Origin of the sequence: Cellulomonas sp. NTE-D12 (assembly GCF_027923705.1) — a bacterium.
Taxonomy (GTDB): Bacteria; Actinomycetota; Actinomycetes; order Actinomycetales; family Cellulomonadaceae; genus Cellulomonas.
Map to the genome: position 1 here is coordinate 1,532,860 of NZ_AP026442.1, position 56,044 is coordinate 1,588,903.

Consider the following 56,044-nt stretch of genomic DNA (forward strand, 5'->3'; position numbering starts at 1 on the left):
CCTCGTGCCCCGGGGTGAAGATCCGGCTCTCGTCGAACACGCCGTAGTCCGGCAGGTGGTGCTTGTCGTAGCGAGCCACCACCGCGCCGCCCCGCAGCACCACCGCCCGGTTGGTGGCCCGGACCGCGGCCCGCGCGGCGGCATCCGCCTGGGCGTCGTTGCGTGGCCCGAGCCGCCGCTCGCCCACGGTGCCGACCACCACGGTCAGCTCACCCAGACCCTCCTCGACGAGCCGGGAGGCGAGACGTTCGAGCCCCGCCTGGGCCCCGCGTCGGAAGGAGGCCCGCAGCGCGAGGTCCTCGATCGGGTAACCGGTCAGGGTCATCTCCGGGAAGACGACCAGGTGGGCACCCGCCTCGGCAGCACGGCGGGACCAGGCGAGCACCGCCTCGACGTTCCCGTCGACGTCCCCGACGCACGTGTCGATCTGGGCCAGGGCGATCCGAGGTCGTGCCATGGCCGGGAGCCTATCGAGGGGTCCGGACGGCGACCGCCGCGCCGACGTGCCGGGGGCGGCCGCACGCCTGGTCATAGGGAAGGATGTGCCCCATGGACAGGCAGCAGGAATTCGTGCTCCGGACGGTCGAGGAGCGGGACATCCGGTTCGTCCGGCTGTGGTTCACGGACGTGCTCGGCATCCTCAAGTCCGTCGCGGTGGCGCCGGCCGAGCTGGAGCAGGCGTTCGCGGAGGGCATCGGGTTCGACGGCTCCGCGATCGAGGGCCTGACCCGGGTCTACGAGGCGGACATGATCGCCCGCCCGGACCCGTCGACGTTCCAGGTGCTGCCGTGGCGCGGTGAGCGGCACGGCACCGCCCGGATGTTCTGCGACCTGCTCACCCCGGACGGCGCGCCGTCGCTCGCGGACAGCCGCCAGGTGCTCAAGCGCGCGCTGGACCGCGCCAGCGACAAGGGGTTCACCTTCTACACGCACCCTGAGGTCGAGTTCTACCTGTTCGAGGCGCCCGCCGACCCGGCGCAGACGCTCGTGCCCGTCGACCAGGGCGGCTACTTCGACCACGTCCCACGCGGTACCGCCCACGACTTCCGCCGGGCCGCGATCACGATGCTCGAGTCCATGGGCATCTCGGTGGAGTTCTCCCACCACGAGGCCGGCCCGGGCCAGAACGAGATCGACCTGCGCTACGCGGACGCGCTGACCACTGCGGACAACATCATGACCTTCCGCACGGTGGTCAAGGAGGTGGCCCTCGAGCAGGGGGTGTTCGCGTCCTTCATGCCGAAGCCGCTGTTCGCGGCGCCCGGGTCGGGGATGCACACGCACCTGTCCCTGTTCCAGGGCGACAAGAACGCGTTCCACGAGGCGGGCGCCGACCTCGAGCTCTCCAAGATCGGCCGGTCCTTCATCGCCGGACTGCTGCGGCACGCCGCGGAGATCACCGCGGTGACCAACCAGTTCGTCAACTCCTACAAGCGGCTGTGGGGCGGCGCCGAGGCGCCGAGCTACATCTGCTGGGGCCACAACAACCGGTCCGCGCTCGTGCGGGTGCCGCTGTACAAGCCGGGCAAGGGCAACTCGAGCCGGGTGGAGTACCGGGCGGTCGACTCGGCGGCGAACCCGTACCTGGCGTTCGCGGTGCTGCTCGCCGCCGGGCTCAAGGGCATCGAGGACGGCTACGAGCTGCCGGAGGGTGCCGAGGACGACGTCTGGGAGCTGACCGATGCGGAGCGGCGTGCGCTCGGCATCGAACCGCTGCCGACGTCGCTCGAGGCGGCCATCGAGGTGATGGAGCGGTCCGAGCTGGTCGCCGAGGCGCTGGGGGAGCACGTCTTCGACTACTTCCTGCGCAACAAGCGCGAGGAGTGGCGCGAGTACCGCGCGCAGGTCACGCCGTTCGAGCTGCAGCGGTTCCTGCCCCTGGTCTGACCGATGACCGTCGGCACCACGCACGGCCGGGGCGCGTCCCTCGCCGCCCGGCTGTCCCGGGCGGGCGTTGCCGACGTGCCACGAGGCGAGCGGCTGCTGACGGACCGGGCGCTGCTCGCCGTGTGGCCGCAGGCGCCCGACGACCTGCCGGAGCTGCTGGGTGCGGTTGCGGACCCGGACCAGGCGCTCCTGACCCTCGCGAAGGTGGCCGGTGCGGTCGCTCCGCACCCGGACCTGACGGAGGCCCTGGTCGCCGCCGTGATGGAGGCCGGCCCGGCGCGTGAGCGCCTGCTCTCTCTGGCCGGCGCGTCGGCGGCGCTGGGTGACGTCGTTGTCGCGCGGCCGGAGAGCCTGCGTGTCGTGCTCGACGACGCTCCGGGCGTCGACGTCGATGCGAGCTCCGTCCGCGCCGACCTGCTGCGCGCGGTGGAGGCGGACCCGTCCGCCGCGGTCCCGGTCGCCGGCCTGGCCGGTGCGCCGGGCGTCGACGCGATGCGACGGGCCTACCGCCGGCACCTCCTCGGCATCGCCGCGGCCGACGTCACCAGCCCTGACCCGCAGAGCCGGTTGCCTGCGGTGGCGGCCGCGCTCGCCGACCTCGCCGGCGCCGCCCTCGAGGCCGGTCTCGCACTGGCACGGGCGGAGTACCCGGACGGAGCGCCTGGCGTGCGGCTGGCCGTCATCGGCATGGGCAAGGGCGGCGGCCGAGAGCTCAACTACATCTCCGACGTCGACGTGGTGTACGTCGTCGAGCCGGCGGAGGGCACGGCCGAGGACGAGGCGATCGCGGTCGGTGCGCGGCTTGCCGCGGGACTCGCACGGGCGTGCTCGACGCCCTCGGGAGAACCCGCACTGTGGGCGGTCGACGCCGCGCTCCGCCCCGAGGGCAAGGACGGGCCACTGGTCAGGACCCTGGCCAGCCACCGCGCCTACTACGAGCGGTGGGCCCGCACCTGGGAGTTCCAGGCGCTGCTGAAGGCACGGCCGGTCGCGGGGGACGTCGAGCTGGGGCGCGCGTACGTCGAGATGACGCAGCCGATGGTGTGGGCCGCCGTGCGGCGGGAGAACTTCGTCGAGGACGCGCAGGCGATGCGGCGCCGGGTGGAGCGCCACGTGCCCGCCGCAGAGGCGGACCGCCAGATCAAGCTGGGTGTCGGGGGTCTGCGCGACGTCGAGTTCACCGTCCAGCTGCTGCAGCTGGTGCACGGTCGCGCCGACGAGTCGATCCGCAGCGGCAGCACGCTGACCGCGCTGGCGGCCCTGGCGGCGGGCGGGTACGTCGGGCGCGAGCACGCCGCGCAGCTGGCGACCTGCTACCGGTTCCTGCGGGTCCTCGAGCACCGCGTGCAGATGTGGCGGATGCAGCGGACCCACCTGCTCCCGCAGACCGAGCCGGACCTACGCCGTCTGGCGCGCTCGGTCGGTATGCGCACCGAGGGGGCCGAGGGTCTCCTCGAGCGGTGGCGGTCCGTGCGTCGCGACGTGCGGCGCCTGCACGAGGAGCTGTTCTACCGGCCGTTGCTCCCCGCCACCGCGCGGCTGTCCGAGGCGGACGTCACCCTGGCGCCGGAGGCGGCGCGGCACCGGCTGGAGGCGATCGGCTACCGGGACCCCGGCGGCGCCCTGCGGCACATCGCCGCCCTCAGCGAGGGGCTGTCCCGACGGGCCGCCATCCAGCGCCAGCTGCTGCCCGTGATGCTCGGGTGGTTCGCCGCGGGGCCGGACCCGGACGGGGGCCTGCTCGCGTTCCGGCGGCTGTCGGACGAGCTCGGCAGCACCCACTGGTTCCTCAAGCTGCTGCGCGACTCCGGCACGGCGGCCGAGCGGCTGGCTCGCGTGCTCTCGACGTCCCGCTACGTCGCCGACGCGTTGACGCGGTCACCCGAGTCGGTCGTCTGGCTGGACGACGACGCCGAGCTGGAGCCGCGCGACGCCCAGCGCCTCGCGGCGGAGGCGGACGCCATCCTCACGCGGTCGGACCAGCGGGTGGCGGCCGCCACGGCTCTGCGGGCCCTCCGCCGTCGGGAGCTCGCACGCACCGCGACGGCCGATGTGCTCGGCGTGACCACGGGGATCAGGGCGTCGCACAGCCTCACGGTGGCGGCCGACGCCGTGCTGGCGGGCGCCCTGCGGGTCAGCCGGTGGGAGGCGCGTGCCGAGCGCGGCCTGGACGCGGACCCGACGCGGATGCTCGTGGTCGCCATGGGTCGCCTCGGCGGGCGGGAGATGGGCTACTCGTCGGACGCCGACGTGCTGTTCGTGCACGACCCGCTGCCCGGCGCGGACGCGACGCTCGCCCAGGAGTTCGCCACCACGGTCGCCACCCAGCTGCGCGCCCTGCTCGGCGACGTCGGCCCCGAACCGGCGCTCGCGGTGGACGCCGACCTGCGCCCCGAGGGTCGCAACGGCCCGCTGGTCCGCACGCTCGACTCCTATGCGGAGTACTACGGCCGCTGGTCCGCGACGTGGGAGGCGCAGGCACTGCTCCGTGCGCGACCGGTCGCGGGCGACGTCGAGCTCGCCGGGCGGTTCCGCGCCCTGATCGACCGCGTGCGGTACCCCGCCGGGGGTCTGGACCCGGTGGCGGTGCGCGAGGTCCGGCGCATCAAGGCGCGGGTGGAGGCGGAGCGGCTGCCGCGCGGCGTCAGCCCGGCCCGGCACCTCAAGCTCGGGCGGGGCGGGATCAGCGACGTCGAGTGGACCGCCCAGCTGTTCCAGCTGCAGCACGCACACCAGGTCGAGGGTTTGCGGACCACGTCGACGCTCGAGGCGCTCACGGCCGCGACCGGCGCCGGTCTGCTGGCCGAGGAGGACCGCGCGGTGCTCGCGGCAGCGTGGGAGCTCGCCTCCCGGCTGCGCGACGCGAACGTGCTGTGGTCCGGACGCACCGACGGCCCGCACACGGACGTGCTGCCGCACGACCACACCGCGCTGTCCGGCGTCGCCCGCGTGATGGGGTACCCCGCCGGCTCGGGCGCGACGCTCGAGGAGGAGTACCTGCGCACCGCCCGCCGGGCCCGGGCGGTCGTCGAGCGCGTCTTCTACGGCTGACCGCTCGGGCCGGCGGTCGGGTCACGCCGGCGACGATGCCGGCCGCCGTGTCTGCGTGCTGGCCGGCATCGGTCGATCCCGGCGCGTCCTGTGGCGTGCGCGGTCGCCGGCCGGACGCACGCCGGCCCGGGCACCACGAGGGTGACCGGGCCGGCGGTACCGCTGGTCAGGGGCTCACGGGAGCAGCCGCGGCCCCTGACGATCAGACGTCGTAGTAGAGCTCGAACTCGTGCGGGTGCGGCCGCAGCCGGATCGGGTCGACCTCGGCGGAGCGCTTGTAGTCGATCCAGGTCTCGATCAGGTCCGGGGTGAACACGTTGCCGGCGGTGAGCCAGTCGTGGTCCGCCTCGAGGTTGTCGAGCACCTCGGGGAGCGAGCCGGGCACCTGCTGGATGAGGGCGTGCTCCTCCGGGGGCAGCTCGTACAGGTCCTTGTCGACCGGCTCCGGCGGCTCGATCCGGTTCTGGATGCCGTCCAGGCCCGCCATCAGCATCGCCGAGAAGGCGAGGTACGGGTTGCTCGACGGGTCCGGCACACGGAACTCGATGCGCTTGGCCTTGGGGCTCGAGCCGGTGACCGGGATGCGGATGCATGCGGACCGGTTGCGGGCCGAGTACACCAGGTTGACAGGAGCCTCGAAGCCCGGCACCAGGCGGTGGTAGCTGTTCACCGTCGGGTTGGTGAAGGCCAGCAGCGACGGCGCGTGCTTCAGCAGGCCGCCGATGTACCAGCGGGCGAGGTCGGACAGGCCGCCGTAGCCCTTCTCGTCGAAGAACAGCGGCTCGCCGTCCTTCCACAGCGACTGGTGCACGTGCATGCCCGAGCCGTTGTCGCCGAACAGCGGCTTCGGCATGAAGGTGGCGGTGCGCCCGTTCTGGTGCGCGACGTTCTTCACCACGTACTTGAACAGCTGCACCTTGTCGGCCGACTTGGCCAGCGTGTCGAAGCGGTAGTTGATCTCCGCCTGGCCCGCGGTGCCGACCTCGTGGTGCGCGCGCTCGACCTGCAGCCCGAGCTCGTCGAGCAGCAGCGAGATCTCGTCGCGGATGTCGCCGAACTGGTCCACCGGCGCGACGGGGAAGTAGCCGCCCTTGTAGGGCGTCTTGTGCCCGAGGTTGCCACCCTCCTCCTCGCGGCCGCTGTTCCACGCCGCCTCGATGGAGTCGATGAAGTAGAACCCGGCGTCCTGGCGCGTCTGGAAGCGCACGGAGTCGAAGATGTAGAACTCCGCCTCCGGTGCGAAGAACGCGGTGTCCGCGATGCCGGTCGAGCGCAGGTACGCCTCCGCCTTGGCGGCGATCTGGCGCGGGTCGCGGCTGTAGGGCTCGTCCGTGTAGGGGTCGACGATGGACATGTTGATGTTCAGCGTCTTCTCCACGCGGAACGGGTCGACGTAGGCCGTCGTCACGTCCGGGATCAGCTTCATGTCCGACTCGTGGATCGCCTGGAAGCCGCGGATCGACGAACCGTCGAACATCTGACCGTTGACGAAGAAGTCGTCGTCGACGGAGGCCGCGGGGACGTTGAAGTGCTGCATGACGCCGGGCAGGTCACAGAACCGGACGTCGACGAACTTGACGTCCTCGCTCTTGATGAACGCCAGGACTTCCTCTGGCTTGCTGAACATCCGCTGCTCCTCGGTTGAGTCCAGCCCGTGTGCTCGGGCCTGCGCAGAGGCTAGGCGCACGTGATGACGCGCCGGTGCCACGTCTGTTTCGGCGGTGTTACGTGACGGCGCCCGGTGTGACCGCCGTGCGACGAGTCGGACGGTCGTCCGGGACCTTTCTCCTAGGCTGGCGGCGTGGTGCGACGTGAGGACATGGGCTCGTGGCTCGAGGGCGACGCGGTTGCGGGGGCCGGTGCCGGCACCAGGCTCGGACTGCCCGTGTCCGGTCCGGGATCGCCGGCACGCACCGGCCGCCGGGCGCTCGCGCTGGCCGTGGACTGGCTCGCCTGCCTGCTGATCTCGGGGGCGTTGTTCCCCGGCTCGCAGTCCGCGGCCTTCTCCCTGGTGCGCGGCGACCCCATGGCGACGCTCGGCATCTTCGCGCTGGAGAACCTGCTCCTGGTCGGCACGGTCGGCCACACCCTCGGGCACCGGCTGTGCAACCTGCGCATCAGGACAGCGCCCGTCGTCGGGCCGGGACGGGACGCCGACGGTCCGGCCCAGTCAGGCAGCGGCCCCGACCTCGGTCGCGCACCAGGGCTCCTGCGGGCCGCCGTGCGCACCGTCCTGCTGCTCCTCGTGATCCCCGCGGTCGTGCAGGACGGCGACGGCCGAGGCCTGCACGACCGCGCGGCGGGAACGGTGATCGTCCGGCGCTGAGCCGGTCGGTCAGCGCCCGCGCAGGCCGCGCCGGTCGGGGCGCATGCGGGTCGGGTCGATGCCCTTCGGCATCGGGAGGCGCATCCCGCCCAGTGCCGTGAGCCGCTTGCTCACCTCGGCGACCTCCGCCTTGGTGAGCTGGGGACGCAGCTTCTGCACCGCGCGGGGCAGCTTGCGCAGCGGCACCTGGCCGGGCTCGTCGCCCATCTGCAGGACGGTGATGGGGGCACCCGAGATCACCCGCGCGGTCCGCTTCCGCTCCTGCTCGAGCAGCTTGCCGGCTCGGCTCGCCGGTCCCTCGCTGACCAGCACGACACCGGCTCGCCCGAGGCCGCGGAACACGAGGTCCTGCGTGCGGGGGTCCACCGCCACGGGCTCCTCGGTGAAGGTCCAGCCCTTGCGGATCGTGCCGAGGGCGGCGCGCGACGCACCGGGCTGACCTTCGATCTGGGTGTAGGCAGCCGTCTCCGCGCGCCTCGCCAGCACGAACATGGCGCCGAGCGCCGCGAACGGGATGCTGAGCACGAGCATGTAGACCAGGGCGTGCACGAGCAGGCCGACCACGAGGCCGATCGCGACGATGCCGAAGAACACCGCGAGGATCAACCAGGTGATCGCCGGGTCGTGCTTCCGGGTCATCTGGTAGGCGGTCCAGACCTGGGTGTACCAGCGGACCTTCTTGGGGGCGGTGTCGGTGGTGCCGGCGGCGCCCTTGGCAGGGCGTGACGGCGGTGTGCTCGCGCGGGCCATGGGACGCGAGTCTACCGACGGCCGAACGGCCTTCTGCGCAGCGGGGAGGGTCAGCGACCGGCGGTGCGGGCGAGCACCGAGGCCGCCTCCTGGCGTGCCGTCATGGGCTCCGCCAGGTGCTCGAGGCCGGCCGGGACGGCCGCGCCGCGCCGCGCCAGGGCTTGGGCCCACAGGCGCCCCGCCCGGTACGACGAGCGCACCAGCGGGCCGGCCATCACGCCGGCGAACCCGATCCGGCGCGCCTCGTCGGACAGCTCGACGAACTCCTCGGGCCGTACCCACCGGTCCACCGGGTGGTGCCGCACCGACGGCCGCAGGTACTGGGTGATCGTGATCAGGTCGCACCCGGCCTCGTGCAGGGCGACCAGGGCCTCCCGCACCTCGTCCGTCGTCTCGCCCATGCCCAGGATCAGGTTGGACTTGGTGACCAGCCCGGCCTCACGCGCCGCGGTGAGCACGGACAGCGACCGCTCGTAGCGGAAGCCGGGTCGGATCGTCTTGAAGATCCGCGGCACCGTCTCCAGGTTGTGCGCGAGCACCTGCGGGCCCGAGCCGAACACCTCGGCGAGCCGCTCGGGACGGGCGTCGAAGTCCGGGATCAGCAGCTCGACGCCGGTGCCGGGGTTGACCGCACGGATGCGGCGCACGGTCTCGGCGTACAGCCACGCACCGCCGTCCGGCAGGTCGTCGCGGGCGACGCCCGTCACCGTGGCGTACTTCAGGCCCATCGCCTGGACGGACTCGGCCACCCGGCGCGGCTCGTCGGCGTCGAACGGCTCCGGCCTGCCAGAGTCGATCTGGCAGAAGTCGCATCGCCGGGTGCACGTGCCCCCCCCGATGAGGAAGGTCGCCTCGCGGTCCTCCCAGCACTCGAAGATGTTGGGGCAGCCGGCCTCCTCGCACACCGTGTGGAGGCCCTCGCGGCGGACCAGGTGCTTCAGCTCGTCGTACTGCGGGCCCATCGTCGCGCGGGTGCGGATCCACTCGGGTTTGCGCTCGATCGGCGTCTCTGCGTTCCGGGCCTCGACCCGCAGCATCCGGCGTCCCTCGGGTGCGATCGTCACGAAGGTCAGACTAACGCCGGCCTCGGCCGTGCTTTCGCGCGGTCCGCGGCCCGGACCCGTCGCAGGGACCTGGGTCCCGCGCACCCCGCACCACCTCACGACACGCTGGGGAGGTTGGGCGCGGCGTCAGGGGAGGCCGAGCGGGGGGATCGCCCGGAAGGAGGCACGCATGCGCGTCTTGGTGTCGGTGTCGTCGCGCCACGGCGGTACGCGGGAGATGGGCCAGGTGGTCGCCGCGGTGCTGCGCGACGCGGGCCACGACGTCGCGGAGATCGGTCCGGACGAGGTCGAGGACGTCACCGGGTACGACGCCGCGGTGCTGGGCTCTGCCGTCTACGTCGGGCGTCTCGCGCTCGGTGTGCGGGACCTCGTCGACCGGCGCGCCGGGCAGCTGCGGGAGCGACCCGTGTGGCTGTTCTGGTCCGGCCCTGTCGGAGAGCCGGCGACGGCCCCGGTGGTCCCGGACGACGTGACGGAGGTGGCCAAGGCCGTCGGCGCCCGTGGTGTGCGGATGTTCGCGGGCCGCCTCGAACGCGCCGAGCTGAACATCTCCGAGCGCGCGCTCGTCGCGCTGGTGCACGCCCAGCCGGGCGACTACCGCGACCTGGACGAGGTCCGCGACTGGGCGCTGGGCATCGACGAGGAGCTGCGGGCGCTGCGGCGGGACGACGACAACGGCGCCTTCTGAGGCGGCGTCGACCGGTGGTCCGGAGCGGACCTCCGGGCCGAGGCGGTCGCACCAGGCGACGATCTACCCCCGCGCGAGAGCCGGCGCCGCGAGGAGCGGCTCGAGCGCGGTGACGAGGTGACGGCCTACCAGGGGGGTCACCTCGTCGATCGTCACGGTGCGGCCGGCCTCGGCCGAGAGGCTGGTCACGTCGGCGTCCGCGATGCCGCACGGCACGATCCGGTCGAACTGGTGCAGGTCGCAGCAGCAGTTCAGCGCGAAGCCGTGCATCGTCACCCCGCGGGCGACCCGGACCCCGATCGCTGCGACCTTCCGCTCGCGCCGAGCCGACGGCGTAGCGGCCGGATCGGCCGGGAACCACACGCCGCTGCGCCCCTCCACCCGCACCGCGGTGAGACCGAGGTCCGCACAGGTGCGGATGAGCGCCTCCTCCAACGCACGGACGTACGCGACCACGTCGACCGGCTCCGCCAGTCGGACGATCGGGTAGCCGGTGAGCTGACCGGGGCCGTGCCACGTGATGCGGCCGCCGCGGTCGACGTCGACCACCGGGGTCCCGTCGACCGGCCGGTCAGCCGTGGCGGTGCGCTTGCCGGCGGTGTACACCGGCTCGTGCTCGACCAGGAGGACCGTGTCCTCCTGCTCCCCGTCGGCCACGCGGGCGTGCACCTGGCGCTGCAGGTCCCACGTCGGGACGTAGGGGGAGAGGGCGCCGCCGAGGTCCAGGGGTTCGAACCGCATGCCGGCAGGCTAACCCGCGCCACAGGTCGGACCGTGCGCGGGTCCCCGTAGGCTGGGCGGATGGAGTCCTTGCGGGTCGGTCTGGTCGGTTACGGCGGCTCAGGTCGGGGCATCCACGGGCGTCTGCTGCGGGAGCTCGGGCAGCGGGTGACGTGCGTGGTGACCCGCGGACGCGCGGAGCAGGTGCACGCCGACTGGCCGGGTGCTCGCGTGGTCCCGGACGTGGCCTCCCTCCTGCAGCACGCCGCCGAGCTCGACCTGGTCGTCGTCGCGAGCCCGACGGGCGATCACGTCAGCAGCGTCGCGCCGCTGCTGCAGGCGCGGCTGCCCGTCCTGGTGGACAAGCCGCTCGCACCGAGGGAGCACGAGGCGGCGGAGCTGGTGCGGCTGGCCAACGAGGTGGGCGGTCGGCTGACCGTCTTCCAGAACCGACGGTGGGACCCCGAGCAGCTGACGCTGCGCGCGGTGCTGGCGTCCGGAGAGCTGGGCCGCGTGCACAGGTTCGAGCGTCGGTGGGAACGGTTCCGGCCGCAGCCCCAGCACCGCTGGAAGGAGCAGGACGTCCAGGCGGGTGGTCTGCTGCTGGACCTCGGTGCGCACCTGGTGGACTCCGCGATCCAGCTGTTCGGTCCCGCGGTGTCCGTGACGGCGGAGCTCCGCACGCTGACCACGCCCGCGTTCGACGACGTCTTCCTGGCGCTCACGCACGCCCCGGACGCCGATGGGCACTCGGTCATCAGCCACCTGCAGGCCGGCAGCCTCGTCGGTGCACCTGGCCCACGTACCCGGGTGCTCGGTGACGAGGCTGCGTACCTCGTGACGCACTACGAGGGAGAGCCGACGCCGTTCGAGCTGCTCGACCTGTCCGTCGGTCGCCCCGGCTTCGAGGGCTGGCTGGTGCGCGGTGACGAGCGGACACCGGTCCCGCGGGCGCCCGGTGGTCATGCGGACCTGTACCGGGACGTGGTCCGTTGGGTGACGGACGGAGGCCCTCCGCCGGTCGACCCGTGGGACGCCGTCCGCACCGCACGGGTGCTGGATGCCGCCCTCGTGTCGGCGCGCGAGCACCGGGCCGTGCCGCTCGCCTGAGGCCGAACCCTGTGGACGGACGGCTCCGTCCCGGTCGGCGCTCCGCTTTCATGTCGGCGTGCCGGACCTGCCCCCGATCGACGTCGACCGTGCCCTGACCACACTCGGACTGCTCGCGACGGGCGGGACGGGCACAGCCGGCGGGTGGCTGGCGCGGCGACCGGAGGACGAGTCGCCGGCGTTCGAGCTCCTGGTCCTGATGGCGGCCGTCGACGAGCGGCTGGTCGACCGCGTCGACCGGTTCGCCGAGCTCGAGCACCCGCACCTTGGCCAGGTGCGGGCCGTGACACCGATCGATCCCGGCCGTACGGGCGTGCTCGTCGACCACGTCGTCGGGGTCAGCCTCGGTGCGATCCGGCGTGCGCGCGCCCCGATGACGGACGGGGAGTGCGTGACGCTGCTCGTTCCCTTGTGCCAGGCGCTGTCGGCGCTCGGCACCGTCGGTCTGGCGCACGGTGCCGTGGAGGCGGACAACGTCGTGGTCCAGCCGGACGGTCGGCCCGTGCTCGTCGCACCGCGGCCGGGCCTGGTGGGCACCGCGCTGCCTGGGGACGACCTGCCACGGCTGCTCTCGACGGTCGTCGGCGTGATGCCCGAGGAGGACGGTGCCCTGCTCGCGGGGCCCGCGTCCGTCCCGCGGCTTCGACCGGTACTCGACCAGCTGCTGGCCGGCGGGTGCTCGGCGGACGAGGTCGTGGCACGGTGCTTCGCCACCGCGGAGCCCGAGGCCGTGCGGCTGCCGGACGCCGCGGCGCTGGCGGGTGCCTCCCTGGTCGCAGGGGTGCGGCGTCCGTTCCCGGTGTCGGCAGGGACGGAGCGCCGACCGTTGCCGAGCCAGTCGGGCACCACGCGAACTGCCCGACGTCGACGGCCCGCCGCGCGGTCCGCGTGGCGCCGAGCCAGCGTCGCAGTCGCCGCCGGCGTGCTGCTGGTCGTCGCCGTCGGGATCGGCCGGCACGGCCTTGCGGACCCCCCGACGGCGGATACCTCGACGGCCCGCGAGCCCTTGCTGGACCGTAGCGACCCTGCCGGGGCGGCAGCGGAGCTGACCCGGCGCAGGGCCGACGTGCTGCGATCGGGGTCGGCCGACCGGGTTGCGGATGTCGCGGTGACGGACGGCCCGGCGGCGCGTGCCGACTCCGAGGTGATCGCATCGCTGGGTGCGGGCGGTGCCGAGGGGCTCAGCGCGCGCGTCGACTCCGCCTCGGTGACCGGGACGCCGACGCGGGACGAGGCCGACGTGTCGGTCAGCTCGGCGACGTCCGGCTACGTGGTCGTGAGTGCAGACGGACGACGGAGCACCGCCGCCGCGGCGGCACCCCGAACCGTGCTGCTCCACCTCCGGTGGACGGCCGCCGGGTGGCGGGTGTGGTCCGTCAGCCAGCCGGGAGCTGCGCCCTGAGCCACGAGGCGGCCGTGGCGATGTCCGGGTGCTCCGGCAGGAAGCCCGACGCCGCGAGAGCCGTCGGGACAGCGCGCACCGAACCCAGGACCTCGGGGGCGAAGTCGCCGAGGACCAGCCGCAGGGCCCACGCCGGCGCGCGCACGACCGCGGGCCGGTGCCACTCCGCCGCGAGGGCGGCCACCACGTCGCGGTTGCGTGCCGGCTCCGCGACCAGGTTGGCCGGCCCGGAGACGTCGCTGCTCAGCAGGTGGGTGATCGCCCGGACCTCGTCGAGCAGCGTGATCCAGGCCCAGAACTGCCGTCCGGAACCGAGCGGGCCGCCCAGCCCCCACCGGATGAGGGGGAGCAGCCGCTCGAGCGCCCCGCCCTTCGGGCTGAGGACGATGCCGGTCCGCAGGTGGACGACCCGCACGCCTGCGTCCGTCGCGGGCTGCGTCGCCGCCTCCCAACGTCGCACCACCTCGGCGAAGAAGGTGCTGCCGAACGGCTCGGCCTCGCTGAGCACGTCGTCACCGCGGTCGCCGTAGGCGCCGATCCCCGATGCCTGCAGCAGGATCCGCGGCGTGTCCGGATTCGCGGCCAGCGTCGCGGAGATCAGGCCGGTGGTGCGCAGCCGCGAGCCGATCACCTGACGCTTCCGAGCCGTGGTCAGCGGTCGGCTGCCGACGTTGACGCCGGCCAGGTTCACCACCGCGTCGACGCCGCGCAGCAGCGCCGGGTCGAGACGGCCGCCGTCCGGGTCCCACGGCAGCTCGTCGGGGCCGGTGGGACGTCCGCGGACCAGGCGGAGCACCTCGTGGCCCGAGTCCACGAGGTGGGGGAGCAGGGCGCTGCCGATCAGCCCGTGCGAACCGGCGACGACGACGCGCACGCCTTGCTCCTTCCTCGTCCGTCGGTGCCTACAGCCCCACCTCGGACTCGAACGCGGCCTCCTCGATGCGGCGCTTGATCGCCATCAGGTAGCGCGACGCGTCCGCGCCGTCGACCAGCCGGTGGTCGTACGACAGGCACAGGTAGCACATCGAGCGGATGGCGATGACATCCGCGCCGTCCTCGCCTGCGACGACGACAGGGCGCTTGACGATCGCGCCGGTGCCGAGGATGGCCGACGTGCCGCCGGGGACGATCGGCGTGTCGATGACGGCACCGCCGGAACCGGTGTTCGTCACCGTGAAGGTAGCGCCGCTCAGCTCGTCCGGGCCGACCTTGTTCGCCCGGGTGCGACCCGCGAGGTCGGCGATCTTGCGCGCCACGCCGGCGAGGTTCAGGTCACCGGCGTCACGGATCACCGGCACGACGAGCCCACGCTCGGTGTCCACGGCGATGCCGACGTTCTCGCTGCCGTGGTAAGTGATCTGGTTGCCCTCGAGTACCCCGTTGACCTTCGGGTAGGCCTTCAGCGCCTCGACGGCGGCCAGGACGAAGAACGGCAGGAACGTCAGGTTGACGCCTTCGCGCGCCTTGAACGAGTCCCTGGCTCGTGCGCGCAGCCGGGCCACCTTGGTGACGTCGACCTCCACGACCGTGGTCAGCTGCGCCTGCGTGTGCAGCGCCTCGACCATCCGCTCGGCGATGATCTGCCGCAGCCGGCTCGCCTTCTCGGTGGTGCCGCGCAGCGGCGAGACGGCCGGGACCGTCGCCGCCGCCGCGGGGGTGGGCGCCGCTGCTGCAGCGACCGGCGCTGCGGCTGGTGCGGCGGCCTGCTCCGCGGCACGCCGCGCTGCCTCCGCACGCTCCGCCTCGGCACGGGCCGCGGCCTCCAGGACGTCCTCCTTGCGGATGCGACCTCCGACCCCGGTGCCACGCAGTGCTGCCGTGTCGACGCCCTTCTCGGCGGCGAGCTTGCGCACCAGCGGTGTCAGGTAGGCGCCGGACGCCGTCTGCTCCACCGCGGGGGCGCTGACGGCGGGAGCCGGCGCAGCCGGGACCGGTGCCGGGGTCTGCGCGGGCGCAGCACTCGGGACCGGTGCGGCACTCGGAGCGGGCGCGGCACTCGGAGCAGGTGCGGGTGCCGGGGCCGAGGGCTCGGGTGCGGCGGCGACAGGTGCGGCTGCGGGCGCCTGCGCACCCTCGGGGCCTGCGGGGGCGGATGCAGGCGCACCCGCACCGCTGCCGATCACCGCGAGGACCGCGCCGACCTGTGCCGTCTCGTCCTCCTGGACCAGGATCTGCTGGACGGTGCCAGCGAACGGCGACGGGACCTCGGTGTCCACCTTGTCGGTGGAGATCTCCAGCAGCGGCTCGTCCACCTCGACGGAGTCGCCGACCTGCTTGAGCCACCGCGTGACGGTGCCCTCGGTGACGGACTCGCCGAGCGCCGGCAGCCGCACCTCCTGGCCCGGACCACCGGTCGACGGAGCCTCCTCGGCCGCCGGCGCCGGGGTCGGCTCGGGGTTGCCGGCAGGCGCCGACTCCTCGTGCTGCTCGGCCGGCTGCTGCGGCGGCTCCGGTGCCGTCGGCTGCTCCGCGGCGGGCTCCTCGGCCGGCGCCGGCGTGGCGCCCTGACCGGCGTCGCCGCTCGGTGCGGGGGCCGACCCGGTGCCGTCGCCGATCACGGCGAGGACGGCGCCGACCTGGGCCGTCTCGTCCTCCGGGACGAGGATCTGCTCCACGACGCCGGCGAACGGCGACGGGATCTCGGTGTCCACCTTGTCGGTGGAGATCTCGAGCAGGGGCTCGTCGACCTCGACGCGGTCGCCGACGTTCTTCAGCCAGCGGGTGACGGTGCCCTCGGTGACCGACTCACCGAGTGCGGGAAGCTGCACGTTCTGGGACATGACGACTCCGGTCTCCTTCGACTCTGCTCAGTTGTGCGCGTGCAGCGGCTTGCCGGCCAGCGCGAGGAACGCCTCGCCGATGGCCTCGTCCTGCGTCGGGTGGGCGTGCACCAGGGAGGCGACGTCCTCCGGGTAGGCCTCCCAGTTGACGATCAGCTGGGCCTCTCCGACCAGCTCACCGACGCGGGCCCCGATCATGTGGACGCCGACCACCGGGCCGTCGACCTTCCGGACCAGCTTGACGAATCCCTGGGTCCCGAGGATCTGGCTCTTGCCGTTGCCGCCCAGGTTGTACTCGAGCGTCACGACGTTGTCGGCGCCGTAGAGCTCGCGCGCCTTCGCCTCGTTGACGCCGACGGAGGCCACCTCGGGGTTGGAGTAGGTGACGCGGGGGATGCCCGACTCGACGATCGGCGCGGGGTTGAGCCCGGCGATCTCCTCGGCGACGAAGATGCCTTGGGCGAACCCGCGGTGCGCCAGCTGCAGCCCGGGAACGATGTCGCCGACGGCGTAGATGTTCGCCACCCCGGTGTGCAGCCGCTCGTCGGTGAGGACGAAGCCGCGGTCCACCCGCACGCCCTGCTCCTCGTAGCCGAGGCCGGAGGTAGCCGGTCCACGGCCCACGGCCACCAGCAGCACCTCGGCGTCGAACGTCTTGCCGTCCTCGAGCCACACGTGAACGCCGTCGTCGTTCTGCGTCACGCCGGCGAACCGGACGCCGACGGAGAAGTTGATCCCGCGCTTGCGGAAGGCGCGCTCGAACGCCTTGCAGACGGCCTCGTCCTCGTTGGGCACAAGGTGCGGCAGTGCCTCGATGATCGTCACGTCCGCACCGAACGACTTCCACACGCTGGCGAACTCCGAGCCGATGACGCCGCCGCCCAGGATGATCGCGCTCTTCGGGATCCAGTCGAGCTGCAGCGCCTGGTCGGAGGTGATCACCCGGCCGCCGATCTCCAGCCCCGGCAGCGAGCGGGCGTAGGAGCCCGAGGCGAGGACGATGTTCTCACCGGTGAGCGTGCGGTCGCCGACCTGGACGGTGTTCGGACCGGTCAGCGTGCCCCAGCCCTGCACCACCTCGATCTTGCGCGAGGACACCAGGCCCTGCAGGCCCTTGTACAGGCGGGAGATCACGCCGTCCTTGTACTGGTTGACCTCGCCCATGTCGATGCGCTCGAGCGTCGCGTGCACGCCGACGTGCGCCCCGTCACGCGCCTCGTCCGCGACCTCGGCTGCGTGCAGCAGCGCCTTGGTGGGGATGCAGCCGCGGTGCAGGCACGTGCCGCCGACCTTGTCCGCCTCGACGAGCGCCACGCTCTTGCCGAGCTCCGCAGCGCGCAGGGCAGCGGCGTAGCCGCCACTCCCTGCGCCTAGGACGACGATGTCGAAAGCGTGGGTGTCGGCCACAGGCTTGCTCCTCGGTTGACAAGGGATCTAGGTCCAACGTCCATCTTGTCATCACCGACCCTGGTGATCGAACCGGCGTCGGACCCGTGCTGGTGTGATCCCTGAGACATTCGTCCCATGTGTTTCTACCACCGGGAACGCCCGAAGTGCGCGCGTTGCGCCGTTACGCTCGCCGCATGGCCTGGTTCCGTCGATCTCGCCCGGCGCGCGGCACGGGACCTGCGACGGCGCCCACCGACCGCAAGGCGCGCGAGGCGACGGTGGCCTACCTGCGCGAGTTCGTCGCGACCCGGGTCGGCGTCGAGGCGTACGTCGAGCCGGCGACCCACGTGACCCCGAGCACCGTGATGCTCGTGGCGACGGACGGTGAGTGGACCCGGCGGCGCGTCCCGGACGCTCGTGCGGCGGGCGCGATCGCCCGGGAGCTCGGTATCCCGGTGTACGACGTGCAGCGAACGGGGTATCCGCAGCGCATGCGGGACTGGACCTCCCGGACCAGGGCGGCGCAGCGCCGCGGCGGCGACCAGCCGGCGGAGCGTCCGGGCAGCTGATCGGCCGCCGTCCGCGTGCCGCCCGGACCTCACCGGCCGGCGCGCGCCTCGATCAGCGCGAGCAGCGTCCGGATCCCGGCGCCCGTCCCGCCGAGCGGTGTGTAGCCGTGCGGTTCGCGGGAGTTGAAGGCGGGGCCAGCCACGTCGAGGTGGGCCCACGGGGTGCTCCCGACGAACTCTCGCAGGAAGATCCCCGCCGTCAGCATGCCGCCGAACCGCTCGCCGATGTTGGACAGGTCGGCGACCTGCGACTTCAGGCCTGCGCGGAGCTCGCCGGGCAGCGGCATCGGCCAGAACGGCTCGCCGGACCGGTCCGCGGCCGCCACGACCTCGCCACGGACCTCGTCGGAGCCCATCACCGCCGACACCCGGTCGCCGAGCGCGACCACCTGGGCACCGGTGAGCGTGGCGATGTCGAGCACGACGTCCGGCTTCTCCTCGACGGCCGCCACCAGCGCGTCGGCCATCACCAGCCGGCCCTCGGCGTCGGTGTTGAGCACCTCGACGGTGGTGCCGCCACGCATCGTCAGCACGTCCGAGGGCCGCTGCGCGGTCCCGGAGGGCATGTTCTCGGCGATCGCGAGCCAACCCGTCACCGCGACCGGCAGCCCGAGCCGCGCGGACGCCAGCACCGTGTGCAGCACGGCGGCCGCTCCGGCCATGTCGGACTTCATGCCGACCATGCCCTCCGCCGTCTTGATCGACAGCCCGCCGGAGTCGAACGTGATGCCCTTGCCGACCAGCGCCACGTGGCCGCGCGCCCGGGACGGTGCGTAGGTGACCTTCACCAGACGGGGCGGTCGCACCGATCCCTGACCGACGCCCAGGATCCCGCCGAAGCCACCGGCGGCCAGGGCCTTCTCGTCCAGGACCGTCACCTTGACGCCCTTGACCTCCCGCGCCGCGGTGCGGGCCGCATCGGCGAGCGCCGCGGGGTAGAGCTCGTTCGGCGGCATGTTGACGAGGTCGCGCGCGGCGTGGACGGCGGCCGCGAGCACCTGCGCACGGTCCAGCGCGGCCGCAGCCGCCTTGTCCTTCGCCAGCCCGGTGACCAGCTGGATCTCGGCGACGGGCGACGCGGCGGACGCCGAGGTGGCTGTGCCCCGGTAGCGGGTGAAGGTGTAGGCGCCGAGCAGCGCACCCTCGGCGACCGCGGCGACCCCTGCGACGTCGTCCGCGGGCAGCGCCAGCGCAACCGAGCCGACTCCGGCGAGCTCGCGGGTCGCTGCCCCGGCCGCGCGGCGCAGGGCCTCGGCGTCCGGAGCTGCCGTGCCGGTCCCGGTCAGGACGAGCACGCGAGCCGACAGCCCCGTCGCCGGGACGCGCCGCACCTCACCCGTCGCACCCGTGATGCCGAGCGCCCGGGCGTCCGACGACAGCGCGGCGCGCAGCTGCTCGGGCAGCCAGTCGGCTCCGATCAGCTGGGGAGCGCCGTCGCGCTCCGCGGTGGCGACCACCAGGGCGTCGACGGACAGGCGTGCGGGGTCCTTGCCGGTCAGCGAGATCACCCCCGCATGCTAGTGCGGGCGTCGCGGCGGTCCCCGTCCTGAGGACGGGTACCGTGAGCCGCCGTGAGCATCCCTCTGGTCGTCCTGCTGGGCGCGCTGTGCCTGCTCCTGGCCTCGTGGGCGGGCTGGTACACGGTCCGCGACAGGCCGGTGGTGGCCCGGCAGCTGCTCGCGGCCGCCACGGTCGAGCTGGTGCTCCTGGTGCAGGCCGCGATCGCGGGCGCTCGTTGGTCCGGGGTCGCGGCCCATGTCTCGCCGGGGTTGTTCTGGACCTACGTGGCCGTGCAGCTGTTCGTCCTGCCCCTGGCGGCCACCTGGGCGTTCGCCGAGCGGACCCGGTGGAGCTCCGTGGTGCTGCTCGCGGCAGCGGTGACCGTCGGCGTGATGGAGTGGCGGCAGTGGCAGATCTGGAGCGTCGCATGAGGCGGACCTCCACCGGACCGGGCCGGGCCCTGGTGGCCGTGTACGGCGTGCTCGCGCTGTCCGCCACGGCACGCGCTGTGTTCCAGGTGGCCACCAAGCTGTCGCAGGCGCCGGTGGCCTACCTGCTGTCCCTGTTCGCGGCGCTCGTCTACATCGTCGCGACCGTGGCGCTGGCCACGTCGCGGCGGCGGCTCGCCTGGGCCGCCGTGCTGACCGAGCTGACCGGCGTGCTCGTGGTCGGCACCGTCTCGCTCGTCGCGCGCCAGGAGTTCCCTGATGCGACCGTCTGGTCCGCGTACGGGCAGGGCTACGGCTACGTCCCGTTGCTGCTGCCCTTCCTCGGCGTGCTCTGGCTGGTGCGCACGGGTCGTGCCGACGGCCGATAGGTTGGGGCCGTGTACCGGCTGCTCTTCGACCTCGTCCTGCGGCGGCTGGATCCCGAACAGGCGCACGCCTGGAGCTTCGCGCTGATCCGTGGCGTCTCCGACGTGCCTGGCCTGCGGTGGCTGGTCGGCCGGGTGCTGGGCGGACCGCCGGCCGGCGCGCTGACCCTGTGGGGTCGGCGGTGGCCGTCTCGGCTGGGGCTGGCCGCGGGCTTCGACAAGGACGGGCACGGCGTCCTCGGCATGACGATGCTCGGCTTCGGGTTCGTGGAGGTCGGCACCGTGACCGCGCAGCCGCAGCCGGGCAACGAGCCGCCCCGGCTCTGGCGCGTGCTCGACCAGCAGGCGCTGCGGAACCGGATGGGGTTCAACAACGAGGGGTCGGCGGTGGTGGCCGAGCGCCTGCGCCGGCTGCGTGCGACCCGTCGCGGCCGGGCCGCGGTCGTCGGAGTCAACATCGGCAAGTCACGCGTGACCCCCGTCGAGCACGCGGCGACCGACTACGCGACCAGCGCCGGCCGGCTGGCGCCGTACGCCGACTACCTGGTGGTCAACGTCTCGTCGCCGAACACGCCCGGCTTGCGGGACCTGCAGGCCGTCGACGCGCTGCGACCGGTGCTCGAGGCGACCCGGGTCGCCGCGGACGAGGCGACCGTGCGGGCGGGTCGGGGACCGTGCCCGCTGCTGGTGAAGATCGCGCCCGACCTGTCGGACGACGACGTGGACGCCGTGGCGGAGCTCGTCGCGGAGCTGGGGCTCGACGGCGTGGTGGCCGTCAACACCACCATCGCGCACGACCTCGGACCCGGTGGGCTGTCCGGACCGCCGCTGCTCAGCCGTGGGCTCGACGTCGTCGCACGGTTGCGCGACCGTCTCGGGCCGGAGGCGGTGATCATCGGGGTCGGTGGCATCAGCACCCCGGCCGACGCGCGGGAGTACCTCGCGGTGGGCGCCACGCTGGTGCAGGCCTACACCGGCCTGATCTACCGCGGTCCGTTCTTCGCGGCGCGCATCTCGCGGGCGCTCGGCGCCGACGCCAGCCGGTCACGGACGGAGGTCTGATCCGTGCGACCGCGGTGGCAGTGGCGGCTGCTCGACGACACAGGCGTGGAGCTGGACCGGCCCTCGAGCCCCGTCTTCACGGCGCGGTTCGACGCCGAGACGTGGCTCGGTGAGCACTGGCGCGGCCTGTCGGCGCAGGGTGCCCGGACGGCGCGACTGCTGCACGAGGGTGAGCCGGTACCCCCCGACGTCCCGCTGCCGGCCGTCTGACGGCCGTCGCCCGACGCGGTGCGGCGTCGGGACGGAGCGCCCGCGTCAGGCGGGGTACTGCCCGTGCTTGACCAGGGCCTTCGGCAGGCGGGTGGGGCGCAGCTGGAAGGCCCGCAGTGCGGCGTACATCGCCAGCCCCTTCGGGATCGCGGCCACGCCGAACTTGGCGACCAGTTTCTTGCGCAGGCCGCGCCACAGGACGTAGCCGTCGATGAAGGCGGCGATGACGTACACGTAGAGCGCGAGCGTCACGATCGTGAAGAACGCGGCGTTGATCCGCGCACCCACGGCGGCGAGCACCAGGAACGCAGCCGCGACCGGCATGAAGAACTCGCCGAGGCTCCACCGGGCGTCGACGTGGTCGCGCGTGTAGCGGCGGACCGGCCCGCGGTCCCGAGGCGGCAGGTGGCGCTCGTCGCCCGTCTGCATGGCCTTGTACTCGAGGTCCCGCTGGATGCGTGCCTTGGTCCGGGCGTCCTTGGCGGCGGCCTTGCGATCGGTCGGCACGAGCGGGCGCTTGTTGGCCGCCTCGGCCTCCTTGCGGGACGGCGTCGGCCGACCCTTGCCGCCGGCCACACCCGGGTCCGTGGCGGAGGGCGCGCGCGTTGCTGCCGGTTCGGCGTCGCGCTGGTCCTTGCTGCGTCCGATCACCCCGCAAGGGTAGTCGAGTACGGTGGCGGCTCGTGACCTCCGACGTGCCTCCCGCACCCTCCGCAGACTCCTCGACGAGGGCGGAGCACCTGCCCTCCGCGGAGCGTGTCGCCGCGCTGCGGGCGCGGGTGCACGACCTGTTCGGTGGGCTGCGGAGCGACCTGGAGGCGTTGGTCCGCATCCCCAGCGTCTCCAACCGGGAGTTCGACCAGGCCTTCGTCGAGCAGAGCGCCGAGGCCGTCGCCGCGCTGCTGCGGGGCGCCGGGCTGGAGGACGCGACGGTGCTGCGCGTGCCGGGTGGCGCTCCGGCCGTGGTGGGTCACCACCCCGCTCCGGCGGGCGCGCCCACGGTGCTGCTGTACGCGCACCACGACGTGCAGCCCGTCGGTGACGTCGCCGAGTGGCGGACGGCACCGTTCGAGCCGACGGTACGCGGCGAGCGGCTGTTCGGTCGCGGAGCCGCGGACGACAAGGCCGGCGTCGTCGCGCACGTGGGCGCCTTGCGCGCACTCGCCGGCGAGCTCGGGGTGGGCGTGACGGTGTTCGTCGAGGGGGAGGAGGAGGTCGGCTCGCCGACGTTCCTCGAGTTCCTTCGCACGCATGAGCACGCGCTGGCCGCCGACGTGATCGTCGTCGCCGACTCCTCGAACTGGAAGGTCGGTGTACCGGGACTGACGACCTCGCTCCGGGGTCTCGCGTCGGCCGTCGTCGAGGTGTCCGTGCTGGACCACCCGGTGCACTCCGGCATGTACGGGGGACCGATCCTCGACGCGGCGACCCTGCTGGCTCGGCTCATCGCGACACTGCACGACGACGCGGGCGAGGTCGCGGTCCAGGGGCTGGTGCGCGCGCCGGACCCGGCGGTCGACGACGACGAGGCCTCCTTCCGCGCCGACGCGGGCGTGCTCGACGGCGTCAGGCTCGCGGGCAGCGGACCGCTGACGGCGCGCATGTGGACGCGGCCGGCACTGGCCGTCATCGGTCTCGACGCGCCCCGGGTCGCCACCGCCTCGAACACCATCACCCCTCGCGCCTCCGCGCTGCTGTCGCTGCGGCTCGCACCGGGCCAGGACCCGGACGAGGCGTTGTCGGCGCTGGAGCGGCACGTGCACGAGCACGCACCGTTCGGCGCACCCGTGTCCTTCACGAGGGTGGACCGGGGCCGCCCCTTCCAGGCGCCGACGGACTCCGACGCCATGCGGACGGCACGGTGGGCGCTGGCCGAGGCGTGGGGGACCGAGCCGGCCGACATCGGGATCGGCGGCTCGATCCCGTTCATCGCCGAGCTGCTCGAGGTGTTCCCCGACGCGGCGATCCTGGTCACGGGGGTGGAGGACCCGGACAGCCGGGCGCACGGGCCCGACGAGTCCGTGCACCTGGGGGAGCTGGAGCGCGCGGTGCTGGCCGAGGTGCTGCTGCTGGAGCGGCTCGCCGGACGGTGACCTGTCACTGACGGCCGCGGACGCGGAGCTCGAAGACGCGGGTCTCAGACGGGCGGGTGCGGGTCGTACTGGATGCCGCGACGGACCCGTCGGGCCATCTGCGGCGACTCGAGCCGCGCGACGAGGTGGAGCGCCATGTCGATGCCGGCCGAGACCCCGGCCGAGGTGACGACGTCGCCGTCGTCGACGAACCTCGCCTCGGTGTCGGCGAGCACGCTGGGGTCGAGGCCGGCCAGCTCGTCGAAGGCGTCCCAGTACGTCGTGGCGGGCCGGCCCGCCAGGAGGCCGGCTGCCGCGAGGACCAGCGCCCCGGTGCACACGCTCGCCATCAGCGGCGTCGTCGCGCGCATCTGCCGCACCCACGCGAGGTGCTCCGGGCTCGCCGCGAGGGCACGGGTGCCGCGGCCCCCGGGGTAGACGAGGACGTGCAGGGGACCGAGCTCACCGGCGGGCAGGTCGGGGACGAGCGACAGACCGTGCGCGCAGCGCACCCCCGCCCCGTCGAGGGAGAACGTGACGACCTCGGGGTGCAGCTCCGAGTGCGCCGCCCACCACGCCAGCACCTCGAAGGGGCCGACGACGTCGAGCTCCTCCGCACCGTCGAAGACGAACAGCCCGATCCGCAGCGGGTGCCCGGTGCCCACGTCGACCTCCGTCAGTAGCCCGGCAGGGCCAGCATCTGGTCGAGGGCGACACGGGCCCAGTGCGCGTCGTCCGGGTCGACCACGATCCGGTGCGGCACCCGACCTGCCGCCAGCGACTCGAGCGCCCAGGTGAGGTGCGGGAGGTCGATGCGGTTCATGGTCGAGCAGAAGCAGACGGTCGAGTCGAGGTAGTGCACGGTCTTGTCCGGGTGAGCCAGCGCGAGGCGCCGGACCAGGTTCAGCTCGGTGCCGATCGCCCACGAGGTTCCCGGGGCGGCCGCGTCGAGCGCCTTGATGATGTACTCGGTCGAGCCGACCATGTCGGCCGCCTCCGCCACCTCGTGCTTGCACTCCGGGTGCACGATCACCGTCGTCGCCGGGTCGGCCGCGCGGACCGCCGAGACGTTCTGCGCCGAGAAGCGCCCGTGCACGGAGCAGTGCCCCCGCCAGAGGATCATCCGGGCGTCGCGCAGCTGCTGCGGGGTCAGGCCGCCGCCCGGCTTGCGGGGGTCGAACACGACGCAGTCGTCCAGGCTGAGACCCAGCTGCCGCACGGCGGTGTTGCGGCCGAGGTGCTGGTCCGGCATGAACAGCACCTTGCCGGTGCCGTCCACGCCACCGACCCGGTCGAACGCCCACCGCAGGGCGACGTGCGCGTTGGACGACGTGCAGACCGTGCCGCCGTGCCGACCCGTGAAGGCCTTGATCGCCGCGGTGGAGTTCATGTAGGTCACCGGCACCGTGGACTCGGCGACACCGGCGTCGGCCAGCACGTCCCAGGCGTCCTCCACCTGGTCGATGGCGGCCATGTCGGCCATCGAGCACCCGGCGGCGAGGTCGGGCAGCACCACCTGCTGGTGGTCGGCGGTCAGGATGTCGGCCGACTCCGCCATGAAGTGCACGCCGCAGAAGACGATGAACTCCGCGTCCGGCCGGGCGGCCGCCTCACGAGCGAGCTTGAACGAGTCGCCCGTCACATCGGCGAACGCGATGACCTCGTCGCGCTGGTAGTGGTGGCCGAGGACGAAGGCGCGGTCCCCGAGCTGCGCGCGGGCCGCGCGCGCCCGTTCGACGAGGTCGGGGTCGCTCGCGGCCGGCAGCGCGCCGACGCACTCGACCCCGCGCTCGGACTGCAGGTCCGAGCCGCGGCCGAGGAGCAGGAGAGCGGACGGCACGGGCTCGACGAACGCACCACGCTCGGGCGTGACCAGGCTCATCGGCCGATCTTCCCATACCGCCGGGCGGCCCCTCGAGCAGGTCCGGTTGCCGACGTGCCACCATCGCGGCGTGCGCGTGCTGCTCGCTCCTGACAGCTTCGGGTCCTCCCTGACGGCCCGGGAGGCGGCGGGGGCTCTGCGGACGGGGTGGTCGACGGGGGCCCCGCACGACGAGGTCTCCACCTGCCCGCTGGCCGACGGCGGTCCCGGCTTCGTCGAGACGATCCACGGCTCGCTCGGGGGCCGGCTGATCCCGGTCACGGTCACAGGGCCGTTGGGAGCTCCGGTGCCCGCGGTCGTGCTGCTCGTGCCGGCGCACGACGATGCGCCCAGCACCGCCTACGTCGAGACGGCCCAGGTGATCGGCCTGCCGCTGGTTCCGTCGGACCAGCGCGATCCCGGCCGGACGACCACCCGAGGGGTCGGGGAGCTCCTGACGCACGCCCGTGCGACCGGCGCGGCACGGGTGGTGGTGGGTCTGGGTGGGTCCTCCACCAACGACGGCGGAGCCGGGATGCTCGTCGGCCTCGGGCTGCCGGACGCGGCCGGCCGGCTCGGCTCGGGCGGTGCGGCGCTGGCCGGGCTTCTCGCCGAGGACGTCGCCGGGCTGCCCGAGCTGCGCCGCGAGTGGGCGGACGTCGAGCTGGTCGCCGCGTGCGACGTCGACGTGCCCCTCCTCGGTCTGCAGGGCGCGAGCGCCGGCTTCGCTGCGCAGAAGGGGGCGTCGGTGCAGCAGGCGCAGCAGCTCGAGGCCGCGCTGGCGCACCTGTCCCGGCTGGTCGGCGAGGCTCTGCGGCGCGACGAGCGCCCCGACCTGCTGTCCGGCGCTCCGGGGTCGGCGCGCCTCGCGGCGGTTCCGGGTGCCGGGGCGGCTGGTGGTCTGGGGTTCGGTCTTGCTGCGCTCGGAGCGCGACTGGTGCCCGGTGCGGCTCTGGTCGCCGACCAGGTCGGCCTCGCGGGCCGGATCGCGGAGGCGGACGTCGTCGTCACGGGCGAGGGCCGCTTCGACTGGCAGTCGTTGCACGGCAAGGTGGTGTCCGAGGTGGCAGCCCGGGCGGTGCCCTTCGCGGTCCCGGTGGTCGTCGTCGCCGGCGAGGTGCTGGTCGGCCGGCACGAGCTCGCCGAGGCCGGTGTGGCCGCCGCCTACGCGGTCGCCGGCGCCCCGGCGGAGGTCGAGCGGGCGCTCGCCGATCCGGCCGCCACCTTGGCGGCGCGCACGGTGAGGGTGGCGCGGACGTGGTCGCCGACGCCACGCTGACGTGCTGCGGTGGGCCGGTGCGCCGCGCCGCGGAGGGCGTCGTACGCTGACGGGGAACATCAGCGCGCAGCCCGGTGTTGCGCGGAAGGTCGAGGCCGAGACCGGCCGCGCCGAGCACGCACCCTTTCGGGAGACAGCATGACCGAGACAACCCAGACCGCGACGCACGGCGTCCAGCTGACCGACGTGGCTGCCGCCAAGGTGCACAGCCTGCTGGAGCAGGAGGGTCGCGACGACCTCCGGCTGCGCGTGGCCGTGCAGCCCGGTGGCTGCTCGGGCCTGATCTACCAGCTCTACTTCGACGAGCGGATCCTCGACGGCGACGCCGTCAAGGACTTCGGCGGTGTCGAGGTGGTCGTCGACCGCATGAGCGTGCCGTACCTCGAGGGCGCGACGATCGACTTCGCGGACACGATCGAGAAGCAGGGCTTCACGATCGACAACCCGAACGCCGGCAGCTCCTGCGCGTGCGGCGGCTCCTTCAGCTGACCCGCGCACCAGCGGCTCGACGGGCCCGGCACCTCGCAGTGCCGGGCCCGTCTGCGTGCGGTCTCAGGCCAGTGGGCCGCCGGTCACCGGCCACCGATCCGGACCGTGACGGCGAGCACACCGTCGTCCGTGCGCTCGGAGCGCACCACCGCGTGCCCTCGCATCCGTGCCCAGGCGGGGACGTCCACCTCGGCCGCGGGATCGGTCGCCAGCACCGTCACCAGCGTGCCGGCGGCAGCAACGCGTGCGACGCGGGCGAGCCGCACGATCGGCGCGGGACACACCAGCCCGCGGGCGTCGACGACCTCACCGGTCTCGGCAGCCTCGGTCACAGTCCCACCACGCCGGCGCGGTCGCGCAGCTGCCCCACGACCTCGGGGACGACGTCGCAGAACCGTTCGACGTCGTGGCGTGTGGTGCCGCGAGGCAGGGCGATGCGCACGTTCCCGTGGGTGAGCACCCCCATGGCGGCGAGCACGTGGCTCGGCTCCAGGGCGCTCGAGGTGCAGGCCGATCCCGAGCCGACGGCGAAGCCGCGCGCGTCGAGCTCCCTCACCAGGGACTCTCCGTCGAGGTAGAGGCACGAGAAGGTCACCACGTGCGGCAGCCGGTCCGTCGGCTCTCCCACCACCTCGACGTCGGGCACCTGGGTCGCGACGCGGTGGCGGATCACGTCCACCAGCTCGCGTCGATCGGCATCAGCCCGGTCCCGGTCCGCGACCGCGGCCTGGAGCGCCACGGCTGCGGCGAGGGCAGCCGGGACGCTCACGCCGCCGGGGAACCACCGGTCCTCGTCCTCCGGGCGGTCCGGCGTGCGACGGACGCCGCTGCGGGTCACGAGCACGCCTATCCCGCCCGGACCGCCGAAGTCGGCCGCCCCGGCGGCCAGCAGGTCCCAGTGCGGCCCCAGGTCGACGTGCCCGAGGCTCGACCCGGCGTCGACCAGCAGGGGGACGCGGGCGGCTCGCGCCGCGGCGTGCACCGGGGCCACCGGCTGCAGGGTGCCGACCTCACCGTTCGCGTGCTGGAGCGCCGCCAGCGCGACGCCGGGCTGGGCCAGGGCGCCGATGAACGCGTCCTCGTCGATCCGTCCCGACCGGTCGACGGGCACCGTCACGCGCCGGCCTCCGGAGCGGGCCGCGACGAAGTCGGCGGCGTTGAGGACCGCGGCACGTTCCACGGCACCGGCCACGACGTGGGGTCCGGCCCGTCGTCGCCCGAGTGCGACGTCCCGGACGGCGGCGTGCAGGGCCTCCGTGTGCGACGGAGCGAGGGCGACCTCGTCCGTCCGGGCGCCGACCACGGCCGCGATCGCCTCGCGGGCACCGTCCAGCAGCAGGCGGGCCCGGCGACCCTCGGCGTGCAGCCTCCGCGGGTCGGCCCAGCCCTCGTCGATCGCGGCGACGAAGGCCTCGCGCGCGACCGGCAGCAGCGGCGCCTGTCCACCCGCGTCGAGCACCACCCGAGACGTCGTGTCGTCCACGACGTGCACGGTAACGGGGTTCGAAGCCGCGTCGATCATGCTGACACGGCGTCGTCATATCGCGTCGCCGGGCACGACGAGGGCCCGCCCGCGCGCTACGCTGCACGCGTCGAAAGGACCAAGGTCCCAGGTGGCCGTCGTACGCGCGCCGTGCACCCACCCGGGACCGTGAGTGGAAGGTTGCCCGTGCACCCGGAAAACCACCGCCGGACGCGCCGCAGGGCCCTCGTGGGCACCGGGCTGGTGCTCACGGCAGCGGTCGCCCTGAGCGGCTGCTCGGACACCGTGTACCGAGGCTGGCTGCCCGGCAGCACCCAGCACGAGGTCACGGACCAGACCGGTCGTGTCGCCAGCCTGTGGCGCGGCTCGTGGATAGCGGCCCTGCTCGTCGGCCTGCTCGTCTGGGGTCTGATCCTGTGGTGCGTCGCGGTGTACCGGAAGCGCAAGGCGGACAGCACGCTGCCCGTGCAGCTGAGGTACCACGTGCCGCTCGAGGTGATGTACGTGATCCTGCCGATCGTCATGGTCGGCGTGCTCTTCTACTACACCAACCGCGACATGACGGCGATCAACACCAAGACGGGCGACGCCAAGGTCCACGTCCAGGTGATCGGCAAGCAGTGGAGCTGGGACGTCAACTACCAGGACGCGGGCGTGTACGACAGCGGCCAGCAGGTCCAGGACCTGCAGGCGCCCGGTGCGCTCGACGAGCCGGTGACGATCTGGCTCCCCGTGGACGAGAAGGTGCTGTTCACCCTGAACTCGCGCGACGTCATCCACTCGTTCTGGGTGCCGGCGTTCCTGTACAAGCTCGACGTGATCCCCGGACGGACCAACCAGTTCGAGGTGACGCCGAAGACGGTGGGCGAGTACCGCGGCAAGTGCGCGGAGCTCTGCGGTGAGTACCACTCGCGGATGCTGTTCAACGTGAAGGTCGTGACACGCGCCGAGTACGACGCGCACATCGCCGACCTGAAGGCGAAGGGCCAGACCGGTCAGCTCGGGCTCGACGTGAGCCGGGCGCAGGACCTCAACACCGTGGGGAGTGCAGGCTGATGGTGGCGACGACCGAGCTGATCCCGGGCCTGGCGCCGCGTCGGCAGACCCTGGGCCGGACCGTCGTGAAGGTGATCACCTCCACGGACCACAAGACGATCGGGTACATGTACCTGATCACGTCCTTCGTGTGGTTCATCGTGGGCGGGATCCTGGCGCTGCTGATCCGTAGCGAGCTGTTCGCGCCCGGGATGCAGGTGTTCTCCACGCCGGAGCAGTACAACCAGGCGTTCACGATGCACGGCACGATCATGCTGCTGCTGTTCGCGACGCCGTTGTTCGCCGGTTTTGCGAACGTGCTGATGCCGCTCCAGATCGGCGCCCCGGACGTCGCGTTCCCGCGGCTGAACATGTTCGCGTACTGGCTGTACCTGCTCGGCGGCCTGATCGCGGCGGCGGGCTTCCTCACCCCGCAGGGCGCCGCCTCGTTCGGGTGGTTCGCCTACGCCCCGCTGTCCAACCAGGTGTACTCGCCCGGGGTCGGTGGCGACCTGTGGGTGTTCGGACTGGCGCTGACCGGTTTCGGCACCATCCTCGGTGCCGTCAACTTCATCACCACGATCGTCACCATGCGGGCCCCCGGGATGACGATGTTCCGGATGCCGATCTTCACCTGGAACACCCTGGTGACGTCGCTGCTGGTGCTGATGGCGTTCCCGCCCCTGGCCGCGGCCCTGTTCGCGCTCGGTGCCGACCGGCGGCTCGGCGCCCAGGTGTTCAACCCCGACAACGGTGGCGCCATCCTGTGGCAGCACCTGTTCTGGTTCTTCGGGCACCCGGAGGTGTACATCATCGCGCTGCCGTTCTTCGGCATCGTGACGGAGATCCTCCCGGTGTTCAGCCGCAAGCCGGTGTTCGGCTACAAGGGCCTGGTCTACGCGACCATCTCGATCGCGGCGCTGTCCGTCACCGTGTGGGCGCACCACATGTACGTGACCGGTGCGGTGCTGCTGCCGTTCTTCTCGTTCATGACGATGCTCATCGCGGTGCCCACCGGTGTGAAGTTCTTCAACTGGATCGGCACCATGTGGCGCGGCAAGCTCACCTTCGAGACGCCGATGCTGTGGACGATCGGCTTCCTGGTGACCTTCCTGTTCGGCGGTTTGACGGGCGTGATCCTGTCCAGCCCGGCGCTGGACTTCCACCTGTCCGACACGTACTTCGTCGTGGCGCACTTCCACTACGTCGTGTTCGGCACGGTGGTGTTCGCGATGTTCGCCGGCTTCTACTTCTGGTGGCCCAAGTTCACCGGGAAGATGCTGAACGAGCGGCTGGGCAAGATCCACTTCTGGCTGCTGTTCATCGGCTTCCACACGACGTTCCTCATCCAGCACTGGCTGGGTGTGCGGGGCATGCCGCGCCGCTACGCGGACTACTCGCCGGCGGACGGGTTCACGTGGATGAACCAGGTGTCGACCATCGGCGCCGCCATCCTCGCGATCTCCACGCTGCCGTTCCTGTACAACGTCTACACGACGTGGCGGAACGCTCCGAAGGTCGCCGTCGACGACCCGTGGGGGTACGGCAACTCGCTCGAGTGGGCCACCAGCTGCCCGCCGCCGCGCCACAACTTCGTCTCCCTGCCGCGGATCCGCTCGGAGCGTCCCGCGTTCGACCTGCACCACCCCGAGGTCGCCGCGATGGACCACGTCGAGCCGGAGCCCGGTCTGCTCGACTGGGAGGCGCAACGGACGGGCAACCCGGGCGACGCTCGTCGGCGCATGGCCGAGGGCACCGCGCAGCCGGAGCAGTCCAGCACCACGGTGATCGACGACCTTCAGGACCCGGAGGCTGACCGGTGAGGTTCGAGGCTCGACTCTTCGCGCTCGGTGTGCTCTTCTTCGTCCCCGTCGGGCTGGTCTACGCCTACTTCAGCCACGGGGAAGCGGTCGGCACCGTCGGGATCCCGCTGCTGGGTGGCCTGGTCGGGATGATCGGGGCGTACTTCGCCCTGCTGTCGCGCCGCATCGACCCCCGCCCCGAGGACGACGAGCTGGGCGAGGTCTCGCAGGGCGCCGGCGACCAGGGCGTCTTCAGCCCGTGGTCCTGGTGGCCGCTGGTGATCGGCGCTGCGGCCGCGCTGGCGTTCCTCGGTCTCGCCGTGGGCTGGTGGCTGCTCGCGATCGCCGTCCCCGTCGGTGTGATCGGCCTGGTCGGCTGGGTCTTCGAGTTCTCCCGCGGGCAGCACGCCCACTGAGCGGTCCGGGTCCGGGTCCCGGGTCAGCCGGGCAGTCGCGTCGCCGCTGCGACGAAGATCGACATGTGCCGCACCGTGCCGCCCACCGGCTTGGGGTCGACGTACGCGGTGACGAGCCGGTCGACGTGCAGCCCCGCGGCCCCGCACCACGACGAGACCTGTTCGTGGCTGAACCCGTCGTGACCGTCGAACGACGGCTGGTCGGCGTGGTAGAAACCGCCATCCGGCTCCAGATCGGCGACGACGAACCTGCCGCCCGGGCGTAGCAGACCGGCGACGGTCCGCAGCAGGCGCGGGACGTCGCGCACGTGGTGCAGCGCCATGGCGCTGTAGGCGACGTCGAGCGGCCCGAGGACGGCGGCGTGCGGCGCGGCTTCGGCGATGGACAGGTCGACCCGTGCGGTGCGGACGTGCGTGCTGCAGCCGGCTGCCCTGGCGGCGGCCGAGACGTTGGCGCGGGCCAGCTCCAGGGCGTCCTCGTCGACGTCGAGGAGAACCAGCTCGTCGAAGAGGTCCACCAGATGGGGACTGACTCCGCCGGCCCCCGAGCCGATGTCCAGCCCGCGTCGATGGTGGCCGTCGCCGAGCACCACCCGGATGTGGGCGGCCAGTGCCGCGCTCCGGCGTGCCCGGCGGTCGGCGTCGGGATCGTCCGTCGGCGCCTGAGCGGGCCGGGGCGCAGGGGGACCGCCGGGCTGGGCCCGGTGCGCCGGGAGGTCGGGCGTCATGCCCCGCGACCCTAGCGGGCCGCTGGACGACGACAGCGATCGAGCCCGGCCGGGTACGCCCCGACCGGGCTCGATCGTCGTCCTGCGCCCGCGTGCTCTCGCGGGGCGATGCTCGTCGTCAGGCGGGCAGGATCAGGCTCGTCGCACGGGCGCGGGCCAGGCGTGCCGCGGCGTCCGTCCAGTTGACGATGTTCCACCATGCCTTGACATAGTCGGCCTTCACGTTGACGTAGTCGAGGTAGAAGGCGTGCTCCCACATGTCGAGCACCACGATCGGGATCACGCCGAGCGGGAAGTTCGACTGCTGGTCGTACAGCTGGAACATCACGAGCTTCGAGCCGAGGGTGTCCCAGGCGAGGATCGACCAGCCGGAGCCCTGGATCCCGACGGCGTTCGCGGCGAAGTGCGCCTGGAACTTCTCGAAAGAGCCGAAGAACTCGTCGATCGCGGCAGCCAGCTCACCGGTGGGGCGGTCGCCGCCGTCGGGGGAGAGGTTCTGCCAGAACACCGAGTGGTTGACGTGCCCGCCGAGGTTGAAGGCGAGGTTCTTCTCGTGCAGGTTCACCGCGGCGAGGTCGCCCGACTCGCGGGCGGCGGCGAGCTTCTCCAGGGCGGTGTTGGCGCCCGTCACGTAGGCGGCGTGGTGCTTGTCGTGGTGCAGCTCCATGATCCGCCCGGAGATGTGCGGCTCGAGGGCCGCGTAGTCGTAGGGGAGGTCCGGGAGCGTGTAGTCAGCCATCGATCAGTGCCTTCCGTGCGTCGGACCGCGGTCGGTGCCGCGGGTGTGCGCGCGACGGCGGGCGTCGCCGAGGGCGGCGACCACCGTGCGCCTGTTCCACTCTCGCGCAGGAACCGTGATCCTGCCCGAGGTTCTGCTGTCGGTGTCGAGCAACGTGCCGCGGGACACCGGTCAGTGCACGCCGGCGCTGATCTGGGCGGCCTCCTCGGCCGGTTCCAGCACCGGATGGGCACCGTGCTCGTGGGCCGCGGCCAGCTCGCGGGGGGTGACGGGCTCGACGCGGTCCTCGTAGAACAGCTGCGACAGGCGCTGCCGTCGGCGGTCTGCCGCGTACCCCTTGCGGCGCACACCGCGCGAGTCCTCGGCGGGCGCGATCTGCAGCGGGCGGACGGGCTCCTGCTGCACCCGCAGCCAGCGCTCGTCCTCGTCGAGGGGCGCGTGCACCTCGATGTACTCGCCGCTGGCGAAGCGGACGATGCGGCCGGTCTCGTGACCGTGCAGCACCAGCTCGCGGTCCCGGCGCTGCAGGCCGAGGCAGATGCGCTTGGTCACCAGGAACGCGATCGTGGGTGCGACGAACAGCATGACGCGGAAGGTCCACGTGATGTCGTTGATCGACAGGTGGAACTGGGTGGCGATCAGGTCGTTCGAGCCGGCGAGCACCAGGACGAAGAACGCCGTCAGCAGCGAGACGCCGAACGAGGTCCGGAACGTCGCGTTGCGGGGCCGGTCGAGCAGGTGGTGCTCGCGGTGGTCACCGCTCGCGTACGCCTCGACGAACGGGTACAGCGCCAGCGCCCCGAGCAGGATCCCCGGCAGGATCATCGCCGGGATGATGATGTTGAGCGGCACCGTGAAGGAGCTGAGCACCACCTCGGCCTGGCCGGGCATCAGTCGCAGGGCGCCCTCGAGGAAGAGCATGTACCAGTCGGGCTGGGCGCCGGCGGAGACCGGTGACGGGTCGTACGAGCCGTAGTTCCACACCGGGTTGATCTGCATCGTCGCGCCGAGCAGGGCGATCACGCCGAAGACGACGAAGAAGAAGCCGCCGGCCTTGGCGACGTACACCGGGAACAGCGGGTAGCCGACCACGTTGGTGTTGGTCCGGCCGGAGCCGGGGAACTGCGTGTGCTTGTGCAGGAACACGAACGCGAGGTGCAGCCCGACGAGGGCGAGCAGCAGGCCGGGGATCAGCAGCACGTGCACGGTGAAAAGGCGGGGGATGAGCGCCGTCCCCGGGAACTCGCCGCCGAACAGGGCGTACGAGGCGTAGGTACCGATGATCGGTACCGCCAGGGTGATGCCCTGGGCGATGCGCAGGCCGTTGCCCGACAGGACGTCGTCCGGCAGGGAGTAGCCGGAGAACCCGGCAGCCATCCCGAGCACCAGCAGCGTGAAACCGATCACCCAGTTGATCTCACGTGGCTTGCGGAAGGCACCGGTGAAGAAGATGCGCATCATGTGCGTGACGATCGCGGCCATGAAGATCAGGGCGGCCCAGTGGTGGATCTGCCGCATCAGCAGACCGCCGCGCACCTCGAACGACAGCCGCAGCGTCGAGGCGTACGCCTCCGACATCCGCGTGCCCTGCAGAGCCGTCCACGGTCCGTTGTACGTGACCTCGTTGGTGCTCGGCACGAAGAACATCGTGAGGAACACGCCCGAGATCAGCAGCGTGATGAAGGAGTAGAGGGCGACCTCGCCGAGCATGAAGGACCAGTGGTCGGGGAAGATCTTGCGCGCCAGGCCCTTGACGGCGACCGCGATGCCGGTGCGCTGGTCCAGCCAGTCGGCGGAGGCCGCGGCGGGACCCTGCGAGCCGCGGGTCGCCGTCCGGCGGGATGTGGTCGTGGAGGTCGTCGTCACCGCAGCCGCTCCCAGAAGCTCGGACCGATGGGCTCGTGGAAGTCGCTCTGCGCCACGAGGTAGCCCTCGCTGTCCACCGTGATCGGCAGCTGCGGCAACGGCCGCTTCGCGGGGCCGAACACCACCTTCGCGCCGTTGGCCACGTCGAACGTCGACTGGTGGCACGGGCACAGGAGGTGGTGCGTCTGCTGCTCGTACAGGGCCACGGGGCAGCCGACGTGGGTGCACACCTTGGAGTAGGCGACGATGCCGTTGTACGACCAGCCCTTGCGGTCGTCGGCCTCGTGCAGGTCCCGCGGGTCCAGCCGGATCAGCAGGACGATCGCCTTGGCCTTCTCGTCCATCGGGTTCGCGGTCTTGTCCAGGCCGTCGGGGATGACGTGCACCACCGAGCCGATGGTGACGTCCGCCGCGCGGATCGGCCGGCCGGAGGGGTCGGTCGTCAGGCGCAGCCCCTTCTTCCACATCGTGTGCTTGAACGTCGAGACGTTCCAGTTCCCGCCGATGTTGCCGATCAGGGGAACCACGATGGTGAGCGGGAACAGCGCGAGGGAGCCGATCATCGCGCTCTTGAGCAGGCCTCGCCGGCTCAGCCCGGAGTCGGCGGCGCCCGCCTCGAGGTTCGCGATCGCACCCTCGCGCACGGCCGGGCTCGACTCCATCCGGTGTCGTTCCTCGACCCGCTCGTGGTCGTTCATGATCGACTTCGCCCACTGGATCGCGGCCGTGCCGATGCCGAGCAGCGCGAAGGCGAGCGCGAGACCGAGCGTCATCGTCGACCGCTGGATGCCCCCGGCGTCGGTCCCGGTCGGCAGCGCGAAGTACGCGACGAGGAACCCGATGGTGCCCAGCGTCGAGAGGCCGAACAGGGCGAGCACGATGCGCTCGGACGTCTTGTTGGCCCGCGGGTCGAGGTCGCCACGGCGGGGCCGGTGCGGCGGCAGACCGGGGTTCTGGAACCGGTCGGGCAGCTCCTCGGGTGCCGAGAGCTCGTCGGAGCTGCCGCTGTACCTGTCGATGGTGCTCACGAGGACTTCGCTCCGATCCAGACGGCCGCGCCGATCAGCAGCCCGATGCCGACGACCCACGCCCACAGGCCCTCGGTCACGGGGCCGAGGCTGCCGAGGCTCAGGCCACCCGGCTGCGTGCCGCCCTGCTGACGGATGAAGGCGATGATGTCCCGCTTCTCCTGCGACGTGATGTTCGCGTCGTTGAACACCGGCATCGACTGCGGGCCGGTCAGCATCGCCTCGTAGAGGTGGGTGTTGCTGGTGCTCCACAGGTTGGGAGCGAACTTGCCCTGGCTCAGGGCACCACCGGCGCCGACGGCGTTGTGGCACATCGCGCAGTTGGTGCGGAAGATCGCCATGCCGTTCGCGGGGTCACCCTTGCTCGCGTCGACCTGCTCGGCGGTCGGGATGGCCGGGCCGGGGCCGAGGCTCGCGACGTAGGCCGCCAGCTGCGAGATCTGCTCCGGGGTGAAGACGACCGGCTTGCGCTGGGCCTGCGGGCCGCTCATCGCCAGCGGCATGCGGCCGGTGCCCACCTGGAAGTCCACCGCTGCCGCACCGACGCCCACCAGGGACGGAGCGGCGTTCGTGCCGGTGGCGCCCATGCCGTGGCAGGTGGCGCAGTTGGCTGCGAACAGCTTCTCGCCGTTGGTGACGTCGTTCGCCGATGCTGCCTGCGGTGCTGCGCTTGCCGGAGCGGGTTGCAGGGCGGCGTAGAGCCCGCCCACGAGCAGCAGCGCCAGCAGGAGCAGCACCACCGGCGCGCGCCGGTCGTGCCTGCGGGCCGCGAGTGCCTTCACTGATGGGTCCTCGTCTCGCGTGGGGGAACGGGTGTCACAGGTGCACCAGCGGTCACTGGAGCAGGTAGATGATCGAGAACAGCGCGATCCAGACCACGTCGACGAAGTGCCAGTAGTACGACACGACGATCGCGGTGGTGGCCTCGTGGTGACCGAAGCTCTTCGCGGCGAACGAGCGCCCGAGCAGGAAGAGGAACGCGATGAGGCCGCCGATCACGTGCAGCCCGTGGAACCCGGTGGTCAGGTAGAAGACGGAGCCGTAGGGCGTCGAGGAGATGGAGATGCCCTCGTGCACCAGGGAGGCGTACTCGTAGACCTGGCCGCCGATGAACACCGCGCCCATCAGGTACGTCAGGGCGATCCACTCGTTCAGGCCCCAGCGGTTCACCTGCCACAGCGCCCCGGAGCGACGGGGCTGGAAGCGCTCGGCGGCCCACACGCCCATCTGGCAGGTGACGGACGACAGCAGCAGGACCGTGGTGTTGACCACCGCGTAGGGCACGTTCAGGTGCGCCGCGCCCTCGGCGAAGACCTTGGGGACGGCCGCCCGGGTGGAGAAGTACATCGCGAAGAGCCCGGCGAAGAACATCAGCTCGGACGCGAGCCACACGATCGTGCCGACCGACACCGGGTTCGGGCGGTTGACGGTCACATGAGGTGTGGTGCGCGGGGCAGCCGTGGCGGTCGACACCGCGCCATTATGGCGGATCAGCGCTTCGCATGGGTCCTAAGGCCCACGACGGATGCCCGCAAAGTGTCACCTCGTCAGAATCTGGACGATGCCCGGGACGCGGCCGGACGGTGGAGCCTGCGATCGGGCGGGCGTGCCAAGATTCGCCTATCCCGCACGACGACGAACGAGGACGGCCCATGAGCAGCGTCGAGCCTGAGAACGAGGAGACCGTGACCGGTCCCCGGATCCTGCTGTACAGCGACGACGTCGACGCCCGCGGTCAGGTGCGGCTCGGCGTCGGCCGTCGTCTCGGGCGGGGCGAGCCGGACATCGAGTGGCTCGAGGTCGCCACCGCCGAGGCGGTCTACGCGGCCGTCGAGGCGGGCGAGCTCGACCTGGTGATCCTCGACGGCGAGGCGGACAAGGTCGGCGGGATGGGTGTCGCGCGCCAGCTCAAGGAGGAGGTCTACGACTGCCCGCCCGTGCTGGTGCTGACCGGCCGCCCGCAGGACGCATGGCTCGCCTCGTGGTCCAACGCCGACGCGGTGATCAGCCGCCCGCTCGACCCGGTGCTGCTGCACCGTGCCGTGCAGTCCTTGCTGACGGGCAGCGCGCTCGCCCGATGACCGAGACCGCCGCGACCTTCACGTGGCCGGATGTCCTCGCGGAGCTGATCGCGGGCCGTGACCTCGGCGCCGACCAGACGCGCTGGGCCATGGGCGAGATCATGCGCGGCGAGGCGCCGACCGCGTGCATGGCGGGGTTCCTCGTCGCGCTGCGCGCCAAGGGCGAGACGGTGGCGGAGCTGACCGGTCTCGCGGACGAGATGCTGGCGCACTCCCAGCGGTTCGTCGTACCCGGTCGCTCGCTCGACATCGTCGGGACCGGTGGCGACCGCGCGTTCACGGTCAACGTGTCCACGATGGCCGCGCTGGTGATCGCCGGGGCGGGCGTCACCGTGGTCAAGCACGGGAACCGGGCCGCGTCCTCGGCGTCCGGGTCCGCCGACGTGCTGGAGGCGCTCGGCATCCGCCTCGACCAGCCGCTGGACCGGGTCGGTCCGATCGCCACCGAGGTGGGCATCACCTTCTGCTTCGCGGGGCTGTTCCACCCCTCGATGCGGCACGCCGGACCGGTGCGCCGCGCGTTGGGCGTGGCGACGGCGTTCAACTTCCTCGGTCCCCTGACCAACCCCGCGCAGCCGCAGGCCGCCGCGATCGGCGTGGCCGATGCGCGGATGGCCCCACTGGTCGCCGGCGTGCTCGCCACCCGGGGGACCGACGCGCTGGTGTTCCGGGGGGAGCGCGACGGTCTGGACGAGCTCGCGGCCACCGGCCCGTCGCGGGTCTGGGAGGTGCGCGACGGCGTCGTGACGGAGAGCGTCGTCGACTGGGTGGCGGACCTCGGCCTCGCGCCCGTGACGCTCACCGACCTGCGTGGTGGCGACCCGCAGCACAACGCCGGCGTCGTCCTGGAGCTGCTGGACGGCAAGCGCGGGCCGGTGCGCGAGACCGTGCTGCTCAACGCGTCGGCCGGCCTGGTCGCCGACGGCACGCTGCCCGGCACCGCCGACGGCACGCTGACCGAGCGCTTCCGAGCGGCCATGGGCCATGCGGAGCGGTCGGTGGACGACGGCTCCGCAGCCGGCGTGCTGGACCGCTGGCGCAAGGTGGGCGCCTGAGCGGACGGCGCTGCGTCCTCGTAGGCGCAGGGTCGTGCACGTCCGGCCGGTGTCACGTCGGCCGGCCGCATGACGACCTGCGGTGAGGTGCGGAGCTCAGTCCTCGAGGCCGAGGGCGAAGGCCTTGTCCAGGTCGTGCTCGGAGTAGGTACGGAAGGCGATGTACGTCTGCGTCCGCAGGACGCCTTCGACCTTGCTCACCTTGTCCGCGATGACGTCCGCCAGCTCGTCGTGCTCCCGCACCCGCACCATGGCGATGAGGTCCACCTCGCCGGTGACCGAGTAGACCTCGGTCACCCCGTGGATCTCCGCGATCGCGGCTGCGACCTCCGGGATCCGGGCTGCGTCGGTGTCGATGAGGACGATCGCGGTGAGCATGTCGTCATCATGCCGTGCGACGGGCGCCCTCCGCCGCACGCGAGCGCGTCGGACGGCCGGGCTGTCTCGCGCCGCTCGTCGCGGCCTCGGTGAGGTCGCCGACGAGGGTCTGGTCGCCGGTCGGCGGCACGGCGAGCGCGACCGCCACGGCTGCCGCCGCGTCCCGGACGGCCTGGGCCGAGGGCAGGGGGCACGACCACTCGTCGGAGATCTCCACGAGCCGGACCCCGGGCTGCTCGAGCCAGGCGAGCAGCAGGTCGGTCTCCTCCGGGTGCGCGGCGCCCGCCGGCGCCACGGGAGCGTCGACGTGCTCGCCGGTCGCCTGCAGGGTGGCGATCGCCGGGCGCGGGTCCGCACGGCGATCGACGTGGGCCGTCCCCGCGAGCCGTCCGTGGCGGACGAGCACGATCTCCCAGCCGTGGTCGTCCGTCCGACGCGCCGCGACCAGCTCGGCGCACCGGGCCAGCGGCGTGGTGCGCTGCACGCGGGTGGCGCCGCGCAGGTAGGCCGTCAACCGGTCCCGCTCGGCGGCTGCCTCCTCGAACCGCTCCTGTGCGACCAGGTTGCCGATGCGGGTCCCCACGTGGCGGACGACGGCACCGGGGTCTCCCGTCATCGCGGTGCGCAGGGGCTCGGTCGCAGCGGCGTACTCGGCCACGTCCTGCGAGCCGATGCAGGGCGCACCGCACCGGCCGAGCTCCGCCAGCACGCACGCGGACGCGTCGGGCGCTGCGACCGCGGGCAGCCGGCGGGTGCACCGGCGGACCGGGAAGGCCTCGTGCAGCGCCTCGACGGCGAGCTGCGCGGCGGAACCGGAGGCGAAGGGACCGAGGTAGGCGGCTCCCGGCTCGTCCCGCACCTGGCGCACCACCGAGAGCCGCGGGAACGGCTCCGACGTCAGCCGGACCCACGGCATGCGCTCGGGGGAGCGCGACCGCCGGTTGTACCGGGGGGCGTGCTCGGCGATCAGCCGGAGCTCGCGCACCCGGGCCTCGAGCGGCGTGGCGCAGACGACGGGGTCGACGCGTACCGCCAGCCGCACCATCTCGGACATGCGCGCGCGCCGCTCGGCGGACGTGAAGTACGTGCGGACCCGGCGGCGCAGAGAGGTGGTCGAGGTCCCGACGTAGAGCACCTCGTCACGCGGACCGCGGAACAGGTACACGCCCGGCGCGTCCGGCAGACCGTCCGCCAGCGTCCGCTTGCGACGGACCTCGGCCGGCACCGGGTCGGCGGCGTCGGCCAGGTCCTCCAGATGGGTGACGCCGAGCGGCCCCAACCGGTCGAGCAGCGCATGCAGCACGTCCACGGTCGCCCGTGCGTCGTCGAGCGCGCGGTGGTTCGGCGTGGTCGTGGCCCGGAACAGCGCCGCGAGGGAGGAGAGCTTGTGGTTCGGGGCCTCGTCCCGGGTCACCACGCGGCGGGCGAGCCGGACGGTGTCGACCACGCGGAACCCGGGCCACGCATGTCCCGTCGCCGTCGCGGCGGCTCGGAGGAACCCCACGTCGAACGGGGCGTTGTGCGCGACCAGCACGGTGCCCCGGGCGAACTCGAGGAACGACGGCAGCACCTCCTCGATGCGCGGTGCGCCGATCAGCATCGACGTCGTGATCCCCGTCAGCACCTGGATGTACGGCGGCACCGGACCGCCAGGGTCGACGAGCGTCTGGAGCTCGCCGAGCACCTCGCCGCCACGGACCTTGACGGCGCCGATCTCGGTGATCGCGCTGTCGCCCGGGCGGCCGCCGGTGGTCTCCAGGTCCACCACGACGAACGTGACCTCGGCCAGCGGGGTGCCGACGTCGTCGAGCGTCGGCTGCGTCGCCGTGGTCCCGGCCGGACGCGGGCCGACGGCCGCGGGACCGGCCCACAACGGTCGCGGGCGGTGGTCCGTGTGCATGGCCGGCACGCTAGCCAGGGGCACCGACAGCCCGCCGAGGCGCGCCGGAAGGACGTGTCGGTGGCTCTCGCTAGCGTCGCGCCATGATCATCGACTGCGACGCGTGCACGGCCGGCCCCGCCGCGTGCGCCGACTGCGTGGTGACGTTCCTGATGGTGCCGGCCGGAACGCCGGCGGGCGCCGGGGGCCCGGTCGAGCTCGACGCCGGCGAGCGTGCCGCTCTCGACGTGCTGGCCGCCTCGGGGTTGGTGCCGCCGCTCCGCATCGACCTGACCGGCTGAGCGCACGGCACGCTCAGCCGTGCACCGGACCCTCGTACAGGGCGTCGACCTCGTGCGCGAAGTCCTTGAGGACCTCGGCGCGTCGCACGCTGAGCTTCGGGGTCAGGTAGCCGTTCGCGATGGTGAGGTCGCCCTCGAGGATGCGGTACTTGCGGATCGACTCCGCGCGCGACACCGCCTGGTTGGTCCGCGCGACGGCCTTGTCCAGCGAGGCCAGCACGTCGGGATCCTTGGCCGCGTCCTGCAGGGACATCGCCGGCTTCCCGTGCGCGGCGAGCCACCCCGGGACCCCTTCGGCGTCGAGCGTGATGAGGGCTCCGATGAACGGTCGCTGGTCGCCGACCACCACCACCTGGCTGACCAACGGGTGCCCGCGCAGCCTGTCCTCCAGCACCGCGGGGGCCACGTTCTTGCCGCCGGCGGTGACGATGATCTCCTTCTTCCGACCCGTGATCCGCAGGTAGCCCTCGTCGTCGAGGGCGCCGAGGTCACCGGTGCGGAACCAGCCGTCGACCAGCGCCGCGGCCGTCGCCTCGGGGTTGTTGTGGTACCCGCGGAAGACGCCGATGCCGCGGACCTCCACCTCGCCGTCGGCCGCGATCCGCACCGACGTGCCGGGCAGGGCAGGCCCCACGGTGCCGATCTTCGACCGGTCCGGCAGGTTCACGGTCGCCGGTGCGGTGGTCTCGGTCAGCCCGTACCCCTCGAGCACGTGCAGCCCGGTACCGCGGAAGAAGTGCCCCAGCCGCTCACCGAGCGGTGCGCCGCCGGAGATCGCCCAGCGCGCCTGGCCGCCGAGCGCGGCCCTGATCCGCCGCAGCACCAGAAGGTCGGCCACGAGGTGCTGGAGCTGCAACCACCGGCTCGGTCCGCCGGGGGTGTCGAGCGCTCGGGAGTAGACGATCGCCGTCTTCGCGGCGCGCTGGAAGATCTCGCCCTTGCCGCCGGTCGCCGCCTTCTGCTCCGCCGAGTTGTAGACCTTCTCGAACACTCGCGGCACCGAGAGCACGAAGGTGGGCCGGAACGCCTCGAGGTCGGGCAGCAGCGTCTTGGTGTCGGCCGTGTGCCCGAGGGTCGCTCCCGCCGCGACGGTCAGCACGTGCACGAACCGCGCGAACACGTGCGCCAGCGGCATGAAGAGCAGGGTCCGTGAACCGTCGCCCTGCACCACCACGTTCAGCTTCTCGACGGCGTTGACCGTGAGCTCGTAGAAGTTGCCGTGCGTCAGCTCCGCACCCTTGGGCCGGCCGGTGGTTCCCGACGTGTAGATGATCGTGGCCAGGTCGTCCAGGTGAGCGAGGTGGCGGCGCTGCTCGACCTCCTCGACCGGCACCTGAGCCCCCTCACGCACCAGCGCGGCCGTCGCGTCGTGGTCGATCACCAGCACGTCGCGCAGCTGCGGCACCTCGGCGCGGACCTGGTCGACCAGCTCGGCGTGGGCGGCGGTCTCCACCACGAGGAGCGAGACGGTGGAGTCGGAGAGGATCCAGTGCACCTGCTCGGCCGAGGACGTCTCGTAGACCGGCACGGTGACGGCGCCCGCCCGCCAGATCGCCCAGTCGAGGAGCGACCACTCGTAGCGGGTGCGGGACATGATGCCGACCCGGTCGCCCGGTTCGACGCCCCGGGCGATGAGGCCCCGGGCGACGGCGGTGATCTCGGCGTCGAGCTGGAGGGCCGTCGTCGTGGCCCACGGACCGCCGTCCGGTGACCGCCGCTCCATCAGGACCCGGTCCGGCGTCGCCGCGACCCGATCCGCGAAGAGGTCGTTCAGGTTCCGCGACCGATCGACCTCGACCACGAGCGGGGTGGAGGACTCGTCCATGCTGACTCCAGTGGCAGACGACGACGTGTAACGCGAGGATACGGGACGTTCGACCCCCTCTCTCGGGCAGACCTGGCGCTTGCCGCGGGGGGCCGCACGTCGTCGACGGCAGGCTGCGGCTCGCCCCGCCCCACGGGCGCTAGCGTGGGCCCGCGCATCGGGACGTCGGTGCGGACGGACGAGGGAACGGGCACCACATGCACGCCATCGGTGTGGACATCGGCGGGACCAAGATCGCTGCGGGCGTCGTCGACGACGACGGCCGGATCCTGGCGCAGACCCGGCGGGACACGGACCCGACCGACGCGGCCACCGTGGACCGGGGTGTTGTGGACGTCTGCCGCGAGCTGATGGCCGACTACGAGGTGGGTGCGATCGGGCTCGCCGCCCCGGGGTTCATCGGCGCCGACCGTGCGACGGTGGGCTTCACGCCCAACCTCCCGTGGCGCGACCACCCGCTGCGCGACTCGGTGGCGACCGCCCTGCGGACCGACGTACCGATCGTCGTCGAGAACGACGCAAACGCTGCCGGCTGGGCCGAGTACCGGTTCGGGGTCGCCGACGGGGTCACCGACATGGTGACGCTCACGCTGGGCACGGGGCTCGGCGGAGCCATCGTGTCGGGCGGACGCCTGGTGCGCGGTCGCTGGGGCGTGGCCGCGGAGATCGGTCACCTCCGGGTGGTGCCCGACGGGCACGTGTGCGGCTGCGGGCAGCGCGGCTGCTGGGAGCAGTACGTGTCCGGCAGCGCCCTGGTGCGGGACGCCCAGGCGATCGCGCAGCAGCGCCCGGACCGCGCGGCCCGGCTGCTCGAGCTCGCGGGCGGCAAGTGGCGCAAGATCGCCGGGGTGCACGTCACGCAGGCAGCCGAGGAGGGCGACGAGCTGGCCATCGAGCTGCTCGCGGACATCGGCCGGTGGGTCGGGCAGGGCGCCGCCTCCGTCGCGGCGCTCCTGGACCCCGAGCTCTTCGTGGTCGGCGGTGGGCTGTCCGCGGCTGGGGAGCTGGTGATGGCGCCGGCGCGCACCGCGTTCGTCGAGCACCTGTCAGCGCGTGGGTATCACCCGGAGGCCAGCTTCGCCACCGCCTCGATGGGCAACGAGGCCGGGATGGTGGGCGCGGCGGACCTGGCGCGCCTCGAGTCCTAGCCGGTCGAGCCCCTCAGACGACGGCCCCGGAGTCGTCGTCCTCGTCGCGCCGGTGCGGCATCCGCCAGACGAGCACGGCGAGGCCGGCGGCGAAGACCGCGGCCGCAACCGCCAGCAGCCAGCCGGGCGCGTCGGGCCACGCGAGCACCAGGACGACGAAGAGCACCGGTACGCCGATCGTTGCCGTCCACGCCAGGGTGAGCAGCGGGTCACCACCCAGCACGGGTCCGGGGTCCGGCGGGACGAAGTGCTCGGCGGCGTCGACCGCCGCCTCGGCCGCGTCCTGCTGGGCGGTGCCGTCCCAGTCCCGCCCCGTCAGCTCTGCGGGCCCGTGCGGCTCGTGACCGTCGGGCGTGCGGTGCTCCCGGGCCGCAACCGTCCCGCGGCTGTCCGCTCCCAGGGGGTCCCCGGGCGGGTCGGTGGGTGTGGCCGGCGAGTCGAGGTCGGCGAGCTCCGCGACGATCTGCGCCCAGCGTGCGTCGACGGCGGCCTGGTCCGGCTCGCCGGCGTCGGCGTCGTCGTCGGGACGCTGCGGCATGGATGCACTCTAGAGTCGGACCCAGCAGTCGGCGTGGTGCCCCAGGGCATCGCGACAGGGACGTCGAGCTGCGCCGCTGCCCGGTCGAGGAGTTGAGCGTTGTTCTACTGGTTGATGAAGCGCATCTTCGTCGGACCTCTGCTGCGCCTGGTGTACCGACCGTGGGTCCGTGGCGTGGAGAACGTGCCGACGGATGGTCCTGCCATCCTGGCGAGCAACCACCTGGCCGTCATCGACTCGTTCTTCCTGCCGCTCGTCCTGTCGCGCGAGATCGTCTTCATCGGCAAGCAGGAGTACTTCACGGGTCGCGGCGTGAAGGGACGCCTGACCGCAGGCTTCATGCGCGGGGTCGGGACCATCCCGGTGGACCGTGGGGGCGGCAAGGCGGGGGAGGCGGCGCTGCGCACGGGTCTGCGCCGGTTGGGCGAAGGCGGGCTCTTCGGGATCTACCCCGAGGGCACGCGGAGCCCCGACGGCCGCCTCTACCGCGGGAAGACGGGTGTGGCCCGGCTGGCGCTGGAGTCCGGCGCTCCGGTGATCCCCGTGGCGATGGTCGGCACCAACATCGCCCAGCCGATCGGTCGCACCATCCCCAAGGTGATGCGGATCGGCATCGTGATCGGCGAGCCGCTCGACTTCAGCCGCTACCGGGGCATGGAGAACGACCGCTTCATCCTGCGCTCGGTCACCGACGAGATCATGTACGCCCTGATGAGCATCTCGGGCCAGGAGTACGTGGACGTCTACGCGGCGACCCAGAAGGCGCGGATCGCCACCGGACACCCGGCGGTGACGGGGGACGCGACGGACCACCTGCCGGCCGCTCCCGGCGGGCGTCCGGTGCCCGACGTCCAGGTACCGGTCGAGCCGCCGACCGCGGAGCCCGGTCAGTAGGATGGCCGGCGCGCCTGGCGCGTCCCCGTGCAGCCTGCTGCTGCAGACCCGTGCTCGATCGAGAGGTGTTCCCCCATGTCGGTCCGTCGCGTCGCCCTCCTCACCGCAGGCGGCTTCGCCCCGTGCCTGTCCTCGGCCGTCGGCGGGCTGATCGAGCGCTACACGGAGATCGCCCCCGAGATCGAGATCATCGCCTACCAGCACGGCTACTACGGCCTGCTGCGCGGGGAGAAGATCGTGGTGGACGAGGAGGGCCGCAAGAAGGCCGGCATCCTGCACCGCTTCGGCGGCTCGCCCATCGGCAACTCCCGGGTGAAGCTGACCAACGCCAAGGACTGCGTCAAGCGCGGCCTGGTCAAGGAGGGTGAGAACCCGCTGCACGTGGCGGCCGAGCAGCTCAAGGCCGACGGGGTCGACGTGCTGCACACGATCGGCGGCGACGACACGAACACGACGGCCGCGGACCTGGCCGCCTACCTCGCCGAGAACGACTACCCGCTGACGGTGGTGGGGCTGCCCAAGACGATCGACAACGACGTCGTGCCGATCCGCCAGTCCCTGGGCGCCTGGACCGCCGCCGAGGAGGCGGCCGGCTTCGCGGCGAACATCATCGGCGAGCACCGCTCCGGTCCCCGGATGCTGATCGTGCACGAGGTGATGGGCCGTCACTGCGGGTGGCTGACCGCTGCGGCCGCGTCCGAGTACCGCAAGTGGCTGGACCTGCAGGAGTGGGTGCCGAGCCTGGGCCTGACGCGCGAGCGCTGGGACATCCACGCCGTCTTCCTGCCCGAGCTGGCTCTCGACATCGACGCCGAGGCTGCGCGCCTCAAGGCGATCATGGACACCCAGGGGAACGTCAACATCTTCCTGTCCGAGGGCGCGGGGATGAACGAGATCGTCGCCCAGAAGGAGGCCGCGGGCGAGGAGGTCGCGCGGGACGCCTTCGGTCACGTCAAGCTCGACACGATCAACCCGGGCCAGTGGTTCGCCAAGCAGTTCGCCGCCAAGCTCGGCGCCGAGAAGGTCATGGTCCAGAAGTCCGGCTACTACTCGCGCGCCGCGGCCGCGAACGCCGAGGACCTGCGCCTTATCAAGTCGATGACGGACCTCGCGGTCGAGTGCGCCCTGCGCGGCGAGGCGGGCGTGATCGGTCACGACGAGGAGAACGGCGACCGTCTGCGCGCGATCGAGTTCCCGCGGATCGCCGGCGGCAAGGCGTTCGACGTCACGCAGCCCTGGTTCGGCCGGCTGCTGGCGGACATCGGCCAGCCGCTGGTCGCAGCGGGTTCCCACGCATGAGCGTGGAGCCGGACCCCGGGGTTCTGGAGGGTCTGGACGCCTGGGAGGGCCTCTCGGCTGAGCAGCAGCCCTCGTGGCCCGACGGCACGCGGCTGAGGCAGGTGCGCGAGAAGCTCGCGACCCTGCCGCCGCTCGTCTTCGCGGGCGAGGCCGATGCGCTGCGGGCCAAGCTCGCCGCGGCGGGCCGTGGCGAGGCGTTCCTGCTCCAGGGTGGGGACTGCGCCGAGATCTTCGCCGAGGCGACCGCGGACCGAATCCGCCACAAGATCATGACGGTCCTGCAGATGGCCGTCGTGCTCACGTACGGCGCCAGCCTGCCCGTCATCAAGATGGGCCGGATGGCCGGTCAGTACGCCAAGCCGCGCAGCGCCGACACCGAGACGCGGGACGGCGTCACCTTGCCGGCGTTCCGTGGAGACATCGTCAACGGTTACGCGTTCACGCCAGCCGACCGCACCCCGGACCCGGAGCGACTGCTCGAGGCGTACCACACGTCGGCGTCGACCCTGAACCTGATCAGGGCGTTCACCACAGGGGGCTTCGCCTCCCTGCTGCGCGTGCACGAGTGGAACCGCGGCTTCACCGCCAACCCGGCGTACTCCCGCTACGAGGAGATCGCGGCCGAGATCGACCGGGCGATCCGGTTCATGGCTGCCTGCGGTGCCGACTTCGACGCCCTGCGGGCCGTCGACTTCTACGCCAGCCACGAGGGTCTGCTGCTGGACTACGAGCGGCCCCTGACGCGGATCGACTCCCGCACCGGCCTGCCGTACGACTGCTCGGGCCACTTCCTGTGGATCGGGGAGCGCACCCGCAAGCTGGACGGTGCGCACATCGACTACTTCTCCCGCGTGCAGAACCCGCTCGGCGTCAAGCTCGGCCCGACGACCACGGGTGACGAGGCACTGGCGCTGATGGACCGGCTGAACCCGAACGGCGAGCCGGGCCGCCTGACCTTCATCACACGGATGGGCGCGGGCCTGATCCGCGACCGGCTGCCCGCCCTGGTGGAGAAGGTGACGGCCGACGGTCGGCCGATCACGTGGGTCTGCGACCCGATGCACGGCAACGGAATCGTCTCGTCGTCCGGCTACAAGACGAGGCGGTTCGCGGACGTGATCGACGAGGTCGCCGGCTTCTTCGAGGTGCACCGGGCCCTCGGGACGGTCCCCGGAGGGCTGCACATCGAGCTGACCGGCGACGACGTCACCGAGGTGCTCGGCGGCACCGAGGAGATCGACGAGGAGGGGCTGTCGCGGCGCTACGAGACCCGCGTCGACCCCCGGCTGAACCACCAGCAGTCGCTCGAGCTGGCCTTCCAGGTGGTGGAGCTGCTCCGCCGCTCGTGAGTGCGCCGTTCGTACGACGAGGCCCTGGTCCCCTGGCGGGGAACGGGGCCTCGTCGCTGCGCGGCTCTAGACGACCGTCAGCGTGATCGTCGTACCCTTCGGGACCGACTGACCTGCCGGGACGCTCTGGTCCCGAACCGTCCCGAAGATGCCGCCGAGCACGTTCTGCCGCTGGACGTTCAGACCGAGCGCCGCGAGGGCCTTGGCGGCATCGGTGTACTGGGCGCCGCGCAGGTTCGGGACCTGGACGAGCTCCGGACCCTTGCTGACGGTGACCTGGACGGTGTCCCCGCGGTGTGCGGTGCTGCCCGCCTTCGGCGACTGGTCCGTCACGGTGCCGGCCGGCACGGTGTCGCTGAACGCCTCGCTGGCGGCCACCTTCAGGCCGTCGGCGGCGAGCTGTGCGGTGGCCTGGTCGAGGGTCGCGCCGACGACGGTGGTCACCGTCACCGGTGCCGGACCCTTGGACAGGGACAGGGTCACCGTGGTGCCGCGCTTCACCTGGGCCTTCGGGTCCGCGGCGGCGCCGTCCGGCAGGGTCGCCGACAGCACCGACCCGACCGCAGCGGTGTCGTGCCACTGCTCCGGTCCGTAGGCGACCGCGAGGCCGGCCGCCTTCAGGGCCTTCTCGGCATCCGCCTGCATGGCACCGACGACGCCGTCGGGGATCGTGACCAGGTCGACGCCGCGCGAGACGGTGTACGTGACGGTGCCGGCCTTGCGCACCGGCTGCCCGACCGCGGGGTTCGCCCTGAACACCTGGCCGGCCGGAGCGACGTCGTCGTAGGCCTCGGTCCGGACGCCGTGCAGACCGTGGCTGGCGAGGACGGCGAGCGCCTGCTGCTCCGACTGGGCGGTGATCGGCGGGACGGTCGTGTAGGCGCCCGGACCCTGCTCGACGTACCACCAGCCGCCGTACGCGATACCGCCGACCAGCAGCACCGCGAGCAGGAGCGCCGGCCACCGGCGCCACCGTGACCGCCGTGGCGCGGCGACGTCTGTCGCAGCCGGCGACCCCCCGGACCCGCCGGCGGTCGGGCCGGGCGCCGCCGTCCCCAGCCCGATGGGCAGGGCGACGGTGCTGCCCGCCCCGTTGACGGTGGCCAGGGTCGTGGTGACCTGCTCGTCGCGGCCGGCCGCGACTCCGAGGCGACCGCCGCCCTCGCCCTCGCTGCCGAACCCGCCCAGTGCCGACGCCAGGTCATCGTCGGAGCTCTCCGGCGCGTGCTGCGTCGGGACGGCGGGGGACACGTCCGCGTGCCGGCCCAGCACCGCGGGGTCCAGCGCGGCACGCGTGCGCCGCAGGAGCGCCAGGGCGGCACCCGCGTCGACGGGCCGGTCGGCCGGGTCACGGGCCGTGAGCGCCGCGACGAGCTCGTCGACCTCGCTCGGCAGCCACGGCACCAGGTCGGACGGCGCCGGCACGTCGCTGTTCACGTGCTGGAACGCCACCTGGATCGGGGTCGCGCCGGTGAAGGGCTGGCGCCCGGTGAGCATCTCGTAGAGCAGGATGCCCGTGGCGTACACGTCCGTCCGGGCGTCGCTCGCGCCGCGGACGACGAGCTCGGGAGCGAGGTAGGCCACCGTTCCGAGCACCGTCCCCGTGGTGGTGGACGTCACCTCCGTGACCGCGCGGGCCAGACCGAAGTCGGCGAGCTTGACGCGGTCGTCCTCGGCTGCCAGCAGCACGTTCTCCGGCTTGACGTCCCGGTGGACCAGGCCGTTCCGGTGCGCCGCGGTCAGGGCGTCGAGGACCGCCTCGCCGATCCGCAACGCCTCGCCGACGGTCAGGGCACCCTGCTCGCCGATCCGGCGACGCAGGTTCACGCCCGTGACGAGCTCCATCGTCAGGTAGCTCGTCTCGCCGTCGACACCCTGGTCGAAGACGCTGACCAGGCCGGGATGGGCCAGCCGTGCCGCGGTGCGGGCCTCCCGCCGGAACCGGGCGATGAAGTCCGCGCCGGACGCGCCGTCGGCCAGGTGCGGATGCATCACCTTGAGCGCGACGTCGCGGTCCAGACGGCGGTCGACGGCCACGTAGACCGTCGCCATGCCACCACGGGCGAGGCGGGAGACCACCTCGTACCGGCCGTCGACCAGGCGGCCGACGAGCGGATCGGTGACGGTGGCTCCCACGGTGGCGAGTCTACGGGCGCGTTCCGCGGCCCCGGGGGAGGCGTGCAGCGCGGGCGCCGTCAGCGAAAGCGCGTCATCAGGGTCTGGACGTTGGCCACGTAGCGGCGCGTGTCGGCGAACATCCCGCTCTTCTGCACGGACGTGAGCCCCTGGTAGTAGCCGGCGATGGCGCTCGGCAGGTCCGGGGCGGTGCGGACGAGCGAGCGCAGGATCAGCACGCCGGCCGTGACGTTGTCCTGAGGGTTCAGCAGGTTGAGGGACCGGCCCGCCATCTGCGACGCCCACTCGCCCGACGACGGGATCACCTGCATGGTGCCGATCGCATTGGCGGGCGACACGGACGTCTGGTCGAACCCGGACTCCTGGTAGGCCACGGCGAGCGCGAGCGCCGGGTCCACACCGAGGGTGCGCGCCGTGGATGCCACCAGGGCGCGCATCTGGGCGGGCGAGGGCACGCCGGTCGCGAGCAGCGCGGCCTTGTTCACGTTCGCCGCGCCGACGACGACAGCCGGGTAGGTTCGGCCGGCGAAGGTGTCGCCGACCAGCGGCTTCGCGGTGGCGACCGTGGCGCCCGGCACGTCCAGACCCTGCCCGATGCGGATGAGCCCGCGAGAGTCCAGCCCGTTGGCCGCCGCTACGGCCGCCACCGTGGTGCCGAACCGGGAGGCGATCGCCGACAGGGTGTCGCCGGCCGCGACGGTGTACCGGCTGACCGAGGTCGGGGCGCTGACGGCCTTGACCGTCGGGACGGTCGCGACCGTCGCCGAGACCGTGGTCACTGCGGCAGCGGTAGCGCCGCTGGCGGACGGGATGGTCAGGACCTGGCCGATCCGGATGAACGCCCTGTCGTCGAGGTGGTTCGCGGCGACGATGGCCGCAACCGAGCTACCCGTGCGCGCGGCGATGTGGGACACGGTGTCGCCCTTGGCCACCGCGTACGTGGTGCGGACCGTGCCGGTGGTCGCCGACGCCGCGGCGCGGGGCGCCGGGGAGGCCGCCGCGGCTCCGGGGATGCTGAGGACCTGCCCGGCGCGGATGCGCGAGGCGTCCGCGAGCGCGTTGGCCCTGCTGATCGCTGCCACGCTGACGCCTGCACGCTGCGCGATGTGGCTCACGGTGTCGCCGGTCCGCACCGTGTACAGCGTGTCGGCGTGGGCGGGCGCTGCCACGGCGACGGTGACGGCGGTGAGCGCGAGGGTGGCCCCCGTGCCGGTCGCGGCACGTCGGCGCGCCGTGGCCCGCGCTGTTGCTGTGTCGGTCATGGCGAAGGACCCCCGGCGACAAGATGGTCGGCGCCCCGTGACGCCTGTGACAGATGTGACAGATGTGCACGCTAGTGGAGGGTGGGCCGGTGTGAAAGGTCGAGGTCCGAAGCGTCCCGGTTCGCGGCGTCAGAAGGTCGCGCGGCAGCGTCACGCGCGGCTCGCCACCTCCGCTCTCGTAGGCTGACCTCGTGACTGACGCGCCTGCTGCGCCCGACGACCTGGTCGACGAGTGGCTGACCCTTCCCGACGTGGCCGACCGGCTGGGGGAGGACGTGGCCAAGGTGCGGCGCCTCGTCCAGGAGCGGCGGCTGATCGCGGTCCGTCGCGGGGAGCCGCCCGTCCTCTGCGTCCCGGCACGCTTCCTCGTGCCGGGTCACCTCGCCAACCCGGCGAACCCCGGCGTCCCGGGCACGGGGGCGGCGTGGACGGTGCTGGCGGCGCTGCAGGGCACCTTCACCGTGCTGGCTGACGTGGGTTTCACCGACGAGCAGGCGATCGTCTGGCTGTTCACGTCGACGGACGAGCTGCCCGGCACCCCGATGGACGCGCTGCTCGCAGGACGCAAGACGTTGGTCAGGCGGCTCGCCCAGGCCGAGCTCTGAGCGCGTCCGCCGTGGGCGCCCGTTCGGCGCCACGGTGCGCGTCCGGCGTCCTCAGCGCCGGCGGTCGACCGCCTGCCGCGCCAGCTCCACGAGGTGGGAACGGGCCGGTTCGCGCCAGCCGCTCGACTCGATGAGTCCGAAGGCACGCCTCGACAGCTCGTCGATCAGCCCTTCCACCTCGGCGGGTGCACCTGAGGCGGCGATGGCGTCCGCCAGCTGCGACGTCCGCGACGCGTCCATCGTCGCGTCGCCCAGGTGCTCCGTGAGCATCCGGCGGGTGGTCTCGTCCCCGGAGGCGAGGGCCCGGGCGACCAGGACCGTCCGTTTGCCCTCTCGCAGGTCGTCACCGGCCGGCTTGCCCGTCACCGCGGGATCGCCGAAGACACCGAGCAGGTCGTCGCGCAGCTGGAACGCCTCGCCCAGCGGGAGGCCGATCGCCGCGCAGCGGTCGAGCGCAGCGGCATCGGCACCCGCGACCGCCGCGCCGAGCAGCATGGGCTGCTCGACGCTGTAGCGCGCCGACTTCGCCCGCAGCACCTGCCATGCGCGGCGCTCGATCACCGCGGGGTCGTCGCCCCAGGGCTGGACCTGCGCGGCCAGGTCCAGGTACTGACCCACCGTCACACCCGACGTCATGCGGGAGAAGAACGAGCGGACGGTTGCCGCGTCCGCCTCGGGCAAGGGTTCGACGGCTTCGGAGAGCTCGGCGTCGCAGGCCACGAGCGCGAGGTCGCCGAGCAGGATCGCGGCGGACATCCCGTACCGGTCGCCGTCGCCGGCCAGGTGGAGCAGCGCGTGCCGCGCTGCGAACGCCCGGTGCGCGGTCGGGCGTCCACGCCGGGTGTCGGAGTCGTCCATCACGTCGTCGTGGAACAGCGCCGCCGCCTGGAAGAGCTCGAGGGCGGCGCCGACGCGCAGGGCGCAGAGCTCCTCAGGGCTGCCCGTGACGCCGCCGTGCGCGCGCCAGGACCAGTACGCGAACGCTGCCCGGAGGCGCTTGCCACCACCGAGCATCGTGCGCAGACCCTCGACGAGGGGTGCCGCGTCGTGCCCCGTCTCGGCCAGGTCGGCCTCGAGCCGGTCGAGGTGCGCCCGCAGCAGGCCGTCCACCTGGCGCCGCACGTCCTCGTCGTCGAGCAGGGGCGGTGCCGAGGCGCTCACCAGGTCAGCGTAGGGGAGCGGCGACCCGCCCCGGGCGGCTCAGACGTGCACGCGGCCGCCGAGAGTGAGCGTGCGCACGCCGTCCCGGTCGAGCACGCCCACCAGGACCAGCTCGGTGCCGTCGGAACGGGAGAACGAGCTCTGAGCCGCGAGCCCGGGGTCGGGCTGGGTCGGCGGCGCCTCGTGGAAGCCCGCGGCGAGCAGCGGCCCGCGTACTGCCGCCAGCAGTCCCGCCGCGTCCTGGGCGCTGCGCAGGTTCAGGCTGATCTGCGTCAGGCCGCCGTCGATCGGCTGCGCCGACGAGACGAGCACGGTGGCCCCGTCCGGCACGGGGACCAGCTGGGTAGGGAAGCCCTTCACGAGGGCGCCGACGCTCGTCCCGCTGCCCGCCTGCTCCGTGAGCAGCGGTTCGGTCGGCGAGGGGGACGCCGTGCTGGAGGGGGACCCGAGTCGTGCCGGCGCGCTCGACTCGCACCCGGCCAGGGTCAGGGCCGCCGCGATCAGCGCACCGGTCACGACGATCCTCCGGGCCCCTGGCTGGGGTCCCGGGGCGGTCGTGTGAGGCACCGGGACAGGCTACGCGGCGGCCCCACCGGGTACCGCCGCGAGGCGCCGTGGGACACTGGTCCGGCGCGACCGCGACGCCTCTGGGGCCGAGTGCTGCGCCGCCGGGCGAGACGACCTCGACACCTGTGCACGACGGGTTGGCCGCCGGACCCTGTGGACAGAGCGTGGTCAGCTGGCGGGCCCGGTGTGGGCTGACCGCATGAGCCTCTCCACCCTGCGCGTGTCCGAGCCCCGTGAGCTCTTGGCGCTGATCCCGCACCAGCTCGGCTTCCGCCCCGCGCACAGCGTCGTCGCCGTCAGCCTCCGTCCGCCGCGCGGGCAGGTCGGCTTGGTGATCCGGGTCGACCTGGCCGACCTCGCCGAGCGAGCCGACGGCCCACGCCTCGCTCGGGCTCTCGTCTCCCACCTGGACCGGGACGGTGCGGACCGCTGCGTCCTGGTGCTCTACACCGGCACGGACCCGCGGAGCGGCAGCGAGCCCGCCGTCGCCCCGGCCGTCGAGCACTTCCGGGAGGCCGCGGCGGCACCCTTCGGCGAGGTGCCCGTGTGGGTGGTCACCGATCGCGGCTACCTCGCCCTCGACTGCGCCGACCCCTGCTGTCCCGTCGGGGGGCGTCCGCTCGCGGAGCTGGACGCCACGCAGGTAGGCGCGCAGATGGTGCTCGCCGGTTCGGCCGTCGCCGGTTCCCGGGACGACGTGGCGCGGATCAGGTCGGCCGGTGCCGAGGCACGGAAGGCTGTGGCGCGGGTGCGGCGCCGATGGGTCGCGAGACGGACCGCCGCGACGTCGGACTCGGCGCTGGAACGATGGCGGCTCGACAGCGTCCGGGCATGGCGACGTGCGGTGGCCGAGGCCGGCGACAGCACCGTGCGGATCGGTGGTTCCGCGCTCGGGCGCCTCGAGGCCGGTCTGGCCGACCCGCGCGTGCGGGACGCGGTGCTCGTGGCGCTCGTCCCCGGGACGGGGTCGTTGCCCGAACGCTCGGTCACGGGAGCGCGGACGTCGGCGGAGGCTGATGCCGGTCTGGCGGACGCGCTCGCGCTGGTGGTCGATCCCAGCCTCGGTGTCAGACCGCCTTCCGGTGCCACGAGGATCCACGAACGCGCGCTCGAGCGCGTGGTGGCGCACGGGGACCGTGCGCACCAGGAACCGTCGCTGACGTTGCTCGCGCTGCTCGCGTGGTGGCGCGGCGACGGTGCGCGGGCTCAGCTCCTGCTCGCGCGAGCCTTCGAGAGCGATCCGGCGTACCGCCTGGCACACCTGATCGACGATGCCGTCGCCCAGGGGGTCCCACCCGGATGGGTCCGCGCCGAGGCGTGATCCTGCCGGGCGCGACGCCGCGGGACCGGCTCGTCGTCGGGTCGGTGAACCGGTACCGTCGCCGCAGGTGGCGCGGTGGCCGCCGGTGTTCCGAGGAGGGCGCATGTCGATCGTGGTCGGGTAC

At 72.9% G+C, this 56,044-nt stretch carries 55 protein-coding genes (2 of these 55 running past the window's edge); 27 read left to right on the forward strand and 28 right to left on the reverse strand.

Features of this window, described 5'->3' with window-relative positions; all coding sequences use genetic code 11:
• Positions 1-457, reverse strand: the beginning of a protein-coding gene (locus QMF98_RS07095) for an NAD+ synthase (protein ID WP_337975294.1). It extends 1,238 nt beyond the left edge of the window; 457 of the gene's 1,695 nt are visible here — the first part of the coding sequence; its start codon is at positions 455-457; its stop codon lies off the left edge, out of view.
• A 92-nt stretch (positions 458-549) separates the two neighbouring features.
• Here QMF98_RS07095 and QMF98_RS07100 point away from each other — a divergent pair, with 92 nt between their 5' ends.
• Both QMF98_RS07100 and QMF98_RS07105 read left to right on the forward strand, forming a co-directional pair.
• Positions 550-1,887, forward strand: a complete 1,338-nt coding sequence (locus QMF98_RS07100; protein WP_337975295.1) for a glutamine synthetase family protein — start codon at positions 550-552, stop codon at positions 1,885-1,887.
• Positions 1,888-1,890: 3 nt separating this feature from the next.
• On the forward strand, positions 1,891-4,938 hold the full coding sequence (locus tag QMF98_RS07105) for a bifunctional [glutamine synthetase] adenylyltransferase/[glutamine synthetase]-adenylyl-L-tyrosine phosphorylase (RefSeq protein ID WP_337975296.1): 3,048 nt from the start codon (positions 1,891-1,893) through the stop codon (positions 4,936-4,938).
• 202 nt (positions 4,939-5,140) lie between these two features.
• Here the strand turns inward: QMF98_RS07105 and glnA are convergent, their stop codons facing one another.
• Positions 5,141-6,565: a type I glutamate--ammonia ligase gene (gene glnA, locus QMF98_RS07110; RefSeq protein ID WP_291762421.1), complete on the reverse strand. Its 1,425-nt coding sequence runs from the start codon at positions 6,563-6,565 to the stop codon at positions 5,141-5,143.
• A gap of 174 nt (positions 6,566-6,739) precedes the next feature.
• On the opposite strand from glnA, the gene QMF98_RS07115 reads away from it, so the two are divergent.
• The gene (locus QMF98_RS07115) at positions 6,740-7,264 is read left to right on the forward strand and encodes an RDD family protein (RefSeq protein WP_337975297.1); all 525 of its coding nucleotides are present in this window, start codon (positions 6,740-6,742) and stop codon (positions 7,262-7,264) included.
• A 9-nt stretch (positions 7,265-7,273) separates the two neighbouring features.
• Here QMF98_RS07115 and QMF98_RS07120 read toward each other — a convergent pair whose 3' ends face one another.
• Entirely contained in the window at positions 7,274-8,014 is a 741-nt protein-coding gene (locus QMF98_RS07120) for a DUF4191 domain-containing protein (RefSeq protein WP_337975298.1), read from the reverse strand.
• Positions 8,015-8,064: 50 nt separating this feature from the next.
• Positions 8,065-9,078, reverse strand: coding sequence for a lipoyl synthase (gene lipA / locus QMF98_RS07125; RefSeq protein WP_337975299.1), 1,014 nt, complete (start codon positions 9,076-9,078; stop codon positions 8,065-8,067).
• Positions 9,079-9,247: 169 nt separating this feature from the next.
• Here lipA and QMF98_RS07130 point away from each other — a divergent pair, with 169 nt between their 5' ends.
• Positions 9,248-9,766 (forward strand): flavodoxin domain-containing protein, encoded by a 519-nt coding sequence (locus QMF98_RS07130; RefSeq protein WP_337975300.1) that lies wholly within the window; start codon positions 9,248-9,250, stop codon positions 9,764-9,766.
• A 63-nt stretch (positions 9,767-9,829) separates the two neighbouring features.
• On the opposite strand, the gene lipB is transcribed toward QMF98_RS07130, so the two are convergent.
• Entirely contained in the window at positions 9,830-10,507 is a 678-nt protein-coding gene (gene lipB / locus QMF98_RS07135) for a lipoyl(octanoyl) transferase LipB (protein ID WP_337975301.1), read from the reverse strand.
• A 60-nt stretch (positions 10,508-10,567) separates the two neighbouring features.
• Here lipB and QMF98_RS07140 point away from each other — a divergent pair, with 60 nt between their 5' ends.
• Both QMF98_RS07140 and QMF98_RS07145 read left to right on the forward strand, forming a co-directional pair.
• Positions 10,568-11,596, forward strand: coding sequence for a Gfo/Idh/MocA family oxidoreductase (locus tag QMF98_RS07140; protein WP_337975302.1), 1,029 nt, complete (start codon positions 10,568-10,570; stop codon positions 11,594-11,596).
• Between the two features lie 58 nt (positions 11,597-11,654).
• On the forward strand, positions 11,655-12,998 hold the full coding sequence (locus tag QMF98_RS07145) for a serine/threonine-protein kinase (RefSeq protein WP_337975303.1): 1,344 nt from the start codon (positions 11,655-11,657) through the stop codon (positions 12,996-12,998).
• On the opposite strand, the gene QMF98_RS07150 is transcribed toward QMF98_RS07145, so the two are convergent.
• From QMF98_RS07150 to lpdA, 3 genes are read right to left on the reverse strand one after another with little or no spacing between them, the layout of a single operon-like run.
• On the reverse strand, positions 12,973-13,872 hold the full coding sequence (locus QMF98_RS07150; RefSeq protein WP_337975304.1) for a TIGR01777 family oxidoreductase: 900 nt from the start codon (positions 13,870-13,872) through the stop codon (positions 12,973-12,975). The genes QMF98_RS07145 and QMF98_RS07150 overlap by 26 nt on opposite strands.
• Positions 13,873-13,900: 28 nt before the next feature.
• Positions 13,901-15,778 (reverse strand): 2-oxoglutarate dehydrogenase, E2 component, dihydrolipoamide succinyltransferase, encoded by a 1,878-nt coding sequence (sucB, locus tag QMF98_RS07155; protein WP_337975305.1) that lies wholly within the window; start codon positions 15,776-15,778, stop codon positions 13,901-13,903.
• A gap of 27 nt (positions 15,779-15,805) precedes the next feature.
• A complete protein-coding gene (gene lpdA, locus QMF98_RS07160; RefSeq protein WP_337975306.1) occupies positions 15,806-17,185 on the reverse strand; it encodes a dihydrolipoyl dehydrogenase in 1,380 nt (459 codons plus the stop codon).
• A 176-nt stretch (positions 17,186-17,361) separates the two neighbouring features.
• On the opposite strand from lpdA, the gene QMF98_RS07165 reads away from it, so the two are divergent.
• Positions 17,362-17,736 carry an oxidoreductase gene (locus tag QMF98_RS07165; protein WP_337975307.1) on the forward strand — a complete coding sequence of 125 codons (375 nt, stop codon included), beginning with the start codon at positions 17,362-17,364 and terminating at the stop codon, positions 17,734-17,736.
• Positions 17,737-17,765: 29 nt separating this feature from the next.
• Here QMF98_RS07165 and QMF98_RS07170 read toward each other — a convergent pair whose 3' ends face one another.
• Entirely contained in the window at positions 17,766-19,244 is a 1,479-nt protein-coding gene (locus QMF98_RS07170) for a leucyl aminopeptidase (RefSeq protein WP_337975308.1), read from the reverse strand.
• A gap of 63 nt (positions 19,245-19,307) precedes the next feature.
• On the opposite strand from QMF98_RS07170, the gene QMF98_RS07175 reads away from it, so the two are divergent.
• The 4 genes from QMF98_RS07175 to QMF98_RS07190 are packed head-to-tail and all read left to right on the forward strand — an operon-like array spanning position 19,308 to position 21,322.
• Positions 19,308-19,667: a hypothetical protein gene (locus QMF98_RS07175; protein WP_337975309.1), complete on the forward strand. Its 360-nt coding sequence runs from the start codon at positions 19,308-19,310 to the stop codon at positions 19,665-19,667.
• Entirely contained in the window at positions 19,664-20,053 is a 390-nt protein-coding gene (locus QMF98_RS07180; RefSeq protein WP_337975310.1) for a hypothetical protein, read from the forward strand. The genes QMF98_RS07175 and QMF98_RS07180 overlap by 4 nt, the downstream gene beginning before the upstream one ends.
• 9 nt (positions 20,054-20,062) lie before the next feature.
• Complete coding sequence (locus QMF98_RS07185; RefSeq protein ID WP_337975311.1) at positions 20,063-21,112, forward strand: quinone-dependent dihydroorotate dehydrogenase; 1,050 nt, start codon at positions 20,063-20,065, stop codon at positions 21,110-21,112.
• A 3-nt stretch (positions 21,113-21,115) separates the two neighbouring features.
• A complete protein-coding gene (locus tag QMF98_RS07190; RefSeq protein ID WP_291762466.1) occupies positions 21,116-21,322 on the forward strand; it encodes a hypothetical protein in 207 nt (68 codons plus the stop codon).
• Between the two features lie 45 nt (positions 21,323-21,367).
• On the opposite strand, the gene QMF98_RS07195 is transcribed toward QMF98_RS07190, so the two are convergent.
• Positions 21,368-21,973, reverse strand: a complete 606-nt coding sequence (locus tag QMF98_RS07195) for a DUF3043 domain-containing protein (RefSeq protein WP_337975312.1) — start codon at positions 21,971-21,973, stop codon at positions 21,368-21,370.
• An 89-nt stretch (positions 21,974-22,062) separates the two neighbouring features.
• On the opposite strand from QMF98_RS07195, the gene QMF98_RS07200 reads away from it, so the two are divergent.
• A complete protein-coding gene (locus tag QMF98_RS07200) occupies positions 22,063-23,415 on the forward strand; it encodes a dipeptidase (RefSeq protein ID WP_337975567.1) in 1,353 nt (450 codons plus the stop codon).
• Positions 23,416-23,459: 44 nt separating this feature from the next.
• On the opposite strand, the gene QMF98_RS07205 is transcribed toward QMF98_RS07200, so the two are convergent.
• Positions 23,460-24,059, reverse strand: a complete 600-nt coding sequence (locus tag QMF98_RS07205) for a DJ-1/PfpI family protein (protein ID WP_337975313.1) — start codon at positions 24,057-24,059, stop codon at positions 23,460-23,462.
• A gap of 11 nt (positions 24,060-24,070) precedes the next feature.
• Complete coding sequence (nadA, locus tag QMF98_RS07210; RefSeq protein WP_337975314.1) at positions 24,071-25,276, reverse strand: quinolinate synthase NadA; 1,206 nt, start codon at positions 25,274-25,276, stop codon at positions 24,071-24,073.
• 70 nt (positions 25,277-25,346) lie between these two features.
• Here nadA and QMF98_RS07215 point away from each other — a divergent pair, with 70 nt between their 5' ends.
• Together QMF98_RS07215 and erpA are read left to right on the forward strand one after the other, a co-directional pair.
• A complete protein-coding gene (locus tag QMF98_RS07215) occupies positions 25,347-26,534 on the forward strand; it encodes a glycerate kinase family protein (protein ID WP_337975315.1) in 1,188 nt (395 codons plus the stop codon).
• Between the two features lie 138 nt (positions 26,535-26,672).
• Positions 26,673-27,023, forward strand: a complete 351-nt coding sequence (gene erpA, locus QMF98_RS07220) for an iron-sulfur cluster insertion protein ErpA (protein WP_291762482.1) — start codon at positions 26,673-26,675, stop codon at positions 27,021-27,023.
• An 83-nt stretch (positions 27,024-27,106) separates the two neighbouring features.
• Here the strand turns inward: erpA and QMF98_RS07225 are convergent, their stop codons facing one another.
• Both QMF98_RS07225 and QMF98_RS07230 read right to left on the reverse strand, forming a co-directional pair.
• A complete protein-coding gene (locus tag QMF98_RS07225; RefSeq protein WP_337975316.1) occupies positions 27,107-27,355 on the reverse strand; it encodes a sulfurtransferase TusA family protein in 249 nt (82 codons plus the stop codon).
• A complete protein-coding gene (locus QMF98_RS07230; protein ID WP_337975317.1) occupies positions 27,352-28,506 on the reverse strand; it encodes a cysteine desulfurase family protein in 1,155 nt (384 codons plus the stop codon). Before QMF98_RS07230 ends, QMF98_RS07225 begins: the two co-directional genes overlap by 4 nt.
• A 228-nt stretch (positions 28,507-28,734) precedes the next feature.
• On the opposite strand from QMF98_RS07230, the gene ctaC reads away from it, so the two are divergent.
• Genes ctaC through QMF98_RS07245 form a run of 3 tightly spaced genes read left to right on the forward strand, consistent with a single transcriptional unit; the run spans position 28,735 to position 31,759 of the window.
• Positions 28,735-29,562 (forward strand): aa3-type cytochrome oxidase subunit II, encoded by an 828-nt coding sequence (ctaC, locus tag QMF98_RS07235; RefSeq protein WP_337975318.1) that lies wholly within the window; start codon positions 28,735-28,737, stop codon positions 29,560-29,562.
• A complete protein-coding gene (gene ctaD, locus QMF98_RS07240; RefSeq protein ID WP_337975319.1) occupies positions 29,562-31,364 on the forward strand; it encodes an aa3-type cytochrome oxidase subunit I in 1,803 nt (600 codons plus the stop codon). Before ctaC ends, ctaD begins: the two co-directional genes overlap by 1 nt.
• Positions 31,361-31,759: a cytochrome c oxidase subunit 4 gene (locus QMF98_RS07245; RefSeq protein ID WP_337975320.1), complete on the forward strand. Its 399-nt coding sequence runs from the start codon at positions 31,361-31,363 to the stop codon at positions 31,757-31,759. The genes ctaD and QMF98_RS07245 overlap by 4 nt, the downstream gene beginning before the upstream one ends.
• 23 nt (positions 31,760-31,782) lie before the next feature.
• Here QMF98_RS07245 and QMF98_RS07250 read toward each other — a convergent pair whose 3' ends face one another.
• The 6 genes from QMF98_RS07250 to ctaE form a co-directional block, all read right to left on the reverse strand.
• Entirely contained in the window at positions 31,783-32,487 is a 705-nt protein-coding gene (locus tag QMF98_RS07250) for a class I SAM-dependent methyltransferase (protein WP_337975321.1), read from the reverse strand.
• 118 nt (positions 32,488-32,605) lie between these two features.
• Positions 32,606-33,226 (reverse strand): superoxide dismutase, encoded by a 621-nt coding sequence (locus tag QMF98_RS07255; RefSeq protein WP_291762501.1) that lies wholly within the window; start codon positions 33,224-33,226, stop codon positions 32,606-32,608.
• Between the two features lie 171 nt (positions 33,227-33,397).
• Complete coding sequence (gene qcrB, locus QMF98_RS07260) at positions 33,398-35,092, reverse strand: cytochrome bc1 complex cytochrome b subunit (RefSeq protein WP_337975322.1); 1,695 nt, start codon at positions 35,090-35,092, stop codon at positions 33,398-33,400.
• On the reverse strand, positions 35,089-36,111 hold the full coding sequence (gene qcrA / locus QMF98_RS07265) for a cytochrome bc1 complex Rieske iron-sulfur subunit (RefSeq protein WP_337975568.1): 1,023 nt from the start codon (positions 36,109-36,111) through the stop codon (positions 35,089-35,091). The genes qcrB and qcrA overlap by 4 nt, the downstream gene beginning before the upstream one ends.
• A gap of 5 nt (positions 36,112-36,116) precedes the next feature.
• Positions 36,117-36,902: a cytochrome bc1 complex diheme cytochrome c subunit gene (gene qcrC / locus QMF98_RS07270; RefSeq protein WP_337975323.1), complete on the reverse strand. Its 786-nt coding sequence runs from the start codon at positions 36,900-36,902 to the stop codon at positions 36,117-36,119.
• Positions 36,903-36,954: 52 nt separating this feature from the next.
• Entirely contained in the window at positions 36,955-37,593 is a 639-nt protein-coding gene (ctaE, locus tag QMF98_RS07275; protein WP_291762509.1) for an aa3-type cytochrome oxidase subunit III, read from the reverse strand.
• A gap of 179 nt (positions 37,594-37,772) precedes the next feature.
• On the opposite strand from ctaE, the gene QMF98_RS07280 reads away from it, so the two are divergent.
• Complete coding sequence (locus tag QMF98_RS07280; protein WP_291762513.1) at positions 37,773-38,201, forward strand: response regulator; 429 nt, start codon at positions 37,773-37,775, stop codon at positions 38,199-38,201.
• Entirely contained in the window at positions 38,198-39,256 is a 1,059-nt protein-coding gene (gene trpD / locus QMF98_RS07285; RefSeq protein WP_337975324.1) for an anthranilate phosphoribosyltransferase, read from the forward strand. The genes QMF98_RS07280 and trpD overlap by 4 nt, the downstream gene beginning before the upstream one ends.
• A 96-nt stretch (positions 39,257-39,352) precedes the next feature.
• Here the strand turns inward: trpD and QMF98_RS07290 are convergent, their stop codons facing one another.
• On the reverse strand, positions 39,353-39,634 hold the full coding sequence (locus QMF98_RS07290; protein ID WP_263730346.1) for an Lrp/AsnC family transcriptional regulator: 282 nt from the start codon (positions 39,632-39,634) through the stop codon (positions 39,353-39,355).
• Positions 39,635-39,641: 7 nt separating this feature from the next.
• Positions 39,642-41,534 (reverse strand): DEDD exonuclease domain-containing protein, encoded by a 1,893-nt coding sequence (locus QMF98_RS07295; protein ID WP_337975325.1) that lies wholly within the window; start codon positions 41,532-41,534, stop codon positions 39,642-39,644.
• Positions 41,535-41,617: 83 nt separating this feature from the next.
• On the opposite strand from QMF98_RS07295, the gene QMF98_RS07300 reads away from it, so the two are divergent.
• Positions 41,618-41,815, forward strand: a complete 198-nt coding sequence (locus QMF98_RS07300; protein WP_337975326.1) for a hypothetical protein — start codon at positions 41,618-41,620, stop codon at positions 41,813-41,815.
• A gap of 13 nt (positions 41,816-41,828) precedes the next feature.
• Here QMF98_RS07300 and QMF98_RS07305 read toward each other — a convergent pair whose 3' ends face one another.
• On the reverse strand, positions 41,829-43,640 hold the full coding sequence (locus QMF98_RS07305; protein WP_337975327.1) for an AMP-dependent synthetase/ligase: 1,812 nt from the start codon (positions 43,638-43,640) through the stop codon (positions 41,829-41,831).
• 197 nt (positions 43,641-43,837) lie between these two features.
• On the opposite strand from QMF98_RS07305, the gene QMF98_RS07310 reads away from it, so the two are divergent.
• Complete coding sequence (locus QMF98_RS07310) at positions 43,838-44,788, forward strand: ROK family glucokinase (RefSeq protein ID WP_337975328.1); 951 nt, start codon at positions 43,838-43,840, stop codon at positions 44,786-44,788.
• A 13-nt stretch (positions 44,789-44,801) separates the two neighbouring features.
• On the opposite strand, the gene QMF98_RS07315 is transcribed toward QMF98_RS07310, so the two are convergent.
• Positions 44,802-45,326: a hypothetical protein gene (locus QMF98_RS07315; protein WP_337975329.1), complete on the reverse strand. Its 525-nt coding sequence runs from the start codon at positions 45,324-45,326 to the stop codon at positions 44,802-44,804.
• Between the two features lie 99 nt (positions 45,327-45,425).
• On the opposite strand from QMF98_RS07315, the gene QMF98_RS07320 reads away from it, so the two are divergent.
• The 3 genes from QMF98_RS07320 (at position 45,426) to QMF98_RS07330 (ending at position 48,868) form a co-directional block, all read left to right on the forward strand.
• Positions 45,426-46,220, forward strand: a complete 795-nt coding sequence (locus QMF98_RS07320) for a lysophospholipid acyltransferase family protein (RefSeq protein WP_337975330.1) — start codon at positions 45,426-45,428, stop codon at positions 46,218-46,220.
• 75 nt (positions 46,221-46,295) lie between these two features.
• On the forward strand, positions 46,296-47,519 hold the full coding sequence (locus tag QMF98_RS07325; protein ID WP_291762538.1) for a pyrophosphate--fructose-6-phosphate 1-phosphotransferase: 1,224 nt from the start codon (positions 46,296-46,298) through the stop codon (positions 47,517-47,519).
• On the forward strand, positions 47,516-48,868 hold the full coding sequence (locus QMF98_RS07330) for a class II 3-deoxy-7-phosphoheptulonate synthase (protein WP_337975331.1): 1,353 nt from the start codon (positions 47,516-47,518) through the stop codon (positions 48,866-48,868). The genes QMF98_RS07325 and QMF98_RS07330 overlap by 4 nt, the downstream gene beginning before the upstream one ends.
• Positions 48,869-48,934: 66 nt before the next feature.
• On the opposite strand, the gene pknB is transcribed toward QMF98_RS07330, so the two are convergent.
• Entirely contained in the window at positions 48,935-51,004 is a 2,070-nt protein-coding gene (pknB, locus tag QMF98_RS07335; protein WP_337975332.1) for a Stk1 family PASTA domain-containing Ser/Thr kinase, read from the reverse strand.
• Between the two features lie 59 nt (positions 51,005-51,063).
• Positions 51,064-52,266 carry a LysM peptidoglycan-binding domain-containing protein gene (locus QMF98_RS07340; protein ID WP_337975333.1) on the reverse strand — a complete coding sequence of 401 codons (1,203 nt, stop codon included), beginning with the start codon at positions 52,264-52,266 and terminating at the stop codon, positions 51,064-51,066.
• 191 nt (positions 52,267-52,457) lie between these two features.
• Between QMF98_RS07340 and QMF98_RS07345 the strand changes: the two genes are divergently transcribed.
• Entirely contained in the window at positions 52,458-52,871 is a 414-nt protein-coding gene (locus QMF98_RS07345) for an Rv2175c family DNA-binding protein (protein ID WP_337975334.1), read from the forward strand.
• 51 nt (positions 52,872-52,922) lie between these two features.
• Here the strand turns inward: QMF98_RS07345 and QMF98_RS07350 are convergent, their stop codons facing one another.
• Positions 52,923-54,032 carry a polyprenyl synthetase family protein gene (locus tag QMF98_RS07350; RefSeq protein WP_337975335.1) on the reverse strand — a complete coding sequence of 370 codons (1,110 nt, stop codon included), beginning with the start codon at positions 54,030-54,032 and terminating at the stop codon, positions 52,923-52,925.
• 39 nt (positions 54,033-54,071) lie between these two features.
• A complete protein-coding gene (locus tag QMF98_RS07355; RefSeq protein WP_337975336.1) occupies positions 54,072-54,599 on the reverse strand; it encodes a hypothetical protein in 528 nt (175 codons plus the stop codon).
• A 199-nt stretch (positions 54,600-54,798) separates the two neighbouring features.
• Between QMF98_RS07355 and QMF98_RS07360 the strand changes: the two genes are divergently transcribed.
• Both QMF98_RS07360 and QMF98_RS07365 read left to right on the forward strand, forming a co-directional pair.
• The gene (locus tag QMF98_RS07360; RefSeq protein WP_337975337.1) at positions 54,799-55,920 is read left to right on the forward strand and encodes a DUF4192 domain-containing protein; all 1,122 of its coding nucleotides are present in this window, start codon (positions 54,799-54,801) and stop codon (positions 55,918-55,920) included.
• Positions 55,921-56,023: 103 nt separating this feature from the next.
• Positions 56,024-56,044 carry the 5' end (the start) of a universal stress protein gene (locus tag QMF98_RS07365; protein ID WP_337975338.1) on the forward strand. 375 nt of this gene lie beyond the right edge of the window, so only the first 21 of its 396 coding nucleotides appear in the window; it begins with the start codon at positions 56,024-56,026; its stop codon lies beyond the right edge, outside the window.

What these genes read in the sequence shown, in the direction of transcription:
- QMF98_RS07140 (WP_337975302.1), top strand. Translation starts at nt 10,568, where the DNA reads ATGGAGTCCTTGCGGGTCGGTCTGGTCGGTTACGGCGGCTCAGGTCGG.
- QMF98_RS07280 (WP_291762513.1), top strand. Translation starts at nt 37,773, where the DNA reads ATGAGCAGCGTCGAGCCTGAGAACGAGGAGACCGTGACCGGTCCCCGG.
- QMF98_RS07360 (WP_337975337.1), top strand. Translation starts at nt 54,799, where the DNA reads ATGAGCCTCTCCACCCTGCGCGTGTCCGAGCCCCGTGAGCTCTTGGCG.
- QMF98_RS07310 (WP_337975328.1), top strand. Translation starts at nt 43,838, where the DNA reads ATGCACGCCATCGGTGTGGACATCGGCGGGACCAAGATCGCTGCGGGC.
- QMF98_RS07325 (WP_291762538.1), top strand. Translation starts at nt 46,296, where the DNA reads ATGTCGGTCCGTCGCGTCGCCCTCCTCACCGCAGGCGGCTTCGCCCCG.
- QMF98_RS07295 (WP_337975325.1), bottom strand. Translation starts at nt 41,534, where the DNA reads ATGCACACGGACCACCGCCCGCGACCGTTGTGGGCCGGTCCCGCGGCC.
- erpA (WP_291762482.1), top strand. Translation starts at nt 26,673, where the DNA reads ATGACCGAGACAACCCAGACCGCGACGCACGGCGTCCAGCTGACCGAC.
- QMF98_RS07105 (WP_337975296.1), top strand. Translation starts at nt 1,891, where the DNA reads ATGACCGTCGGCACCACGCACGGCCGGGGCGCGTCCCTCGCCGCCCGG.
- QMF98_RS07255 (WP_291762501.1), bottom strand. Translation starts at nt 33,226, where the DNA reads ATGGCTGACTACACGCTCCCGGACCTCCCCTACGACTACGCGGCCCTC.
- QMF98_RS07300 (WP_337975326.1), top strand. Translation starts at nt 41,618, where the DNA reads ATGATCATCGACTGCGACGCGTGCACGGCCGGCCCCGCCGCGTGCGCC.
- QMF98_RS07340 (WP_337975333.1), bottom strand. Translation starts at nt 52,266, where the DNA reads ATGACCGACACAGCAACAGCGCGGGCCACGGCGCGCCGACGTGCCGCG.
- QMF98_RS07305 (WP_337975327.1), bottom strand. Translation starts at nt 43,640, where the DNA reads ATGGACGAGTCCTCCACCCCGCTCGTGGTCGAGGTCGATCGGTCGCGG.
- QMF98_RS07315 (WP_337975329.1), bottom strand. Translation starts at nt 45,326, where the DNA reads ATGCCGCAGCGTCCCGACGACGACGCCGACGCCGGCGAGCCGGACCAG.
- lipB (WP_337975301.1), bottom strand. Translation starts at nt 10,507, where the DNA reads ATGCGGTTCGAACCCCTGGACCTCGGCGGCGCCCTCTCCCCCTACGTC.
- glnA (WP_291762421.1), bottom strand. Translation starts at nt 6,565, where the DNA reads ATGTTCAGCAAGCCAGAGGAAGTCCTGGCGTTCATCAAGAGCGAGGAC.
- QMF98_RS07250 (WP_337975321.1), bottom strand. Translation starts at nt 32,487, where the DNA reads ATGACGCCCGACCTCCCGGCGCACCGGGCCCAGCCCGGCGGTCCCCCT.
- ctaD (WP_337975319.1), top strand. Translation starts at nt 29,562, where the DNA reads ATGGTGGCGACGACCGAGCTGATCCCGGGCCTGGCGCCGCGTCGGCAG.
- QMF98_RS07180 (WP_337975310.1), top strand. Translation starts at nt 19,664, where the DNA reads ATGAGGCGGACCTCCACCGGACCGGGCCGGGCCCTGGTGGCCGTGTAC.
- QMF98_RS07165 (WP_337975307.1), top strand. Translation starts at nt 17,362, where the DNA reads ATGGCCTGGTTCCGTCGATCTCGCCCGGCGCGCGGCACGGGACCTGCG.
- nadA (WP_337975314.1), bottom strand. Translation starts at nt 25,276, where the DNA reads ATGAGCCTGGTCACGCCCGAGCGTGGTGCGTTCGTCGAGCCCGTGCCG.
- QMF98_RS07330 (WP_337975331.1), top strand. Translation starts at nt 47,516, where the DNA reads ATGAGCGTGGAGCCGGACCCCGGGGTTCTGGAGGGTCTGGACGCCTGG.
- QMF98_RS07290 (WP_263730346.1), bottom strand. Translation starts at nt 39,634, where the DNA reads ATGCTCACCGCGATCGTCCTCATCGACACCGACGCAGCCCGGATCCCG.
- QMF98_RS07100 (WP_337975295.1), top strand. Translation starts at nt 550, where the DNA reads ATGGACAGGCAGCAGGAATTCGTGCTCCGGACGGTCGAGGAGCGGGAC.
- sucB (WP_337975305.1), bottom strand. Translation starts at nt 15,778, where the DNA reads ATGTCCCAGAACGTGCAGCTTCCCGCACTCGGTGAGTCGGTCACCGAG.
- trpD (WP_337975324.1), top strand. Translation starts at nt 38,198, where the DNA reads ATGACCGAGACCGCCGCGACCTTCACGTGGCCGGATGTCCTCGCGGAG.
- QMF98_RS07130 (WP_337975300.1), top strand. Translation starts at nt 9,248, where the DNA reads ATGCGCGTCTTGGTGTCGGTGTCGTCGCGCCACGGCGGTACGCGGGAG.
- QMF98_RS07120 (WP_337975298.1), bottom strand. Translation starts at nt 8,014, where the DNA reads ATGGCCCGCGCGAGCACACCGCCGTCACGCCCTGCCAAGGGCGCCGCC.